Here is a 47,079-nt window from a genome sequence, read left to right as displayed (position 1 = left end):
TAGGTTCATTGCCTACTGTTCCGTAAGCTTCAAATACACCGTGAGCACCTGTTCCGCGTGCATGCACTACACGCTCTGGTATACGCTCACGATCGAAATGGGACATTTTTTCAAGAAACTGGTAATTTTCTAAAGTCGCAGGTCCGCGGTTTCCAACTGTGCGTAGGCTTTGATTATTTGAAACAGGATGGCCCTGGCGCGTGGTTAGAATACCGGAACTGTTTTGCTGTCCGTTGCCTGAGCTGCCATTGCTCTCCGATTGATTTGGTTTACCATTGTCTGCTGGGATCATTTGTAAAAGTTTAAAAGGTGAAACATCTGTTTACTACAAACATTTTATTAAAAGGTTTATAATCATCTGTAATTGTAGAAACAATTGCCGAAGGAGGCAGTCGCAAATAAAGTACCATTCCCTACAACCTGGCTCCTGTTTCTACTATAAGCAAAAGTGTGCGACGCAACAAAGAAGAGATTTGTTCAATTGTTGGCTACAAAATTAAAAAAAGCAAATACTTTTTCAAAATGCGAAGGTATTGATTTTGTCATGCATATGTGTTGGTATGAATTCTTCCGCAGTTTTTTTCGGGAATTTTTGTGTTCCAAATTCCTCTACTGATACTCATCCCACCTTTTTGCATTTTTCGGAGGCATAGGTACAACTTGAGGCTACCGCTGATCGTGAACGACCAGCGAATGTTTTATTAGTTTTAATACTACTAATGAACATATTGCCTTTAGACTATTAGTCTTTTTTTTAGAAAATGAATTTAAACCTGCTCCTAATCATAGACTTTACCTGAGGTGTTTAAAAAATGGTTGCTGCTGAAACGTTTGCCAAGGCTTTTGAATTATCGAAAATGACCAGAGCATTATTTTTGCAGGTCGAAAAAGGCTTCCCTTATAAAGACGAGATAGAAATAAAAAGTATGTATTTGGAGAGAATTAAAAAGTGTACAGCCGAAATTATTAGAGAAGGTTCTTATTAATTTAAACGAGAGTACTATAGAATAGCGCCGGCCATTTAGGCTTACATTCTTTCAGGTACCGCAATCCCTAGCAAACCCATTGCAGTTTTAATTGTTCGCGCTGTTAAAACCGCCAGCTGCAAACGAAGTTCTTTTTTCTCTTCTGTTTCTGCGTTCGCTATGGAGTGTTCTGTGTAAAATGAGTTGAAGGTTTTTGCCAGGTTGAAAGCATATATGGCAATTTTTGAAGGATCGTGGTCATTGCCAGACTCCTTAATCACTGCCTGAAATTGCTCGAGGATAATAATGATATCTTTTTCAAGCCGAAGCAGATCAGTAGAAAGCGGCAAAGCTTTGGGTTGCTCTTTTCGCAAGATGCTTTTTATGCGAGCATGCGTATATTGTACAAACGGACCGGTGAAACCTTGTAGTTCTATACTTTCCTCAGGGTTAAAAATCATCCTCTTTTTAGGGTCTACGCGCAGTAGAAAAAACTTTAAAGCGCCCATGCCAATTGTTTCATAAAGTTCGCGTAATTCAGAGTCTGTAAAACCCTCCGTTTTACCCTGTTCTTTGGTTTTTTGTTTGGCGATTTCAATCATTGCATCTACCAGGTCATCTGCGTCTACCACTGTACCTTCACGGCTTTTCATTTTTCCAGTAGGCAGTTCTACCATTCCATAACTTAAATGAGTTATACCATTGGCGTACGGTGCACCCAGCTTTTGCATGATCAGCTTTAGCACTTTCAGGTGGTAATTCTGCTCGTCGCCAACAACGTAAATGCTTTCATCAATCCCGTATTCCTTGTACTTTAATTGCGCAAGGCCAAGATCCTGGGTTATATAAACCGAGGTTCCATCTCTGCGTAATACCAGTTTTTCATCGAGTCCGTCTGCTGTTAAGTCAATCCATACACTGCCATCATCTTTCCTGAACAAAACTCCTTTTTGCAGTCCTTCTTCAACAATATCCTTTCCTAGTAAGTACAAATCACTCTCGTAATAAATTTTGTCGAAGTTGCTACCAATCCTTTTATAAGTTTCATCAAAGCCTGCGTACACCCAATTGTTCATTTTCCTCCACAACGAAAGTATTTTTTCATCGCCTTGTTCCCATTTCAGCAGCATTTGTTTTGCTTCTTTCATTATGGGGGTATTGTTACGCGCTATTTCATTTAGCTCGCTTTTTATCTCATTGTATTTTTCTTTGTTTTGGCCGGGGTTTACCTGCTCAAGAGCATTCAGCAATGCCATTATTTTTATCTCTTCCTCTTTTGTAAAACCCTCCAGTTTCCTGTCTTGTAACTGCGCAAGAACCGTTACAGCTTGGGCTTTTAAATCTTCTTCAAATTTTACATAATAATCGCCAACCAAATGATCACCTTTCTTCCCGGTTATTTCCGGAGTTGCGCCGTTTGCGTGTTTTTGCCATGCAATCATGCTTTTGCAAATATGTATTCCACGATCATTTACAATACACGTTTTTATCACTTCATTTCCCGAAGCCCTTAAAATCTCCGCAGTGCTCCAGCCTAAAAAATTGTTTCTCAGGTGCCCGAGGTGCAAAGGCTTGTTTGTATTGGGTGACGAATACTCCACCATTACTTTTTTATGCTGCGCAGGTGATTTTCCAAACGCTTCGTTTGCAAATTCCCCGTGAAGAAAAGTGGTCCAGTAACCAGGAGTGATGGAGAGATTGAGAAAGCCTTTTATCACATTATAGCCCGAAAAAAGATCACCGTTATTGTCTACAATAAACTTTCCGAGTTCCTGGCCAAGTGCCTCAGGTGATTTTCGTAGTTGCTTTACAAAAGCGAATAATACAATCGTATACTCGCCTTCAAATTCTGGCTTTGTAGCATTAACCAAAATTCCTGTTTCGTCAATCTGGAAGTTATACAAGTGGGCGATAGCTAGAGCCGCAACTTGTTTTATCTTAGCAACAACACTCATTCTTTTTAACGGTTTGGGCCGCAAAAGTACAATTTACAAGGCTTATCTTCGCGCCCCATTTAGTATATCAGGCTAATGAATAATTTTTTGTTGAGCGTCATCGATTTTTTCTATCCTTTGTTCAGAAAGTTTATGCCCCTGCAGACCTTTAGGTACGCAGCTTGTGGAGGTGCAAATACCCTACTCGACATTTTTCTTTTTGGTCTTTTTGAAAACAGGTTCAAGCAACATGGAGTGATGCATTTTCAATATTTTGCTATAAGCCCCCACATCCTTGCAATGATCGCTGCATTTTGCATCACGTTCCCGATTGGTTTTTATTATAGCCGATACCTTGTTTTTAACGAAAGTAACTTGCGGGGAAGAGTTCAATTGGTAAGGTATTTCTCTATGGTATTAGCATGCATTGCCCTTAACTATATGTTCTTAAAATTCTTTATCGAGCAATTGCATATCCATCCAATAATTTCTAAAATAATTACAACAGCCTTCGTTGTTACATTCAGCTACCTCAGCCAGAAGCATTTTACTTTTAAAACTAAGAAGATAAAGCATCATACAATGCACTAATTGCTTTTGGCGTGTACAAGCTGCAGAATAATAATGAGGCATTGTTGTGTCACTCTCTTGTACTTGTAGTATAAAATTGTGCACAGCTCACGTCAGCATTTACACTTAAACAATTTATCGGCTTAACCCATTTCAAGCTATCTCTAAAACTTAGTTGGTTGCAGCTTCGGCCTCTAGTTTACCAGCCGTAATTACTGCTTTTACTTGGGTAACCGCTTGGCGATGACTGTAAGTTCATTTACTAACCGGTGTCTCGTATAAGATGCGAAACGGCTCCACAAGAGTGCAGTGACTGTAGCTACCGATCAGCCTCCAACAGTGGTTGGAACATCTCCACTTATTGCTGTTGACAAAGCTTTCAACCCTGTACTTTGCTTTTACATTACCAATACAAAATCAAGCTGCTTGCCTTTACCGTATCGTACTCAATCGCGTTTTTAATTTGTCCGCTGTTAGTAATGCGGCCCATACTCATGCGTGCGATCTGTATACTCTTATTACCGGATGTTCAAATAAGAAAACCTGGAGAGAGAAACATTTAGGGTGTTTTTTTAGGTTGAGGTTAGAGAGGAACCCGCGAACCTAATAATTACATTGACTCCCCCTCGTCTGAAGCTTAACTGCACGCATAAGCCAAACCAAATTTCTTTATTAAGGTTTTAAGCAAAAGCTTAGCAGAAACTCTACTTGGGCTTGCGTTACATTTTAGACCGGAAGCAGCACATGAAATGTTGATCCTTTACCCGGCTGACTATTCGCCCAAATATATCCGTTGTGATTTTCTACTACTTTACGTGCGATTGACAAACCAACACCCGTTCCTTCATATTCAGCTTTATTATGCAGTCGCTGAAAAATGCCGAAAATGTTTTCTGCATATTTCTGTTCAAAGCCAATACCATTGTCGCGCACTTCTACTTGGTAAAAAGAACGCTCAGGCAGTTCTTGCATCGCTGCCGATGGAATTTCATCGCCTTTTACCACCTTACATGTTAATGTAATTTCGGGGCGGGTATCAGGCTTACTGTACTTTAAGGCATTGCCAATTAGGTTTTGAAAAAGCTGTTGTAGTTGTCTTCTGTAGCCTCTAACTGTTGGCAGCCTGCCTACGGCTATAAGTGCTTGTTTTTCTTCAATAAGCATTTCCAGATCCGCTAACACGTTCTCAAATTTTTTATTCAAATCAACTTCTTCCATCTCCAAAGGCTTTTCACTTACGTGTGAAAACATTAAAAGATCATCCACTAAAAGCCCCATTCGTTGCGTAGCTTTTTCCATTCGTTCAAACAAGCTTATTTCAGTCTCATTCATGCGTTCTCTCAGGCTATTTTTCAAACGGTCCGAAAAAACAATTACTTTTCGTATGGGTTCTTTCATGTCGTGGGATGCTGCATAAGCAAACTCTTCGAGTTTTGCATTTGAACTTGCAAGCTCCCGGTTTGTTTTCATCAATGCCTCGTTAACCTTCGCTAACTCCTCAGTACGGTTTGATACCAGGTCTTCTATTTTTCTTCGCGCTATCACCTGTTCAGTTACGTCAGTCACCATGGCCATCACCCCGGTAATGGTGTTATCTAGTTCACGAATGGCTTCATAACTAAAATTGATAAAAACAGTTTCCACCCTTCCGTTTCTTGGTAAACTTACAGGCTGCTCTCTTCCAACAACCGGCTTACCGGTTGTAAGTACCTTAGTCATCAGTTCTTCGTATCCTTCATTCTTAGCCTCCACCACCGCTTCAAACAAAGGCAAACCAACGACGCCTTTAGATGCTACTCCCCATAACTCAAACATTTTTTCGTTAGCTACCTCAATAACAAAATTCTCCCCGCGAAGAATACACATTGCAACAGGAGCCTGAAGAATAATCTTCCGAAGACTTTGTTCACTCTCCTTCAATTTACGTGTAGCTAATACCTTTTCGGTAGTTTCAGTACAAGCGCAGAATACACCCGCTATCCCGCCCACTTCATTTAACATCGGGCTGTACGAGAAAGTGAAATAACTCTCCTCTAAAAACCCACGCCTGTTAATATATAGCAACTGGTCTTCGGCCCAATTCGATTCACCTTGTTTCTGAACCCGCTCTGCGAGTGGACCAACAATATTCCAGATTTCAGACCAGACTTTTGATCCTGGGGCTCCCAGTGCTTTCGGGTGCTTTTCACCCAGGATAAGACGATATGCGTCGTTGTAGAGGGTAATCTCTTCGGGTCCCCACCATATAAACATTGGAAATTGCGAATTGAGAAGTATGCTGATCGAACTACGTAGACTTGACGGCCAACTGTCAGGTGAGCCAAGAGCAGTTGTACTCCAGTCTTTAGTACGAATAAGCTTACCCATTTCGCCACCACCACTCAAAAAAGGAAAACCGTCTGCTTCTGTTAGTGCCATTCTTAAATGTATTCGCTAATAAAGCTCCAAATTTATCCCCATGCCGTGGTTGAAAGAAATTTAATTCAGGCTAAACAACTTATAATTTGCCTGACAGCCCTTTATGTAAGACAAGCAACAAATTATCAAACATCAACAAATTGCCCTTCTGCATTTAGATAGTTGCAGACACGGGGCCGGAAGCGAAAGTTTTACAGAAGGCGCCTGGGGATGATAAGTAATTGCAAGAACTCTGCATGTTAAGAGAAGAAAGATGATAAAATAGAAAGGGCAGCCTAAGCTGCCCAAAATGCGTTAACTCAAAAAATAATAAATCAACATTAAAAAGTACTAAAAGTAAAAATTCAAAATTCAAAAAACCTATTAAAGTATCCAAAATTCAAAAAAGTACCTGTATTCTTAAAAACCCAAATTAAAACCAGAAGAGCTAACGCATCTTTTTCAATACTACAATTTCTATGCCTTTACACTATTAATTACCGTGCACAAATAGTATTTTTTAATCTTGTCTATTTTAGGTGCGTGTTCGTTTGCTTATTTTATGTTTGATTTCGCACGTTGGCAAAAACCTCAATGATCTCTTTTATAAAGCGCTTGCAGCTATACTAGATGCTTTAGACTTTCTAATTATTGTTGCAACAAACAGTGGTTAAAAGCTCGGTCACCTTTTCTTTTAAGTCCCTCATAGAGCTCGGTTTGCTTAAAAAGTTAGATGCACCTAGTTCTTTTGCTTTTATTTTATCAGCCTCACGTGAGGAAGTTGAATAAATGATTACCGGGATATCATGTAAGTCTTTTGAAGTTTTAATAATCTTTAAGAATTCGAAGCCATGCATTAGTGGTAAGTTGAGATCTAAAAAAATGCAATCAGGTTTACCAGTATCTTTTGTTTGAAGAGTTTTCAGACTATTTAAGGCAGTGCTAAAACATATACAATCAATGGTAGCATCAATCTCACTAATAACAGATGTAAAGATTAACCGGTCATCTTCATCATCGTCAACCAGCATAATTGTAGCAGATTTATTCATTGTAGAATTTAATAGACATAATCAATTGGTAACATAAGCGTAAAAGTGGCACCAATTCCAACTGCACCATCGGCTTTGATGTTGCCAAAATGATTCTCCACTATTTTTATACAAAAAGCGAGCCCGAAGCCGTCGGAGGTTGTTGCCGGATGGAGCTTTTTAAGGAAGTCAAAGATGTATTCTTTATACCTGTTATCGAAACCCGGACCACTATCGGTAATAGTAATTTTCGCATAATCTATATATTCATATCGATTATGTAATGAGTTGAAGAGGTTTTCTTTTACTATAACTGATCTTATAACAAGAAACAAGTTATTATCAGTAGTGCCATGGTCAAAAGCATTTTTAATAAGTTGATGGAACAATAAATGAAGCTGTTTTTTGCAGCCCTTTATCGACGGTAATACAGCAATTTCTGCATGAACTTTTATATGAGAATGCAGGGACTGCAATTGCTGCAACTCGTATTGCAATACTTCTTGCAGGTCAACGCTGGTTTTTTCTGAAGAATCTGTGGAAAGGCTTAAATATTCCTGCAGGTTTAGCAGAAGGTTTTTAATTTTTTGAGAGGATCTCTTAATGGCAGATAACGCTACTTCTTTTTCATCTGCACTTAATTCGCCTGAAAGTAATTCGTGAGAAAACAGCATCAGTTTTCTTAGCGGTTCCTGCAGATCATGCGTGATCACATTTCCTAATTGAAGCAACTCCTTATTCTGAAAAGTAAGTAAGGTAATTTGTTTATCCAGTTCCTTTTGTTGTAGCTCTAATTCCTGCTTTATTTTTTCTAACGCTACATTTTTACGCAAAGCATCCTCGGCATTCTTTTTTGCCTGTAAAATTTCATCCTCGTACTTGCGTCGGTTAAGTACAGGGATAAATGAATATACTATGGCGGTTCCGCTTTTGGTCGTAGCAAGCACCGCATTTAAAACAACTGGTACATCTTTTTTTGATCTTGTAACGAGGTTTAAAAAAATCTCCTCTGCATCGCGGTGCAATTTCACCAGCGGATAAAGATGGGTCTGGTAAAATATTCTTCCTGATAATGTAAGTATTGTGGAAATATTTGTTCCTATCAGTTGGGTCTCTTCATATTCCAATAAGTTGCTGCAATAGGTGTTAGCCATTGTTATTACACCATCTTCAGTACACGCAAAAATGCCACAAGGAACTTGTTTTAATAGAATTTCATTTTCAAAGGTCATAGGCATTTAGCTGGCAGTAGCAAGATAATTGCTCATTAATTCAATTGTTTCTGCGGGTGCACTCATATGTGGACAATGACCGGTCGCTTTCATTATTTTTAGAGTGCTACCTGAGATTTGTTGTTCAAGGTAAGTGCCAACTTCTAACGGAGCAATAAGGTCGTCGGAGCATTGAAGTATTAATGCGGGTATTTTTAATTTAGAAAGATCTTCCCTGTTATCTGACAAGAAAGTCACTTCTGCAAATTGCCTGGCAATAACAGGATCGGTAGAACAAAAACTTGCAGCTAATTCTTCTCCCAGTTCAGGCTTATCAGGGTTTTTCATTATAGCCGGCGCTAAAAAGTTTGCCCAACCTATATAGTTTTTATCCATTGTTTCCAATAGCTCCTTAATGTCTTTTCTTTCAAATCCGCCTATATAAGAAGGTTGATCATTTATGTAACGGGCAGAAGGGCCAATAAAAATCATTTTATTGAAACGATTTGGTTGTTTAAGGGAGGCAAGCAAACCAATCATGCAACTAACCGAGTGTCCTACGAAAACGATGTCGTTCAAATCTAAAGCAGTTACAATATCAAGTATATCATTAGCATACCCATTTAAATCACTATACTTTTCGGCATTGTAAGCTGTTATATCAGATTTGCCTGAACCAACATAGTCAAAGAGAACAATCTTGTATTGCTTTTCGAAAGCAGGAATTATAAACCGCCACATATTTTGGTCGCAACCAAAACCATGGGCAAATAACATCGGCTGACCTGTGCCAAAAACCTTTACGTTGTTTTTTACTAAAATTTCATTCACCGCAACTTGTTTAAGCATTAAAGATCGTCTTTATTTTTTTGTACGATAGGAAGGAAGATTAAAAAGTTCGTGGCGCCTCTCTCGCACCGCTGGCATTGTAAAAGAGATAAGAAGCGAGATCCTATTCCACAGAAAGGAAATCTAATAATGGGGTAACCGCAAAAACAAAAAGGGTCAGCAAATCAATAATTTGCTAACCCTTTTAATTGCTTTTGATAGCCTAATAAGTGGAGCTGAGCGGAGTCGAACCGCTGTCCAAACATATCTGCCATAAGCCTTCTACATGCTTATTCCGGAATTATTTGTCGGGAAGCAGCCGGAACCGGACAAACCAATCACTTCCTTAGCTGGATGGTCTTACACTACAGTCACAGCCTTCTGTAGTGGCAACCCGTTTTGTTTGTTTGATTCAGCGGGGAAGCGTGGTAACAGGTAGACCTGCATTCCCGGCCATAATGAGTGCTAATTCTCTGAATTAGGCAGCCATGGCGTAAGTATTTTCGCCTTTTGTTTGTTGAGTTTTCAGATTATAGTGCTAATGACCCAACGCACTGCATGCTTATACCCACAACAATCTACGCTGTCAAAACCAAGTACAGCCCCATTTGTTGAGCAGCAAATTTAGTAAACAATATGGTTTCAATTGCTATCTTAACGTTTTTATTATGTTCCCGCTATAATTATGCAACAACAGACGACGCCGCAAGAAACGTACAAACAACAGGTGACCTTTCACTCACACCTCTTACAAAAACTTAAAAGAAAAAGAAGTAACATTGGCTGGCTGAGATTAGTTATAGTACTTGCCATATTACTTTTAATTTATTCGCTTTTTTTTAAAAACTTAGTTATAACGTGGTTATTAGTTGCAGTAGGAATTGCCGTTTTTCTTTATGTAATTTCTATTGATGCTGACAATAATGATAAGATTGCTGATGTGGAGAGAATGTTATTTATAAACAATGAAGAGCTGTCAATTCTATCAGGAAATTATCATAACAGGGAAGACGGCCTTTCCTTCTTACCGCATGAACATCCCTACGCAGGCGACATTGATTTATTTGGGACGGCATCGATATATCAATACGTAAACCGATGTACTTCAGAGCAATCAAAAAAAATGCTTGCGGCGGTACTACTAGAGGGATCGGAAAGACCCGCTATAATTGACCGGCAAGCTGCGGCAAAAAATCTGTCAGCTGACTGGCACTGGCGGCAAAAGTTACAATCAACAGGTATGGCAAATCCTTTAACTTTTGCAACCGAAGAGAAGATGAAATTCTGGCTCTCGGTGCCTAAGCCTTTGCAACAGCCTTTCTGGAAAATATTACCTGTTATATTTACTACTATAACTTTGGCCACTCTTGGGGCTTATCTATTTGATTGGATTGGATCTTCTGCTTTTTGGCTGCTTGTTTTTGCTTACTTTCTTTTTGCAAAATATACAAGTTCTAAAGTGCTTCAAACGTATACCGCACTTTCAAAAATTGAAGGTGAATTAAACACACTTCATAAGCAATTACTTTTAGTAGAACGCCTGGCATCAAGTTCTCCTTTATTGGACTCATTTAAGAAAATTCTAGTATCAGAGAAGGCCGGTACGGAAGGGATTAGAAAATTAAAGGAAATTCTAAAACGATTCGATTTCAGGTTAAACCTGCTCGTGTTTTTTATTTTAAATACATTCTTTTTATGGGACGTAAGGCAAACGCTCAGCCTTAACAAATGGAAAGAAAAATTTGAAGCATCAGTTCCGGAATGGTTCAAAATACTGGCGGAAATCGAATTAATAAATACTTTAGCAACACTTACTTTCAATCATCCTGACTGGAGTTTCCCCGTCATAGCCGATCAACATTTCACTTTAAAGGGAGAACAAATTGGGCATCCTCTTATAAATGAAAAGAAGCGCGTTGATAATTCGTTCGCAATAGAAGGAAACGGTAAAGTAGCCATTATTACCGGTTCTAATATGGCTGGCAAAAGTACTTTTTTACGAAGCGTTGCCGTTAACCTTGTGCTTGCTCAAATTGGTGCTCCGGTATGTGCAAAAGCATTTACTTTCAGTCCTGTAAAGCTCTACAGCAGCATGCGAATTGCCGACAATCTCGCAGAAAATACATCTACTTTTTATGCCGAGTTGAAAAAATTAAAGAGCATTATTGACCAGGTAAAGCAACATAAGCAAATCTTCATCTTGCTTGATGAAATCTTACGCGGCACAAACTCTTTAGATCGTCATACAGGCTCAGAAGCATTAATCAGGCAATTGATAAGAGAACAAGCAGTAGCAGTGATAGCTACGCATGATATTGAGTTAGCCAACCTTTACAAGGCAAATGAAGATGCGGTAAGCAATTATCATTTTGATGTACAGGTAGAAGGAGAGGAGTTGTACTTCGATTACAAATTAAAAAAAGGCATTTGTCAAAGTATGAATGCCTCTTTGCTAATGAAGAAGATTGGGATAGAGATGTAGAACCGGGGATTAATCCGATTAGATGGAAGTAGAAATAATATTCTATTTCCATCTAATCCCTTAATCCTAATTCTATTATTTGAACAGTCTCCAAAAATCTAATCCTAATGCGTAGGCCATTAGCCCTAGCAGTAGTACCATACCTACCATTTGTGCATACTCCATAAACTTATCGCTCGGCTTACGTCCGCTAACCATTTCAACAAGGGTAAATAGAGCGTGGCCGCCATCTAAAGCCGGAATGGGAAGGATATTCATAAAAGCAAGAATGATCGAAAAAATCGCGGTAAGTGTCCAAAACTTCTGCCAGTCCCACAGGCTTGGAAAAGTATTACCGATACTAATAACACTACCTAATGAGTCACTTGCATTTACTTTACCTGTAAACAATTGCTTCAATCCGGTTACATATCGGTCAAGGGTTTCGAAGCATTTATTAAACCCAACAGGAAATGATTGAGCAAGCGTATATGTTTTAACTGTAGTACCAAAAAGACTACCGGGAGTTTTAAAGTATATTCCTAAAGCACTTTTCTCGTTCACTCTCACTTTTACGTCAACAGTATCAGTTCCCCGTAAAACTTTCATCGGAGCCTCTACATTTTTTAGTTTGCTTTTTTCTTGGTCAAATTCGTGAAAAAACTGGATAGGCTTATTATTAAAAGCAAGTAGTTTATCACCTCTTTCAACTCTTCCCTGTGTAAATGTAGCAGTCTTTGCAACTGAGTCAAATATTACCGGAAATCGAACATCTATAAACCCTTGAAGTTTGTTTTTATTTAGTTGTTTAACCAAGCCATCCGGAATTTCAATTGCAACAAGTTGTCCATTCCTCGCAACTTGTAATTGTTTAGCTTCAGATAAAATAATTTCAGCTTCAACAGTTTCAATATTATCTACAGGCTTTCCTCCGATTGAAACAATTTTATCTCCATCTTGTAAGCCTATTTTAGTTCCAAGCGTATCAGCATGTATACCATATGTCAGGTTTTTTGCGGGTAAGTATTCTTCGCCCCACACATACATAATCATGATAAATAAGGCTATTGCAAGCACAATATTTACCACCACTCCACCAATCATAATAATTAGTCTTTGCCAGGCCGGCTTACTTCTAAATTCCCACGGTTCGGCAGGTTTTTTCAACTGCTCTTTATCCATACTTTCATCTACCATCCCTGATATTTTCACATATCCACCAAAGGGAACCCAACCAAGCCCATATTCAGTTTCGCCTATTTTCTTCTTCCATAAACTTATTCCCGGGTTAAAGAAGAGGTAGAATTTTTCAACCCGGCACTTAAACCATTTTGCAGGAAAGAAGTGGCCCATCTCGTGCAGCACCACCAATATAGAAAACGATAATATAAATTGTCCTGTTTTAACTGCTACGCTACTCCAGTCTATAGCTAATAATGTCATGTTTACCCTAAATCCCCAAGGGACTGTTTACCCTAAATCTGCTTATTTAGCAGATTTAAGAATGATTAAAATTTGATCCTCTAATTTGTAGAAACGTATAAAGCCTTTTGTAACCGGCAGCAGTTCAACGATTAAGCTTCGTTGTGTCACTCACTTGTACCGTCTCTCATTATTCGGCAAATAAAAACATAAACCGCGAAACTATTACAAGTATTTAAGTTAAAGGTTCAATACACTTAACCGGTAGTTTTATAAAGTTCTTCAGCAAGTTGAGCAATGTTATTTTGTACACGCTGTGCGACGCAACGACTGCAGCTGGAAGATCTGTAGCCGGGTACAGAAAATTAATTTGATAAATGAACAAGATATCTGTGTATGCCTCACCCTTGCCAATAACTACATTTGAATTAACGATGCCGCAAAACTTCGGGCCTCTCCATCGCTCTCAAAATATTCCTCCAGGGTCGGAGTTTCAATAAAAGGAATTTTGTCCATGGTTTGCTCCACTACCTCTGTCATATCTAAAAACCCAATCCTGTTGCGGAGGAAGGCATAGACGGCTATTTCGTTAGCAGCATTTAAAATGCTGGGCATGTTTCCACCTTTATTTAAGGCTTCTATGGCCAGGGCCAGGTTTCTAAAAGTTTTAATATCGGGTTCTTCAAAGTTCAGAGTCGAAAACGTGCGGAAATTTAAGCGAGGTGAGTTATTTGAAATCCGGTTAGGAAAACCTAAGGCGTATTGGATGGGCAACTTCATATCGGGCAACCCCATCTGTGCTTTTATACTTCCGTCTTCAAATTGCACCATACTATGAATGATGCTTTGCGGATGGATGACCACCTGAATTTGATCGGGCTTAAGGTTGAAAAGCCATTTAGCCTCAATCATCTCAAGGCCTTTATTCATAAGCGTCGCACTGTCAATAGTAATCTTCGCACCCATCGTCCAGTTGGGGTGTTGTAGTGCATGATCTCTTTTTACATTTACCAAAAAGTTTGGCTTTTTACCACGAAACGGACCACCGCTTGCTGTAAGAATAACTTTTTCAATTCGATTTCTTGTTTCGCCTACCAGGCATTGAAAAATAGCAGAGTGTTCACTATCAACAGGTATTACAGGCACGCGTTTTTCCATTGCCTTTTTCATTACAATATCTCCTGCAACAACCAATGTTTCTTTATTAGCAAGGGCAACTGCTTTACCTGTTTCCAATGCTTCGAGCGTTGGTTTTAAGCCTGCATAACCCACAATGGCAGCTAGCATAAGATCGTAGCAATCCATTGCAGCTACCTCTTCCAAAGCTTTTTCACCCGCAAAAACCTTTACATCTGTTCCTGCCAAAGCCTCTTTTACTTTAAAATATTTTTTTTCATCACCTATTACGACTACGTTGGGATTAAATTTTATTGCTTGCTGTACCAGCAGCTCATCATTGGTTTGTGCAGTAAGAACTTCAGCAGAAAATTTCTCAGGATTAGCTGCAATAACCTCCAGGGCTTGTGTACCGATTGAGCCTGTCGAGCCAAATATTGCTATTCTTTTTTGAGACATAAATTTTAAAATCAGGGGCGGTAAAGATATAGGAATATTAGATTTTAAAAAGTTGGTGATGAAGGATGAGCTATTTACAGCCAGCCAAGCAGCCTATAAGTAGGTTAAATTCGGGAAGTATTAACACAATGGCAGTTTTCAATTTCCTTATAAATTGGGATCGTTTAACTTATAGGAAGTAAGGTTCTTAAGCAATAAAGCGCCCTAACTCATCCGCCAGCTTTCTATCGTTACTTAATCTTGGTACTTTATTTTGTCCGCCAAGTTTACCAATACTTTTCATGTATTCGATAAAGCCGTTTTTTCTTACTATTGAAATTTTTAACTGCTCCAGAATATTACCTGCGATTAAATCATCATAATAAACATTTCTACTTCTCAAATTTTGATCGACCTTTTTTGAAAAGGATAGAAGATCGGCAGGAGAATTTTCAAATTCTACGAACCACTCGTGATAGCTTTTTCCTTTTGTCGGGCTTATAAAAGGTGCTACCGTAAATTCAACAATTTTAATACTTTCTTCGTTTGCGGCCTTCAACAATGCATACTCAACTTCTTCTGCAATTACGTGCTCTCCAAATGCTGAAATAAAATGTTTAATTCTGCCGCTTACAATAAGTTTATAGGGGCTTGTGCTAATGAATTTGATTGTATCGCCTATGTTATAAGCCCATAATCCTGCGTTATTACTGATTATTAGAGCATAGTTTTCTCCCACCTTCACATCTTCTAATGAAAGACGGGTAGGATTGTCGTTAAAAACTTCCGCGGCAGGAATAAATTCAAAGAAAATACCTGAATTAGTGTTCAGCAATAAACCGGGTTCTTTGTAATTATCCTGGAAAGCGAAAAAACCTTCAGAAGCTGGAAATAATTCAATAGTGTCTATTGGCTTTCCAATACTATCTAAAAGTTTTGCTTTGTAAGGCTCAAAGTTTACTCCACCCTGTACCATTACCGAGAAGTTTGGAAAGATATCTTTTATCTTTTTCCCCGTTTTTTCAGTTAGTCTGTCAAAGTACATTTGCACCCATGGTGGAATTCCGCTTATGAGAGTCATGTCTTGATGAATAGTTTCTTCAACAATCCGTTCTAGTTTTGTTTCCCACTCTTCAATGCAGTTGGTGTTATAACTTGGTAATTGATTTGTTCTTAAATACCCAGGTACGTGATGATTTACTATTCCACTTAGCCGACCTGTAGGAATACCTCCAATTTCATCCAGCACAGGGGAGCCGCTTAAAAAAATAAGTTTTCCGCTTACAAAGGAATAATTTCCGCTAATCACCATGTAACACAACAGGGCATTTCGTGCAGTATTTATATGGTTAGAAATAGATTCTTTTGATATAGGAATGTATTTTACCCCGCTTGTTGTTCCACTGGTTTTTGCAAAATAAATAGGCTTGCCTTTCCACAAGATATCCCGTTCGCCTTTTTTTATGCGTTCGATATAATGTTTTAGTTGTTCATAATCTCTTACAGGAACTGCTTTTTTATAATCTTCGTAAGAAGTTATATCGTTAAACCCATGTTCTTTTCCAAAGGCAGTATGACGGGCATGAGCAATTAGATTTTTAAGAATAGTTTGTTGGTCCGCGATGGCTGTCTTGGTTCCTTTTCTTATTTGATTGTAAATAAAAGAGGCAAATGGTTTTGCCAAAAAAGATTTTATACTCATGCTTTTCCCCGGAATGAAAGGGTTGGCAAAAATAGAGAAACATGTACGAATGAGTGATTTTTACCTTAAATCACCCTATTCGTATAATCTGGTGTCTTATTTAAGAGACTTTTTAGACTTTTTTAAATTATTTCCATTCTTTTCTAACTGCTTCTCCCTACCTTCGCGATCCTAATTTTGGAAAAATTATGTTTGCAGTAGTAAAAATCGCAGGACAACAATTTAGAGTACAAGCTGGTCAAAGTTTGTACGTACCTCACCTGCAAGGTCAAACCGGAGATACTGTTGAGTTCAATGATGTACTGTTAACAGGTACCGACGGCGCTCTATCTTCAGGTGCAGGAGTAACAGCAAAAGTTACCGCAGAAATAGTAAGTGATCTTATTAAAGGCGATAAAGTAATTGCTTTTAAGATGAAAAGAAGAAAAGGTTTTCGTAAGAAACTTGGTCACAGAACGCAGTACACTCAAATCAAAATTCAAAGCATTGCGTAATATTTTGTGATTTCTGGTGTAGGGATTTCTTGACTTGAAGGTCTATACTCAATCTCAAAATGTGGCAATCACAAAATCTCAAAATAAAATATTATGGCTCACAAGAAAGGTGAAGGCTCGGTAAAAAACGGCCGGGACTCGCAGGCAAAACGGCTTGGTGTAAAAATATTTGGTGGTCAGCCTGCTATTGCCGGCAACATCATTATCCGTCAGCGTGGTACCCAGTATCACCCAGGTAAAAATGTAGGTCTTGGAAAAGACTTTACGTTATTTGCATTAACTGATGGATTGGTTGAATTTAAGAAAGGAAGAAACGAAAGAACTACCGTTTCAGTTGCCGAAGTGGCTTCACAAGTAGCTGTAGCTGAATAAATTTTGGCGGGTGGCATAAGTTTTTTAATTTTAATGCATATTTACTAACCATTAAATTTTAAAACATGGCAACTGCAAAAAAGGCTGCTCCTAAAAAGGCTGCCGCCAAAAAAGCTGCTGCACCTAAGAAAGCAGCCGCTGCTCCCAAAAAGGCCGCTGCTGCTCCTAAGAAAGCTGCCGCTAAAAAAGCTGAGGCTCCCAAAAAAGCTGAGGCTCCTAAGAAAGCTGCCGCTAAAAAAGTTGAGGCTCCAAAAAAGGCTGAGGCTCCCAAAAAAGCTGCTGCTCCTAAGAAGGCTGCCGCAAAAAAGGCTGAGGCTCCAAAAAAAGCTGAGGCTCCTAAGAAAGCTGCCGCTAAAAAAGCTGAGGCTCCAAAGAAAGCTGCCGCGAAGAAAGCTGAGGCTCCGAAGAAGGTTGCCGCTAAAAAAGCCGCTCCTAAAAAAGCTGCTAAGAAATCATCTGAGTAAGGTTTTTTCAATAGCTTAAGTAATTTAAAGTCCCGTTTTCGGGACTTTTTTTTATTACGTTAGAAACCTTAAAAATAACATTCAATGAATTCGATCCCCCCTTACCTCTAATTCTTTCATTACCCCAGCTTCAAATTCCAGCCACTGTTGCCATCGTTTTCTTACGCGTGCTTTGTCAACATATGTTTCAGCTAGCTCTATAAATAGGGTATAGTGTCCGGCCTCACTCTCCATAAAGCGGCGATAAAAGTTGCTCAGGTACCCGTCGTTTAATCCTTCGCTTAGCCGTTTAAATCTTTCGCAGCTTCTCGCTTCTATTAAAGCAAAAATCAACAGCTTATCTAAAAATCTTTCTTCGTCGCTTCCGTCTTTTTTTTGAAAAGTCATCAACTTATTTACGTATTCGTCTTTTCGTTGCTTACCCAGTGAAAGGTTTCTTTTTTTTAACTCCCCTAATACCAGCCTGAAGTGTCCCCATTCCTCTGTAACAATAGGTGCCAATTCTGTCACTAGTTTTTCTTTTTCCGAATAACGTTGAATAAGAGAAATACAACTGGTAGCCGCCTTTTGCTCACAATAAGCATGGTCAGTTAGAATCTCTGTTAGCGAAATATTAGCAAGGTCAGCCCAGCGTGGGTCGGTTGGTAAGTGTAATCCTAAAATGTTCTTTTGGTATTCCGAAACTTCTTCCATTTGTTGTAATTTACTAAGGTTCTCTTTTTTTGTTTCCAGCTAAGAATTACTATCAACATCGTTGTGTCACTCCCGTGTACTTCCAGGTTTTCAATTCAACTTGTTGCCGCTTGTCCTCATGACTCTTTTAAGCCGAAATTTTAAATTAATGTTGAGTCAATGCAAATATCTGCAAGAATAAGAGAACGAAGCGTGTATGTAAACAAGACAGTTTCAGATCATCATCTTATTAGTAGCAACTTTTTTAATGAAGGCGTAATATGTAGGTTATGCTCCTACACTTATGTACCCAATGTGGAGGAGTTGGCTTAATAGCGAGCAACAGTACTAAGGGTGCGACGCCACCAAAGTGTACTAGAGAGCAAATGATGGGTTAATAAAAAGAGTGGAAAGGTTTTTAAGCAACTACCGTAAAGAAGATGCTTTCGTTATTGCAATTGGTGTTTACTTTTAAAAAAATGTATTTTCGGTTCTTATTGATCACTTATGAGACTTGTGTCTATTATCGTATCGGCAATAATAACGATTGCACTTATTTATTTATTAAATGTTTCGTTAGCTGTTAGCGGAAGCAAGACTCCTCGTTTTGGTGCATTTCTAAGCCCACAACACGGGTTTTGGCAAAACGCCGAACCCGTTGATGAAGATTTTAATGCTACACTAACCTTACCCGATCTTGCCGGCAAAGTAGAAGTTTATTTTGACGTTAGGTTGGTGCCGCACGTTTATGCCGAGAATGAGAATGATGCCTACTTTATTCAAGGTTACCTGCATGCAAAGTTCAGGCTGTGGCAAATGGAATTTCAGACATATGCCGCGGCTGGCAGATTAAGTGAGATTATGGGGGAAACAAGCGGGGGAAGCAATTTTTTAAAGATCGACCGTTTTTTCAGGCGTTTGGGAATGGTGTACGGAGCAGAGCAATCTTTAAAAAGGCTCGAAGCAGACCCTGTTACAAAAACTGAGACAGATGCTTATACGGCTGGTGTTAATGCATACATCGGCGCACTAAAACCCAATCACCTTCCTTTTGAATATAAGTTGCTTAACTATAAGCCGGAGAAATGGACCAACCTTAAAACACAGTTGTTTTTAAAATACATGTCGTTTGATTTGGCCGGCGGTGACAATGATTTTGAAATGACAAATGCTAAGAGTATTTTTTCCGCGGCTGACATAGACCTTTTGTATCCTACAAGCAGTGATAGTCTTGACCCTATAATACCTAGGGAAACTGTGTTTCAATCTGCCAGCGTTGTTGCCGCTAAGCCACCTGCTGCAGATTCCGTTTATTTTCATTCAAACGACTCAATGGAAACGCCATTGATTATAAAGCCAGACAAAAATAATGGCAGTAACAATTGGGTGGTAGCAGGTAGCAAAACCAGAAGTGGGGCGCCTATTCTTTGCAATGATCCGCATCTTAGATTAAACCTTCCTTCGCTCTGGTATGAGATGCAGATTTCGACCCCAACCTTTAATGCTTACGGTGTAAGTTTTCCGGGTGCTCCTTCCATCATCATTGGTTTTAATGACAGTTGTGCCTGGGGCGTTACAAACGCGGGTAGAGATGTGAAGGACTACTACGAAATTACTTTCAGGGATAGCACTATGCAGGAGTACATGTATAACGGTGAATGGAAGAAATCGACTTTTAGAAATGAGGTAATAAAAGTAAAAGGACAGCCAGATGTGACTGAAAGCATTGCGATGACTGTTTTTGGGCCGGTAATGTTCGATAAAAATTACCCGAACATTTTAAAAGATGGAAAGTATTACGCATTGCGTTGGAAGGCACATGACGCCAGTAACGAACTGTTAACGTTCAATAAACTAAACCATGCTAAAAATTATATCGATTATATTAAAGCAATAACTACGTTTCAAACACCAGGGCAAAACTTTGTGTTTGCAACTAAAACTGGAGACATAGCTATACGTCAGCAAGGGCAATTTCCAGCAAAATGGAACAGGCAGGGCGATTTTATAATGCCGGGAATCGATAGCAGTTACTTGTGGAAGGGGTTTATTCCTTCGAAAGAAAATCCGACAATGATTAATCCTGTAAGGGGTTTTCTTAGTAGCGCTAACCAACTGGCAACTGACCCAACCTACCCCTATTATCTGGCAGGACAACAGGAAATCTATAGAGGAATTATCATCAACAGGAACCTTAATCAAATGACTAATATTACTGTTTCAGATATGCAACGTTTGCAAACAGACAACTACAATGTTTTTGCACAAACAGCGAGGCCGCTTCTATTAAAGTACACCGATCAAACTAAACTTACCGACAGAGAGTTGCATTACTTTGAGAAATTCAAAAATTGGAACCTACGAAACGACATAAATGAAGACGGGCCCACAGTATTTATGTTATGGTGGGAGAGGCTTTCAGAAGCAGTGTACAACGATGAATTTGCGCAAACCAACTTACCGTTGAAACGGCCTGATGAAAGTACTTTGCTTGAAGGGCTGCTAAAGGATAGTTCTTATAAGTTTGTAGACGATATAAACACCCCAACAAAAGAGACCCTCGATCACTTGGTTTTAAATGCTTTTAAATCTGCCTGCAAAACCCTAAAAATAACAGATGCCGAACATAGGCTAGCTTGGGGCAAGTTTAAAGATACAGGAGTTCGCCATCTCTTGAAATTAACTTCACTTAGCCGGCAGCATTTGCCGATCGGAGGGGGAGCAAACATTATTAACGCAACATCTGCTGACCATGGACCAAGTTGGAGAATGATAGTACAACTTACCGAAGAAACGGAAGCTTACGGGGTTTACCCGGGCGGACAAAGTGGTAACCCAGGGAGTAAGTATTATGATCAGTTTATTGACAGTTGGGTAAATGGCAAATACTTTCCGCTATTATTTGTAACCAAACGAGACGCCGCAACCAGCAGCAAGATGAAGTGGAAAATAACTTTCTCTAAAGCATAATTGTCTTACACATATCAATATAACAGTGTGGATCAATGCAAATGATCCATGTGTTAAGAACTTCAAATTAAGAGCTGGCGAAACCCGTATTAGATTTTATGATTTTATAAAATCTGTCAAAAAGTTTAGATTTTAGTAACACTAGTATTACTTTTTACTTCTTATCGTTCTTCCACCAGTTTTAATTTCATAGAATGTTTGAGTCGAAAAGTGTTGAATTAACTATAAATAGTCAGAAAATAAAAGTTCATGGTTTCTCAACAGGAGCGGTCAAGGTTAAAACAAAATTCCTGGAAGCGTCAAGAAAAGGTCTTTTTGCTCAATTAGATATCATCTTTAATAAAAGATTTACGGAGTGGCTGCCGGTTTGGGTGTGGGTTATAGAACATCCTGAAGGTATTTATGTAATAGATGCAGGTATTACCAGCGATACGATGAGCCGGGCGTACTTTAAAGTGCTTGGTTTTTTTTCAAATTGGGTTAATACCAGTCTTTTTAAATTTAAAGTGAACCGGCAGGAAGAAATAGACAAGCAGTTAGAGTCTATTAATATTTCGCCTAACGCCGTAAAGGTGCTAATATTAACGCATTTGCATGTAGACCATATTTTAGGTATAAAACACTTTCCAAAAGCAGAGATTTTAGTCAATAGGTTAGAATGGAATAAGCCAAGCGGAGATGTACCCAGGCTTTACCCTGAGTGGTTTAAACCTGTACTAGTAGACCTGGATGAAAGATTTGAAACTTTTAATAACGCCCGCTTTCTTACAAAGGCAAAAGATGTACTTCTCATTCACACGCCAGGGCACACTCATGGTCATTCTTCAGTACTGCTTAAGACGGACCAGGGAAACATTTTGTTTGCGGGGGACATTTGTTATTACCAACAGCAATTATCATATGATAGATATGCGGGAGCTAATATTAGCGCGGGCGAAATAAAAAACACTTATAAAAAGATCTTAAATTTTGCTGCATCAACAAAAGTAATTTTTCTTCCCTCTCACGATAAGGATGCCGCAATCAGGTTGGATGGGCTGATTCCCCTGGTTCCATAAGGCATAGAATTTTACCGGCGTAGCTGCGTGGTCCGAAATCTGGTTAATAAAAGTCCTATTTTTGCCCTATTTACTTGACTATTTCTTAACTTTTCCCCAAAAAATAGGAATTTATCCACCTTTTTTTCTCTGTTACATTACATACTCATATCTTCGCGCTCCGAAAAATAGTATGTCGAAACAAGCACTAATTAAACAAGATGGTTCTATAGTTGAAGCCCTTTCAAATGCAATGTTTAGGGTTAAGTTGGAAAATGGTCATGAGATCATTGCAACCATCAGCGGAAAAATGAGGATGAATTATATCAGGATTCTTCCCGGAGATAAAGTTGGAGTGGAGATGAGTCCTTATGACTTAAGTAGAGGTAGAATTATTTTTAGATACAAATAAACAGCCGTTAGCCTTTAGCTTATAGCTGCAAGCAATAGAAACTACTAACAAAAAAAAGACATGAAAGTAAGAGCATCCATCAAAAAACGCAGCGCCGATTGCAAGATCGTGAGAAGAAAAGGAAAGCTGTACATTGTAAACAAGAAGAACCCTCGCTTTAAGCAACGCCAAGGGTAATTATTAGTTGACAGTTGACAGAGATATTGTTGACAGTCAGGACAAATTTTAAAATCAGAAATTAACATATGGCTCGTATTGCCGGTATAGATTTACCAAAAAATAAAAGAGGCGAAATAGGTCTTACCTATATTTATGGTATTGGTCTTTCAACTGCTCAACACATTCTTGACTCTGCGGATATCGACAGAAATAAGAAAGTAAATCAATGGAACGACGAAGAGCAAACTGCTATCCGTAATATCATTAATAGTGAAATTAAGGTAGAAGGTGCTTTGCGTAGTGAAGTTCAAATGAGCATTAAACGTTTAATGGACATCGCTTCTTATCGTGGTCTCCGTCATCGTAAAGGTTTACCACTTCGTGGACAGCGTACACGTACTAACAGTCGTACAAGAAAAGGTAAGCGTAAGACAGTTGCCGGTAAAAAGAAAGTAGCTAAGAAATAAGCAAATGTTTGCAGTTACCAGTTACAGGGTAACTGTGAACTTATTATATAGCCGCCGGATCTTTTACAGTAAAAGGGAGGGGCTTTTTTAAATAACAGATTACCTACAACAAACATTATGGCGAAAGCACCACAAAGGCAAGACAGCGCTAAAGCTGCGTCTAAAAAAAGAATTGTAAAAGTAGACGCTTATGGCGATGCACATATCAATGCTACTTTTAACAATATCATCATCAGTCTTACCAATAAAAGCGGCCAGGTAATTAGCTGGGGAAGCGCAGGTAAGATGGGTTTCAGAGGATCTAAAAAGAACACTCCATATGCTGCTCAGTTAGCGGCGCAGGATGCTGCAAAAGTAGCATTAGATGCAGGTTTGAAAAGAGTAGATGTATTTGTAAAAGGACCAGGTTCTGGTAGAGAAGGTGCTATTCGTGCACTTGCTAACAGCGGTCTTGAAGTGACAATGATTAAAGACGTTACTCCTTTACCTCACAACGGATGTCGTCCTCCAAAAAAACGTAGAGTATAAAATAAATCGAAAGTCGAAGGTTAAAAAGCAAAACTTTTGACTTTCGACTTTTGACTTTTTAATTTATTTACAAGCTGGTACAGATCGAATTTTTAAGATTTTTAATGAACTGTACCGGGAACTAAAAAATCTAAATAAATAAGAACATGGCAAGGTACACTGGTCCCAAGACCAAGATTTCGAGAATGTTTGGAGAGCCTATTTTAGGCAACGGAAAGTGGTTAGGCAAAAATAGCAACCCGCCGGGAATGCATGGCGCTCAACGTAAACGTAAGACTTTAGGTGAGTATGCATTACAATTGAAAGAAAAACAAAAAGCAAAATACTCTTATGGTGTTTTGGAGAAACAATTCCGTAACACGTTTGTAGAGGCTGCGCGTCGTAAAGGCGTAACAGGTGAAAACCTAATCAAATTATTAGAAGCTCGCTTAGACAACACTGTTTTCCGTTTAGGTATTGCTATCAGCCGTCCTGCTGCCCGTCAGTTGGTTGCTCATAAGCACATTACTGTAAATGGAATGGTTGTAAACGTTCCCTCTTATCAATTACAACCTGGTGATACTATCGGGTTAAAAGAAAAGAGTTCTATCAATACTGCTGTTACAAGCAATATCCGTGGTAGAAATCCGAAGTTTGGCTGGTTAGACTGGAATGAGGCTGAAATGAAAGGAACTTTCATAGCTTATCCTGAAAGAGAAAGTGTTCCTGAAAATATTAAGGAGCAACTGATTGTGGAGTTGTACTCTAAGTAAACCCCTGGCTTCCTAAAAGGGGAGTATCGGAGCGGACTACTTCTGATATCTGGAAGGAAGTACAAGAGTGCGACGCAAGAATGTTGAATAGCTGTACAAAAGCTGGATACAAAAAAGAAAAATAACAACCACCTCAAACTTTTCGAGTGGATAAAAAACCCTTCAATGGGTTTGGGGTACAAATCGTCAAATAAATAATGGCCATTTTAAATTTTCAGAAACCCGACAAAATCGTTCTTCAAAAAGCTAATGATTTTGACGCACAGTTTGAGTTTCGTCCATTGGAGCCAGGTTATGGTCTTACCATTGGGAATGCACTTCGTAGGGTGTTATTAAGTTCACTGGAGGGTTATGCCATTGTAGGTATCAAAATAGAAGGTGCCGAGCATGAATTTGCTACGTTGAAAGGCATTACAGAAGACGTGACCGAGATTGTTTTAAATCTTAAGCAGGTTCGTTTTAAAAAGAGAGTTGACGGCGACGTTAACAACGAAAGAGTAACACTTAGCATTAAAAATCAGACCGAGTTTACTGCAGGTATGATTGGTGATGCTACTCAGGCTTTTGAAGTGATGAATCCCTTGTTACTTATTTGTACAATGGATAATAGCTCTAAGCTGGATATAGAAATAACTATTGCAAAAGGTCGTGGTTATGTACCGGCTGAAGATAACAGGGTAAAGGATTCTGTTTTTGGATATATTCCTATCGACAGTATTCACACGCCAATCAAAAACGTAAAGTACACGATAGAAAACACCAGGGTTGAACAAAGAACTGACTTTGAAAAACTGGTAATGGATGTTGCTACAGATGGTACTATCCATCCGGAAGAGGCGGTTAAACAGGCTTCCCGTATCTTGATACAGCACCTGATGATCATTACTGACGAGAACATTACTTTCGACAGCAAAGAAGAGAAGAAAGAAGACCTTGTAGATGAGCAAACATTGCAACTTCGTAAAGTTCTTAAAACTCCGTTAGAAGATCTTGACCTTTCGGTGCGTGCCTTTAACTGCTTGAAAGCAGCTAAAATCAACAGCTTAAGCGAGCTTGTGCAGTACGAACAGGAAGACCTGATGAAATTCAGAAACTTTGGTCAAAAGTCTCTAAGCGAAATTGAACAAGTGCTAAACGAAAGAGGCTTAGGCTTCGGAATGGACCTTGGTAAATTAGGTGTAGATAAAGACGACTATTAACCCTACCAGCCGCCCCTGAAGGGGAGGAGGAAGAAGGGAAACTCTAATATTTATAAACGACTTTTTAGCCCCCTTTAGGGGGTTGGGGGTCACGGGTTGTAATTCCTGACACGGTACAACTCATAAAACAAAACACGTCATGCGTCACGGAGACAAAATAAACAATTTAGGCCGTAAAAAGGCTCATCGGGAGGCGTTACTTAGTAACCTGGCTGCCCAGCTGATTGCTAACAAGCGGATCACTACAACATTAGCTAAAGCAAAAGCTTTAAGAACTTATGTTGAGCCACTTATTACAAAGGCAAAAGAAAATACTACTCACCAACGTCGTGTGGTCTTCAGTTACCTTCAGGATAAAGAGTCTATCAAAGAATTATTTGATGTGGTTCGCTTAAAGGTAGAAGGCCGCCCAGGTGGTTACACTCGTATCATTAAGCTTGGAGCCAGGGTTGGTGACAACGCGGAGTTAGCAATGATCGAATTGGTTGACTATAACGAGGTATACGGTAAAGGTATATCACCTGATACTACAGAAACAGCTAAGAGAACACGTCGTGGACGTACAAAAAAGGGTGGTGAAGGAACAGCAACTGCTGCTACAGCAACTACTCCCGAAGTTACTACCGCTGCAGATCTTCCAGCGGCTACTGATGCAAATGCTGATGAGACCGTTATCAATAATAACCCTCAAGAGAAAGCTGCGGAATAATGTTAGCTTACAAAATATCAAAAGGCAAAGTCATCGCGGCTTTGCCTTTTTTGTTGTTGGTAACTTTAGCATAACCTTTTTAATGATATTGATATTTTTGAGCCGATCTTAAAAACGATAGCAACACCGTTGCGTCGCACACTTGTACGGAAAATATTTTTTGAACCTTTTGAACAAGCACTAATTTCTACATGAATAAACAAGCTACAGCAATTTTACTTCTTGCCGATGGAACAACTTATTACGGTAAATCTTACGGAAAAAAAGGTACTACAACAGGTGAAATTTGTTTCAACACCGGGATGACTGGCTACCAGGAAGTTTTTACTGATCCAAGTTACTACGGTCAGATTGTTATTATGAACAATGTCCACGTGGGGAATTACGGAGTGAAAGAAAGTGACGTAGAAAGTTCGACAGTAAAAATTCAAGGTCTTATCGGGCGCAACCTCGAAGAACTTTACAGCCGTAAACAAGCCGAAGGTTCGCTTGATGAATATTTGAAACAAAATGACATCGTATCCATCGAGGATGTGGATACAAGAGCACTAGTTGCTCACGTACGCACAAAAGGGGCCATGAATTGCATTATATCCTCCGAGGTTCTGGACCTTGAGCAATTGAAAACAATGCTTGCTGCAGTGCCGAGCATGGACGGGCTTGAGCTTGCTTCAAAAGTATCAACACAGGAAGCCTATGAACAAGGCGATAGAAAGTCAGCTATAAAAATTGCGGTGATTGATTATGGTGTAAAGCAAAATATATTAACCTGTATGACTTCGAGAGGCGCCCATGTAAAGGTGTTTCCAGCTACAGCTACAGTAAGTGATATGAAAAGTTTTAACCCAAGCGGTTACTTTATTTCTAATGGTCCCGGCGATCCCGGCGCGATGGACTATGCTGTAAATACCTTAAAAGAAATTTTACAGGAAGACAAGCCCGTATTTGGAATTTGTTTGGGGCACCAGTTGTTGGCGCTTGCAAATGACATTCCTACATACAAAATGCACCATGGTCACAGAGGTTTAAATCATCCTGTAAAGAATATTATAACCGGTTTATGTGAGATCACTACCCAAAACCATGGTTTTGGTGTAGACCCGCAAGCGGTACGAAATAATTCCAATATTGAAATTACGCATGTCAACCTGAATGATGACAGCATCGAAGGTATCAGGATGAAAGGCAAACAAGCCTTTAGTGTTCAGTACCACCCCGAAAGTTTTCCTGGCCCGCACGATAGCCGGTATTTATTTGACGATTTCATAGCGATGATGAAAACTTCACCAAACCTCCCCTGAGGGGCAGGCTTTTGAGAGCGTGGCATTGCAGAATGTTATTGTAGGTGAAGGGAGCTTCGGATTTATCTTCATGGTTTATTTTTAACTGTGTTTCATTTTATCAATGTCTTTAAATTTCCCCCTCGGGGGGCTAGGGGGTATGAGAATAGCGATCATCAACGGACCGAATTTGAACCTGCTTGGCAAACGTGAACCTGAAGTTTACGGCAAGCAGAATTTCGAACAGTATTTTGAGGATTTACAAAAGAAGTATGCTGAAGTAAAATTTAGTTACTATCAAAGCAATGTCGAAGGAGAACTGATCAATAAACTTCAGGAATTTGGTTTTACGTACGATGGCATTATCATAAACCCTGGCGGCTATACCCACACTTCAGTGGCTATTGGAGACGCCATAGCTGCCATCACAACTCCCGTTATAGAGGTGCATATAAGTAATGTTCATGCAAGGGAAGAATTTCGAAAAATAAGTCACGTTTCTGCAAAATGTAAAGGCACAATTGCAGGCCTGGGATTGAAGGGTTACCAGTTAGCTGTAATTAGTCTAATTGAAAAAAACGGTAATCATTAATCATTTTTTGGCTTCGTTTTCAACAATTACTTACAGCTAATTTAACAGCACATTCCCTATAATTGGTATAAATCCGTCTAATTTTAGTCTCTTAATAATTACCAATGAAGTGGCTATTTATTTTATTTCTGACAATCTCTTTTGCAGCTAATGCCCAGTGGAAAAGTTACCGGGTAACCAGTAATAATGATACTATTAATTGTGTAGATAAAAACGATTTAAAGCAAGGCCGATGGTCACTAAAAATTGAAGGTTTGCGAGGTGAACCTGGACGTGATGAAGAAGGTATATTTAAAGACGGAAGGAAGGAAGGCATTTGGAGAACATACACCAGCATGGGAGATTTATATGCAATAGAGAATTATCGCTGGGGGAATAAAGATGGTAAGTGCCAATATTATAGCATGACAGGGATAGTAAGAGAAGAGAGTTGGAAAGCAGTTAATCCTGAAAACCCTTACGACACAATTGACGTGTATGACCCGGTTGATCAAAATAAAATGCACCGGCAAATAGTTAAAATCGAAGGTTCTTCTGTAAAACACGGAACCTGGAATTTTTACGAGGATGGACTTATTAAAAGGAGTGAAAATTATTTCCTGGATAAGCGTCAGGATCTTTTTAAACCAGGAGTAACAGATGGAGAAGTCGCAAGTGATAAAAAAGCTACCAAAGCACCAGCTAAAACCAAGCCTAAGGAAGTAATGGAATTTGAGAAGAAAGTAGGTAAAAAGAAAGTAAAGGTTATTGACGGTACTACTTTCTAAAATATTCATCATGTCAATATAAAATAATTTGCTCCGTTGGGTTGTAAATTATCTGATTGCTTACAATATTGCTTAGCCTCCATTTTCGGAGGCTTTTTTTGTGGTAGTTGTAATAGGAATATTACAGCATGATCTATAATTTCTTCTGGTCTGCTGGTGCAATAATTGCAAAATAAATTCCATATAACAAAATGAAAAGCAATGGCAGAAGCTAACAAAACCGGATGTCCGGTACCCGCTGGTACCTTACTAGTTATTGGCGGAGCAGAAAACAAAGGAGAGCAGAAAGCGAAAAAGAAACACACCCCGAGCGATTTCGAACGACTGCAGGTTTTAAACTGCTTTATCAAATTAACTGGCAAAGAAGATCCGCAGGTTGAAGTAATTACAAGTGCAAGTACCGAGGGCAATGAGTCGTTTGAGGACTATCGAAAAGCATTTGAGGAGTGTAACATATCTAGGGTGGGGCATATCCATCACATCCAGCGTCACGATGTTTTACATGACCAGGCGCTAATTGAAAGAATGGAGAAAGCAGATGGAATATTCTTTGCAGGCGGAGACCAGTTGAAGTATACCTATTTATACGGAGGTACTCCCTTTTTAACCTGTTTGAAACAACGTTACATAAACGACAAAATTGTGATAGCAGGCACAAGCGCCGGAGCTATGGCCCTGTCCACGCCTATGATATATGCAGGAAACGATGAAGTGCAGGAATTGGGAGGGATGATAAAAATAACTACAGGTCTTGAGTTTTTAAAGGACGTGTGCATAGACACTCACTTTGTGCAACGGGGAAGGTTCGTACGCATGGCACAGGTGGTGGCTACCAACCCGACTTGTATAGGAATGGGTATTGAAGAAGACACAGCAATGATTGTTCGTAATGGGTTAGATGCAGAAGTGGTAGGTACAGGAACGATCATCATTATTGAAGGATTTCATGTTTCTGAAGCTAGTATAGACCAATTTACAAGTGATAAACCTGTAACAATACGCAACCTGAAAATGCATATCCTATCTGATGGAGATAAGTATACCATTCCTCAGAATAACCCACCCCATGTTTGATCGGCTGCCCGAATGCTACTTTTTGATCACACATTTGTCCTTCATTCGTCGCCGGTTGTGTCACTCACTTGTACTTGTATAACCATATTCCATAACCCTCCGCTAGCCCCATATGGGTTAGAGAAGGGTTATGGAAGTTCCGGTAAGATAAGGTCATGTAAGGGGCATGTAAGTCCCACTAGCGATGAATCCGTAAGTAATTCGGCTAAAGTACCATACAAGCTTTGGGCAGTTCTATAAGTAAAAAAAACCTGTCTCCAGGTTTTTGAATATTCTTTCCCATCTTGCCCTTATAAAGGATTAGTAAACATTTTTTTCGAAAGTGTGACGTCATGGTTATATATGTCATCTCTAAAATTGAGAACGCCATTTTCATCCACCCAGGCCGTGTAGTAGGTAATAAGCACCGGGATGGCCTTTTTTACCTTTACAAATTGCTCCTGGCCGCTGTTCATTGCCTCATCTATTCTCTCCGGTGTCCATTCTGTTTGATCCCGCAAAACGTATCGTGCCAATTTTGTTGGGTCACTCAGCCTTATACAGCCGTGGCTAAAAGCCCTCTTGTCGCTGCTAAACAAACTCTTGGCGGGCGTGTCGTGAAAATAGATGTCGTAACTATTAGGGAATAAAAATTTCACTTTACCTAAAGAGTTTTTAGGTCCAGGTAATTGTCGGATTGCCGGTAATCCATCTTCGCCACCAGCAACTTCTTCCATGTTATTTCTCGAGAGGTAGTCAGGGTCGTTAGCCATTGCAGGGAGAATTTCATTTTTTACAATGCTTACAGGAACATTCCAATAAGGGCTAAACACAACCTGATTAAGATTACCCGTAAACATGGTGGTATTATGTCCTTCCTTTCCTACAACAACCTCCATACTAAACGCTTCATTTTTTCCTTCGTAAACATGCAGTATAAATTCGGGTATGTTTACCAGGAGCAAATTTCCTGTTTCGGGGGTAAGCATCCAGCGCATTCTACCCATATTAATCAACAGTTGCTCCACTCTTTTAAGGGCCGAAACGTTCATTTCCTTTATTAGCGAACTGGTTATGGTGCCAGTAGGAGTAAGTCCCCGGCTTACCTGAAACGCTTTAACTGCATTTTCAAGCCGATCATCAAACAATTGAGAGGTATCTCCAGGTTGCATTTCCCCGGTAACCTCAAGTCTCTTTTTAACAGCTAGTACTTCGGATGAAGAACTGCCTTTCTTAATTGTCTTTTGTTTAGTTACGATAGGCTGCCACCCACCTCTTTTGGTGATATCATAATATTTCTGAAGCTGTTCTTTTAATAAACGATATGCTGGGTTTACATCTGCATAATACTTGTTGTCTTTATGTTTTTTAGTGAGTAAAGAGTCTGCCAAATACATAGCATCTGCCTTTTTAAATGGAACAAATCGTTCCATTTCTTTTCTCTTAATCTCGCCTTTCTGGTAATTCTCAAGAATATACTCTATAAAGTGTGATGTAACTGAAATCTCTGTATTAATCATTGATTTGTCTCCGGCACCCACTCTTACCGACTCCTCACTTAAAAGATAATCCATTTTTTTCTTCAGTTTCTTGTCGTCCGAAGAGTTATTCCGATTGTAGGTGGTTGAGTACTCGTGCAGGTTCCAAAAGCTTCGACCCTCCTCGGTGGGACCGTCACTTGAGAACCAGGCGAACTGGTAATTTCGGGCGTTGTAAAAACTTCTCATACGCCGGGAAATGGTATCATTAACCTTATTTTCGGCAATGTACTTTTCAACTGCCAGGCTATCTAAAAAGAGGTCGGTGTAAGAATTTGAACTGCTTATACTGTAGTCCCTTTTACTTATTTTTTTTTCGGTAGTCTGTTCCGTTTTTCCTTCGTCAGTGGAGTCATTTTCATCTTTGCTATTGCACGCGGCAAAAAGGCTTAACACTAAGGCGTAAATAATCAGTCTTTTCATATTGATTGCTTTTTTGCAAAAGCCATGCCTCTAATACAAATCCTAATAATTGTTTTATTACCTAAAACTGTTATTAATTGTCTGAAACCACCCAAACCATCGTCAGATCATTTACCAGTTTGTAATGTAAGAGCAGCTTGTGCTGAAAGTCAAATTTCACAAAAGCCGCATTTATTGTTCCCTCAGCATTCACCTCAAAAGGAAATGTTCTCATCATTTCACTAAAGTCAACTTCACCTGCTCCATACCATTTGTACATAGCTTCTTTTGCGCTCCATAATATACTTAAAAGGGTGAGTTGCCGGCTCTCTAACTGGCTATTCACAAACCTCAGTTCGTCACCATGTAAAAACTTCGCCTTTATCTTATGAAGGCGAGGCGTTATTAATTCTACATCTATGCCTACACGTGCTGTGCTGCTTACAATAGCCGCTGCAAATTTGTTGCAGTGGGAAATGGAGAAGTGATATTGCTCATTAGGAAGAAATGGCTTTCGTGTGTCAGCAATTTTAATCTCATCATTTGGAAAGTCTTGAAATAAGAACGGCAGTAAATAACGGCCTGCCAGGTGCTGTAGCTTTTTAAGCGGATGAGTAATTTGCTTGTGCATAGGGATGGACAAATTGAAAAAACTTTCATCTTCCTCAATTTCCCATATTGCCAGTCGTGTACTTTCGTTGATATTTTGTTGATAAAAGAGAGGCATTTTACTATTTACAATCTTATAGATTGCAGATTTACAATTTTATTTGCAGAACAATTGAGTAACAAGGTTATTTGGTCAATATTCCTACTAATGCAAATTGCTTCATTGATAGCAAAATGATGAATGGAGCGTCGCAACGATGTTGCCAGCAAAAGAAAAAGACGATTACATAGGCTTTAAAAAACTCCATAAGTGTAAACAATACTTATGGCAAACTAAAAAGAAACACTGATGATTTTATCTGACGAAAGGATTTTGGAAGAAATGGATAAAGGAACTATAAAGATTGAGCCGTACGATAGAGAAAGTCTCGGCAGCAATAGCTACGACGTTCACCTTGGCAAATGGCTGGCCACGTATGTAGACACAGTGCTGGATGCAAAAAAACACAACAAAATTGAATACTTTGAGATACCTGAAGAAGGATTTGTATTGCTGCCGCAGCATTTTTATCTGGGGGCAACCGATGAGTACACCGAGAGCCATGCACATGTTCCTTTTCTTGAAGGAAAGTCATCAACAGGACGTTTGGGAATTGACATACACGCCACAGCAGGTAAAGGTGATGTAGGCTTTTGCGGTAACTGGACACTCGAAATTTCTTGCAAGCAGCCGGTTCGGATATATAAGGGAATGCCTATTGGGCAATTAATATATTTTCCGGTAGATGGTGAAGTGCAGGTGAAATACAACAATAAGACTAACGCGAAATATAGCGGACAGCCAAATAAACCAATTGAAAGTATGATGTGGAAGAATAGTTTTTAAGCGGAGAGGTGAAAATAGTTTGTGCTAAATCTTTCCGTATTTTTTATGATAAGAAATTAGCCAGCCAATAACTTCATTATAACTCCTGACACCTTTAGCTTGTTGATTAGCCTTTAGATAATGGTCGTAAAATATTTTTATTAATGGTTCTATCATATTGTCGCTCTTTTGCCAATACTCCCGTAACTCTTCCTCATCTTTCTTAACCAGGGGATCTAGTTGCCGGTAATTATTTATAGCTGAAACAGAATCTCTTGTAAGTAATTGCCTGTTTGCATAATTGAACAAGTCGAAATAAGCAGAATAATGAAATAAAGTATCGCGGGAGTTAACGGCGGCTAAGTATCCTACAAAATTTGCTTCACTCTCACTAGCATATCCCAACTGGTGCGCCATCTCATGGCAGGAGACGAAAGGTATCAAAAAACGAGGCTGAGTTAAATTTACCTGGGCTTCACCGGTGAAGGGGTTGTAATATCCTAAAAAACCAAGAAAGTTTCCCATTCTTCCATACATCGACTTTTTAATTGATTTTGAATTGTACTTCAAAAACGGAAACGTTACGGATGCTTGCTGGTAGGAGGTGCTGGCTTCTTCAAATAGCTCTTTATACGGCTTGGCGGGTGTATCTCCGGTTCCTAATAATAACCTGTTCTCATTAACCTTTTTAAGTAAAATGCCCGTTATTAGCTTTAAATCACTGTCGTTATAATCTTGCTGAGTTAACCCTAGCTGATAAGCAATTCCAGGACGATTATAGTTTAAACCCCACGAAAGATTGAAGTATATATAGATAGAAAAAACGGCGAAAAATGTCTTCTTGAAAATTTTTCTATAATTAATTTGCTTAAACCTTCTACTTGCAACAATCTTAACAAAACGTATAAGACCAACAATCAGGAACAGGCCTGTAGCGGCATAAAAAAAATCTCCAAAACTAAAAGGCATCCATCCAAACGTAAGCCTGTAAAAAGAGGAAATGTAGGGGTAAATACCCTGGCTGTAATTTTTCTCGATCCAGAACGGAAAATAGGAACTGATTTTAATTAAAATACTGATTACCAGAAGAGAAGCGACAGAAACGAGTGTGGTTTTTCTAAAATTTCTTTGTTTTTCCATGTTTGCCCGCGCGAAGATAGGCACCGGCTTAAATGATTGTAGTATTTTTGGGGCTAATATTGTTATCGCAAGTACCAGTACAACACGCGCTGCCTTGTACTTTGCGATGCATATATAGTAAGCTACTTTTTCTTCGATGAAAATCCCTACCTTCGCGTGCCCAAAAAATGAGTATGAGCCATAGGAGAGAATATGAGATTGCATTTGTAGGATTGAAGCCAGGGGTGCATCATTTTTCGTACAAAATAGACGACAAGTTCTTCGAGGACTTTCAACAACAGGATTTCAAGAACTGTGAAGCAAACGTAAAGTTTACGCTTGATAAAAAGGTTGGCTTCATGCTTTGCAGGTTTGATGTCGACGGAAAAGTGGAGCTCATTTGCGACAGGTGTGGAAATAACCTGCAGTTGCAATTGTGGGACGAATTCAACCTGGTGGTTAAAATGGTAGATAACCCGGAAGTAATGAATGACCAGGAAGATGATCCGGACATTTATTATATCAGCAAAGGAGAGAGTCATTTACATTTGGAGGACTGGATTTACGAATTTATCAACCTAAGCATCCCAATGCAACGGATGTGTAAGGAAGATGAGGTAGGCGGGCCGCAATGCAACCAGGAAGTACTGGAGAAGCTGAAGAAGATGGAGGAGGATGCTAAAGCAGCAGAATCGAGTGCTGTATGGAAGGGACTTGATCAATTTAAAGATTTACAATAACGTTTTTTGATATTTATTAAAATTTAAGATATGCCTAATCCGAAGAGGAGACACTCGCAGCAACGCAGTGCAAAACGAAGAACACATTATAAAGCCGTGCCGGTTACTTTAAGCAAAGACTCTACAACAGGTGAACTACATGTACGTCACCGTGCGCATGTAAGCGAAGGAAAGTTATTTTATAAAGGAAAACTGGTTTCAGAAAAGGCGCCCTTAAAAGCTTAACTGGAAGACAAATACTTTTAAAATTATTCATCCCTTACAACAAAGTGGATGAATAATTTTTTTGTGCTATAGCCAGCCTAACTTACTTTCAGCTTCTATTATTTTATTCAAAAAGTTTTTAGCTTATATGAATATTGGTATAGATATGATGGGTGGAGATTTTGCACCGCTTGAAGCGGTGAAAGGTCTGCAAACATATTTATCTACGTCATCCTCTCCGGCTAATCTTTTTTGTATAGGAAATGAAGTCGAGTTAAAAATGCTGCTAGCCCACCATCGGGTGGTTCGCGCAGAGATAATAGTGGTCCACGCGCCCGAGGTGATAGGAATGCATGAACATGCAACCAAAGCTCTAAAAGACAAACAACGCTCTTCAATAGCCATCGGTTTTCACATGCTTGCCTCAGGAAAGGTAGATGCTTTCATCAGTGCAGGCAATACCGGCGCCATGCTAGTTGGCGCATTGTACAGTATTAAAGCTATCAGTGGCGTTCATCGGCCGGCAATTGCAAGCATTGTTCCCAAAGTAAATGGCTCAACCGGTATTTTGCTTGATGTTGGTCTAAATGCAGATTGCAAACCCGAAAACCTCAATCAATTTGCTTTGTTGGGAAGCCTTTATGCTAAAGATGTTTTTGGTATAGAAAATCCCAAAGTTGGATTATTGAACGTAGGAGAGGAGGAGGGCAAAGGAAACGTTCTAACCCAGGCAGCCTACCCTCTGTTAAAAGACAACCCGGCTATTAACTTCATAGGCAACGTTGAAGGGCGCGATCTGTTCCTTGATAAAGCCGATGTTATGGTTTGTGAAGGTTTTACTGGTAACATCATCCTCAAAATGGCGGAAAGTTTATACGAAGCTGCCAAACAACGCAACATTTCTGATGCTTTTTTGCATCGCTTCAATTACGAAAATGTTGGCGGTACCCCTGTTTTAGGTGTGGCGAAACCTGTGGTAATTGGGCACGGCATCAGTAACGCGAATGCTTTTTCTAATATGATAAATCTTGCTGAAAAAATGGTTACTTCTAATATCTGTGGTAATATTATCGAACAGTTTAAATCTTAATTTTTTCTTTCTGTACCGGCATTTGTAATACTATTTTTCTTTTGTTGCGTCGCACTCTTTTGCATTGCCAACAATATTCGCCTCTCCCAAACAGCAGAAAGTGGTTACTGCGGTCTACTTTACCAAACTCTGAATCACGTCATACTTAGTAACAATGTGCAGGTTTCCGCTTTCGTCTTTTGCCATCACGGCGCCATTACCTTTTGTAATCAAGCTGCCGAGGCGTTCTACAGGCGTGTCAAATGAAACTACGGGATAGGCAGGTTCTATCACACTTGAAATAGTAGCTGTTTTAATTTCGGGGTTACTAAATATTTTTTGAAATAGGCCACTTTCACTTACCGCCCCCGCCAAACCTTCTCCATCCATAACCGGAACGTGTTCAATATCATATTTTCGCATTAGCTCTACCGCCTCCGCAACTGTTTGGTTTGGTTCAACGGTTACCAGCGTCTTCGAAACTCGGGTATTAACGATGTCTTTAAATGTTTTTACATCAAAAAAGCCTCTTTCCATCATCCATTGATCATTGTACACCTTCCCCACATAGCGGCTTCCATGGTCTGGAAAAATAACCACCACCAGGTCATCCCTTTTTAATTCATTTTTCAACTGCATCAAGCCTTGTAAAGCAGTACCTGAACTGTATCCAACAAAAATGCCTTCTTCTCTTGATATACGCCGGGCCATAACAGCTCCTTCCTTGTCAGTTACCTGCTCAAACCTGTCGATAACGCTCATGTCATAATTTGCAGGAACAAAGTCTTCGCCGATACCTTCTGTTATGTACGGGTGCACCTCTTTCATATCAACCTCGCCTGTCTCGAAATATTTTTTTAATAAAGAACCATAAACATCTATAGCCCAAATTTGAATGTTTTTATTCTTTTCCTTTAAATATTGCCCTGTTCCAGTAATAGTACCTCCGGTGCCTGTAGCAATTACCAGGTGTGTAATTTTTCCTTCGGTTTGCTCCCATATTTCCGGACCCGTATTTTCATAATGTGCCTGGCGGTTTGCAAAATTGTCGTACTGGTTCATATGAAACGAGTTTGGAATTTCCTTTGGTAATCGTTTTGCTACCGAGTAATAGCTTCTGGGATCTTCAGGATCAACGTTGGTTGGACAAACGATTACTTCCGCACCAACTGCTTTTAGTATATCAACTTTCTCCTTTGATTGTTTATCTGTGGTAGCAAAAATGCATTTGTATCCTTTTATAACGGCAGCCAGCGCAAGCCCCATTCCTGTATTGCCACTGGTTCCTTCTATAATAGTTCCGCCTGGTTTTATTTTACCAGCCTTTTCAGCTTCTTCCAACATCTTTAGAGCCATCCGGTCTTTTATTGAATTACCCGGATTGAAGTATTCCACTTTGGCCAGCACCGTGCAGGGAAGTTCTTTAGTAATCTTGTTTAATTTAATTAGCGGAGTATTACCGATAGTCTCAAGGATATTGTTTAGCCACATGGAGGTGTTTGATTTTTTACAAATGTAGGAAAAATGAAAGGGGGGCTTTTTAAAGGAAGCTATTCCGGTTGCTGCCTAACTTCATCAGGCACCATCTCTAAATCAACTTGTTTTATGCAACTATGTGGCTAAGCTGCAACTCTCTGTAAAATCACTTTACAAGGAATATCTGAAGTAACCTTAACCAGGTGATTTTTATGAAGTGGGATTGATAAGAAACTTCCGGGCATAAGGTGGTATACATCGTCACCAATAGCAATGTCGCAAGTACCTTCAACAATCAAAAACTTTTCGTATTCGTCGTGATGTACTTCCTGTGGTGCCAATTCCTTTATCCAGACAATTGCAGTTGTAACCTCGGGAGTATAACCAATGATCCTGGCGTACACATCGGTAAAATGAGCAGGCACAACAAAATCGGGGCGATTTAACCATTCTTCGTAATCGACAATTTTTGAATTTTCATTTAAATCGGGTGGAAAAGCAGGAGATTCTCCGTTTTCCATGCGGCCAATAAAATCAATCGTAGCCATTAGCATCGGCTTTATTATAGGATCAGGCGTTAGTGCATTAGCAATTGCCTCCTGCTCTAAAGAAGTACTAAAGACCTCTATTGCTTCCTTCACTTCAGGATAGGAAACAGCAAGTTCTTCCACCTCCTTTATTTCATCAAGAGATGACATTCCCAGAACATAAGATTCTATGATCCCCGATTCAATATACTTGCTAATGTCTTTCATGTTACTTTGCCCCTCATTATCTTCTTTGTATAACCCGCTGATTTTGTATAACGTAGCAAATGTAAATAATGGTTTTTATTTTATATACTAGTTTAATTAACGTCCGGTTTTAAATACTGTAAACTAAAACAAGTTTACCATAATATATTTCAGTTTTCACGAGTTACAGGGTTATCATACTTTAAGTATGCTGTGTTATAAAAAAGATGACAGCTTCGTTAATAAAAGTTTATTCACCTATTTTTTATCAACTTATATTTTATTGCTTTCTTAGCACTTCAAAAAGTTTTTGGTCTACTAAAATATTTTTTATTTCCTGCTTCTATCTACATCAAACATGAAGAAACTCATTATCTATTTATTGCTAAGTCATCAAGTAATATTTGCTCAAGACACAACTTCGCCAGCGGCCAATCTTATCGCCAGCGGTATTCCTGCCATCCCCGATACCATAACGGAGGGTGCCCGACGGTATTCCGAGTTTCGAAGTGCTGTTTTTTGTGATTGGCATCCGAGGCGCCAGGAAATGATTATAAGTACACGATTTGGAAATGTACCTCAATTACATTTGGTGAGTATGCCACTAGGAGCACGAAAACAACTTACTTTTTTTAACGAACCTATTAATAACGCAACATATGAACCTGTTAAAGGGGAATATTTTCTTTTTACAAAAGATAAAGGAGGTGACGAGTTTTCGCAGATCTACCGGTACAACTTATCGGATGGAACCATCACATTAGTAACTGATGGAAAACGATCGCAAAACGGGGGCATTGTTTGGAGCAGGAAAGGAAAGCTGATGGCCTACAGCTCAACTGCACGAAACGGTGCAGATCGTGATATTTATATTATGGACCCACTTAACCCGTCGACTAACAGATTATTGATTGAAGTAAGTGGTGGTGGATGGGGTGTATTAGATTGGTCGCCTGACGATAAACAACTATTGGTTAGCGAAAAAATATCTGCGAATGAATCGCACTACTGGCTGGTGGATATAGGCACAGGTACTAAAAAAGAATTAACACCACAAGGAGAACAGGGGGTTTATTACGGACATGCCAAATTTAATAAAAATGGGACCGGGATCTATTTTATTACAGATAAGGACAATGAGTTTAGCAGGCTTGCTTACATGGATTTTTTAACCAAAAATATTGTTTTCTATACTTCTGCAATCAAGTGGAATGTAGAAGCTTTTGATGTTTCAGAAGACGGAAAACGAATTGCTTTTGTAACAAATGAGGCAGGCGAAACCAAGTTGTATCTACTAAATACTACCACACCCGCTCAACAGTATTTCCTCGTCAGAACTATTCCGGCCGGCGTATATGCTAATATATCTTTTCATAGAGACGGTAAGCATCTTTTGGTTTCTGTGAATACCGCTCAATCCCCTGCAGACTTATATGTTATTTCAACATCAAATGGAAAAACAGAACGGTGGACGGAAAGTGAAATGGGGGGGATAGTACCAACCGATCTGCGACCTCATGAATTGATTAAATGGAGAAGCTTTGATGGCAAAGAGATCAGTGGTTTTTATTATAAACCTGCTATAAAGTTTGCCGGCAAAAGACCCGTTATCATCAACATTCATGGAGGACCTGAAGGGCAATCTTTACCCGTTTTTCAAGGTGAAAACAATTATTATTTAAACGAGTTAGGTACAGCAATTATATATCCTAATGTAAGAGGTTCATCAGGTTATGGTAAAACATTTTTAAAAGCGGATAACGGAATGAAAAGAGAAGAGTCTGTAAAAGATATAGGCGCTTTGCTTGACTGGATAGCTCAACAACCCAACCTTGATACCAGCAGAATTATGGTGACGGGAGGTAGTTATGGTGGATATGTGACGCTGGCAGTGGCTGCCAATTATAATGATCGGATAAGATGTGCAGTGGATATAGTCGGCATTTCGAACTTCAATACATTTTTGAAGAATACAGAAAGTTATAGGCGCGATTTAAGAAGGGTCGAGTATGGCGACGAACGAGATACGGCGATGGCAGCATACTTCGAGAAAATATCTCCTGTTAACAATGCACAAAAAATAGCAAAACCTCTTTTTATTGTTCAGGGTGGAAATGATCCGCGCGTTCCTCGAACCGAATCGGTACAAATGGCGGATAAGTTACGGGCTAATGGAACGATAGTGTGGTACCTGGAGGCGAAAGACGAAGGGCACGGCTTCCGTAAAAAGAATAATGTAGATTTTAAAAGAAATGCCACCATCCTGTTTATGAAAAACTTTTTGCTAAATGAGCTTTAGGGAATGTTCTTGAGGATGTTTTAGTTACCAGTATAAATATTTGACTTAAACTAAAAAATGATAGGATGGAATAATTAACAGGAAAGTCAATTTTAAAAAGTCTTTCTCACTCTTCTCGAAACCTCTCCTGAATAACTGCATTTGTTGCTATAGGATGAGAATTATGGGGCTGCTTTGAAAAAAGTATTTGCCTGAACTTTATGATCAATGGGTAGTAATGCTCAGGTAAATACGACTGGTAGAGTAACGGATGGAAAAATATGCTGCTCGAAGGTGTTACGGTACAGTGATCACTTCATGCGGACAGCAACCGGGCACCGTTACCAATACTAATGGAGAATATACATTACGGGCAGCAAACGCTGTAAGTGCATTGTTGTTATCTTTTACGGGCGTTGCGCGTATAACAGAACCAATTAAAGGAAGAAGTAATATTAGAATAGCTGTTTTCTCGTTGTTTTTTTTAGTTCTTCGTCATCTGTCCTAAACTTCCCGCAGACGCGCCGAGGTAGAGAAGTGTGGCAACTGTTGCTTCGCGATCTCGTTCTGCAACTACCTGTACCATGTAAAACGGCTTGTTTGTGTTGCCTTTCCTACTTTTGGCGAAGTAACTATTTATTCAGGTAAGTTCTTGCCATTAAGCGATAGTTAAGTAATTAAGATAAATAGAAAAAATTTTATCAATTATAAATCAAAGTGCTAATTAAGGTATGATAAAGAAAAATGTATTCCTTGTTCTGTCTATTGTTGCTACATTATTATTTTCTGTACGAACTTTCGCGCAGCCCCAGCAAGTTCATTTAAGCTGGAATAGTGTAAAAAAAGATGCTACTTCAAATACAATGACCGTTACCTGGGCAGACAATAGTCAAAACAAGGGCTTAATTAAATACGGTACCCATCAGCAACTAATGAAGACGGAAACTGCAACAAGCAAATATTCCGACAGTGCAAAAATTTACATCTACCAGGCTACTTTAAAAGGTTTAAAACCTAATACCAAATATTACTATAAATGCGGATCTAATCGAGGCCCATGGACCGCGCAGTTTTCCTTTAGAACCGCACCATCTTTTGGAAGCAGATCAAAATTTGTAGTTGGAGTGTGGGGCGATACGCAGGATAATGAATTCAATGAACAGTTTCAAAAAACGGCAGCAATAGTGCAGCAGCTAAAAAAGTATCCTATTCAATTTTCTGTTCACATGGGCGACATTGTTGATATTGGCTCTGTCGGTGCGAAATGGAAAGGGCTTTTTTCAACAACCCAACCTGTAAATGCATTTGCCCCCTTCATGCCTGTAACAGGCAATCACGATGTTGACAACGACTCGGCAAGCAAGGGCTATCAAAAGCCGTTTCCAGTCTTTTATGATGTTCTTCATTTGCCGGCAAATAACATTGACTATTCTTACAATTACGGCAACACCCACTTTGTAGCAATCAGCTCAGGACATGCTAAGGGTGCAGAGGCGGCAGGGGATTTTACTTTTGCCCCCGGCTCGCGCGAGTATCGATGGCTGGAAGACGATTTGGCAAAAGCAAGAGCAGATAAAAGTATTACATGGATTGTTCTGTACATGCACCACCCGCTTTATTCGTTTGGGTGGAGCCACGTTACGGGTTGGCAAAACAGAATTACACCATTAGTGGATAAGTATAAAGTAGATCTTTGCCTCGCCGGACATCGGCATGTGTACGAGCGCCACAAACCAATCAGGAATAACGAAGTATTGCCACAACCGGACAATCATGTGTATCAAAAGCCGGCAGGAACAGTTTACGTTACCAATGGAACTGCCGGTGGGTCGCCTCAGGGTTTAGGTGGAAAGGACATGGCCTCAATGAGTTTTACAAATACAGTGAAAGAGTATAACTACGCCATCATGACGATTGAAGGCAACACTATTAGTTACGACGTTTACAACCAGGATGGTAAAAAAATAGATTATTTTACAATATCTAAATAAGATGGCTACCCATTCATTTTAACTCGCCTTATGCCAGTACTTGTGCGTTTAATCTTCTTTATTTTTTTGCTCACTCTCGACGTTTCGGTGGTATTAGGCCAGGCAAATTCTTTAAGCTGGAAACTCGCCTGGAGCGATGAATTTAATTATACCGGATTGCCAGATACTGGTAAATGGGGTTATGAGCATGGTTTTGTAAGGAATAATGAAAAACAATATTATACCTATAAAAGAAAAGAGAATGCTTTTGTAGAAAATGGACTGCTAACCATTACAGCAAAAAAAGAAACTTTTCGAAATAAGGATTACGATGCTACAAGTACTGCCTGGCAAAAAAAAGACTCCCTTGCTTTATATACTTCAGCGGCTCTTATTACACAACGGAAAGCATCGTGGAAATTTGGGAAGATTGAGGTTCGCGCAAAAATTCCGGCTGGGCCAGGTGTGTGGCCGGCGATATGGATGCTTGGTAATAATGTGAGTGAAGTAGGTTGGCCATTATGTGGAGAGATAGATATTATGGAGTTTGTTGGTCATGACTCATCTGCTATTCATGGTACTATGCACTATGCTGATCCTGTAACCAGAAAGCACTTACAAAGCGGAAGCAAAATCATCATTGCCCAACCTTATAATGATTTTCATATCTATGCTGCAGAATGGAACAACGACGAGATAAGATGTTTGTTAGATGGAAAGGTTTATTATACTTTTTCGCTTAGCAAAGCAGGTGAAGGTGAAACTAATGCCTTTCGAAAGCCTTTTTACCTGTTATTGAATTTTGCACTTGGTGGCAGTTGGGGAAGAACCTTAAATGATGCAGTGTTACCTCAAAAATTTATTGTTGATTATGTTCGTGTGTATCAACAAAGATGAAAGCGATAAAGAGCGATTGAACGAAGGCAAGTTATAACCCTTGAATTTGAGTTTGAATAGCCGCTCTTTTTGATGCTTAATAACTAAAAGTACAAGGGAGTGACACAACAATGCTTCATTAGAAAACAAGCGCTTGTACCAAGAGCGGTTTACTATTAATAATAAATACAGCAATAAACAATATTAATAGGTTGGGCTATAATAACATGATTAATAATAAAAGTAATTTTTGAAAATATATGAAGAATAAAAGGCTTTCATTAATTCTAAAATATTCGGTCGTAGCATTCGCATTGGCCTTATCTGCATGCAAATCGACACGTGTAATGAGGTCTTCTGTAGTTACTGATAACGGTTACGGCAGCTCTTATGATAATGCAACTTTAGCAGCGGATAGCAGGTCTGTGCTAATGCCTTATAACCGGTTTATAGATCCTGCCGGAACTGTTATTCGCTTCGGTAATCCGGTTTTAGAAAATCATAGCCTTGATTGCGTGTTGTTGCCAGGTGGTGAAGTGCTGGCAGTAGAGGACAGGTATGGGCTTGCCTTTATTGATCTTAACACTAAAAGCATTCTCTTTCATTTAGATTACGAGGGAACGTACAAGGGATTGATGAGTACGTACTCAGGAATTAAAGTTTTAGAGGAAGATAGAAAAATACACATTTTTTGGGGCGCATCTAGCCCTTCGGCAAAAACTTCGTTTATCATAGATGCTGTTTGGGATGGCAGCAAAGCGGTAATAAACGACGCCATTCCGTTTGCAGGGGTGGCGCCGGCGCCAATGGCCCTGCCAAATGACATAGCCATAAACAAAGAAGGGGGTGATAATTATTTGTATGTAGTACTCAATGGAAACAGCCAGCTATCCAAGATTAGGTTGCGTGATAAAAAAGTTATTTGGACAACACCTACAGGAATGGCTCCTTTTGGTGTTGCGCTAACTTCTTCAAAAGCGTATGTAACAAATTGGGCCGGGCCTGTGCCAACCGACGCTTTACGTGAGACGGCGGGTGTGCCTTATGCAAATGTTTACATAGACCCTCGCACCGGTGCTACTGCCATGGGTACGGTTAGTGTGATAGATCTTGAAACCGGTAAAAAACAATCAGAAGTCGAAGTAGGTCTACACCCGAACGCGATTATTACAAATAAGCAGCGGGACTTTGTGTATGTGGCAAACGGAAACAGTGACAACATTTCGGTGATTAGCACTGCAACTGATAAGGTAGTTGATTCTATATCTGTAAGGTTAGGCGGTGAAGCAAACTCATATATTGGAGATTCTCCAAATGCACTGGCTATTAATGATAACAGCACTACGTTGTATGTATCGAATGGAATGGATAATGCGATAGCTGTGGTAAAACTTGGATCATCAGTTTCTGCGTCAGGTATTGGAAAATCTGTAGTGGAAGGATTTATTCCTACAGAAGCATACCCAGCCGGACTGGTATTAACGAATGATGCGTTGTATGTAGCAAACCTGGAAGGTGAAGGAGCAAGGGTTGCATCAAAAAAAGGAATGACCATTCATGAGCAGGAAGCAACTGTATCTATCATTTCGTTGCCCAATAAAAGCCAGTTAGCATCTTACACAAAAAGGGTAGAAGCTGCTAATATGTTGTTTAGAACAAAAATTACACAACTATTACCCCGAAAAGAAGTTGCACCAAGGCCGGTTCCGGAAAGGATCGGAGAGCCCTCTGTTTTTAAACACGTAGTATATATAATAAAAGAGAACAAAACCTACGACCAGGTATTGGGCGATATGGTGGAAGGTGATGGAAAAAAGGAGCTTTGTATTTTCGGAAACGAGATAACCCCAAACCAGCATCAGCTGGCAAAAGATTTTATGTTGCTCGATAATTTTTATGCATCGGGAAAATCATCTGCTGAGGGACACTCCTGGTCAACTGCTGCAATCGTAACAGACTATGTAGAAAAGAATGTTCGCGCATGGTTTAGAAGCTATCCACACGTTTTAGCTGATGCCTTAGTTTATAACAAAGAAGGTTTTATTTGGAATAATGCTTTAGACCATGGTAAAACTGTTAGGGTATATGGCGAAGCATGTGTGCCCCGGTTACCGGCCGGATCAAACTGGACAAATATTTACCAGTCTTATGTTGAGGGTAAGCCGATTGATTTTAAAAACGAAACTACGATTTCAAGGCTGCGACCAATACTATCGAGCACGTATCCGTGTTACGAAGGGGCAAGGATTAATGACCAGTTCAGGGCAGACGATTTTATTAAGGAGCTAAGTGCATACGAAAAGATGCCGGGCGACCAGCTTCCGCAGTTAATGATACTGGCGTTGCCTGCTGATCATACATCAGGTACCCGTGAAGGCTTTCCAACCCCCAGAGCAATGGTAGCAGATAACGATCTTGCTTTAGGAAGAATTATAGACGCACTGACTAAAAGCCGCTTTTGGGATTCAACGGCTGTATTTGTAACGGAAGATGATTCGCAATCGGGATGGGATCATGTTTCGCCTTACCGCACAACGGGATTCGTGTTAAGCCCTTATTCCCGATTAGGAAAAACTGTTAAGACGAATTATAATCAAACTTGTATAATTCGCACAATAGAGCAAATCTTAGGGATACCGCCAATGAACCTTTTCGACGCAACAGCGCTACCTATGTTCGATTGCTTTACAGGTAGTTTTAATAAAGACCCGTATACGTTTTTAAAAAATAATATTCCTTTAAACGAAATGAACAAAAGCACGGCTTCATTAAAGGGTAAAGCAAAAAAATATTCCATCCTCTCTGCCTCACCCGAATTTGATCATATTGATAGCGGCAACGATGATCTGTTAAACAGGATCTTGTGGTTTGCGGCCAAAGGAGATGAGCCTTATCCTAAAAAAATGACACTTCCTAAAAAAGAGCAGAAAGATGACGATGATGACTAGGAAATCATTAGTTCATAGTGTAGATGCCCGTTCTTTTCATCCTTTATATAACCTAAAAAGAGCTGCCCGGTTAATAACGAAGCTTAGCCGGAAGCTTAAAATTTTACATTAAAGCAGCGTATTACTATAAATTGTTGTTTACATACTGAGGTTTGAAATATTTCAGCTTCTTTAATTTCTATTGCCATAATTCTCCTTTATTAAAATGATTGCCATGAAAACCTATTGTTTTCTTTACCCTTTTTAATT

General features: G+C 39.4%; 42 protein-coding genes and 1 other RNA gene. 27 read left to right on the top strand and 16 right to left on the bottom strand.

The genetic code is table 11. The annotated features are described in order from the left end of the window. Nucleotides 1-292 (bottom strand): catalase (locus JWR87_RS06665; protein ID WP_366090257.1); only part of this gene is annotated, 292 nt, incomplete at its 3' end. A 520-nt stretch (nt 293-812) separates the two neighbouring features. Here JWR87_RS06665 and JWR87_RS06660 point away from each other — a divergent pair. After that, nucleotides 813-986 carry a hypothetical protein gene (locus JWR87_RS06660; protein ID WP_297817246.1) on the top strand — a complete coding sequence of 58 codons (174 nt, stop codon included), beginning with the start codon at nt 813-815 and terminating at the stop codon, nt 984-986. Nucleotides 987-1,027: 41 nt separating this feature from the next. On the opposite strand, the gene argS is transcribed toward JWR87_RS06660, so the two are convergent. Continuing rightward, on the bottom strand, nt 1,028-2,920 hold the full coding sequence (gene argS, locus JWR87_RS06655) for an arginine--tRNA ligase (protein ID WP_297817243.1): 1,893 nt from the start codon (nt 2,918-2,920) through the stop codon (nt 1,028-1,030). A 75-nt stretch (nt 2,921-2,995) separates the two neighbouring features. Here argS and JWR87_RS06650 point away from each other — a divergent pair, with 75 nt between their 5' ends. Continuing rightward, on the top strand, nt 2,996-3,490 hold the full coding sequence (locus JWR87_RS06650; RefSeq protein WP_297817240.1) for a GtrA family protein: 495 nt from the start codon (nt 2,996-2,998) through the stop codon (nt 3,488-3,490). 705 nt (nt 3,491-4,195) lie between these two features. Here JWR87_RS06650 and JWR87_RS06645 read toward each other — a convergent pair. The 5 genes from JWR87_RS06645 to ssrA form a co-directional block, all read right to left on the bottom strand. Further along, nucleotides 4,196-5,887 carry an ATP-binding protein gene (locus JWR87_RS06645; RefSeq protein ID WP_297817236.1) on the bottom strand — a complete coding sequence of 564 codons (1,692 nt, stop codon included), beginning with the start codon at nt 5,885-5,887 and terminating at the stop codon, nt 4,196-4,198. Nucleotides 5,888-6,510: 623 nt separating this feature from the next. After that, the gene (locus tag JWR87_RS06640) at nt 6,511-6,918 is read right to left on the bottom strand and encodes a response regulator (protein ID WP_297817234.1); all 408 of its coding nucleotides are present in this window, start codon (nt 6,916-6,918) and stop codon (nt 6,511-6,513) included. An 8-nt stretch (nt 6,919-6,926) separates the two neighbouring features. Next, a complete protein-coding gene (locus JWR87_RS06635; protein WP_297817231.1) occupies nt 6,927-8,129 on the bottom strand; it encodes a PAS domain-containing sensor histidine kinase in 1,203 nt (400 codons plus the stop codon). 6 nt (nt 8,130-8,135) lie between these two features. After that, nucleotides 8,136-8,957 carry an alpha/beta hydrolase gene (locus tag JWR87_RS06630; RefSeq protein WP_297817228.1) on the bottom strand — a complete coding sequence of 274 codons (822 nt, stop codon included), beginning with the start codon at nt 8,955-8,957 and terminating at the stop codon, nt 8,136-8,138. 207 nt (nt 8,958-9,164) lie between these two features. Next, nucleotides 9,165-9,542, bottom strand: a transfer-messenger RNA (tmRNA) gene (ssrA, locus tag JWR87_RS06625). A 79-nt stretch (nt 9,543-9,621) separates the two neighbouring features. On the opposite strand from ssrA, the gene JWR87_RS06620 reads away from it, so the two are divergent. Further along, a complete protein-coding gene (locus JWR87_RS06620) occupies nt 9,622-11,418 on the top strand; it encodes a MutS family DNA mismatch repair protein (protein ID WP_297817226.1) in 1,797 nt (598 codons plus the stop codon). Between the two features lie 75 nt (nt 11,419-11,493). On the opposite strand, the gene rseP is transcribed toward JWR87_RS06620, so the two are convergent. From rseP to JWR87_RS06605, 3 genes are all read right to left on the bottom strand, one after another. Next, the gene (gene rseP / locus JWR87_RS06615) at nt 11,494-12,840 is read right to left on the bottom strand and encodes an RIP metalloprotease RseP (RefSeq protein WP_297817223.1); all 1,347 of its coding nucleotides are present in this window, start codon (nt 12,838-12,840) and stop codon (nt 11,494-11,496) included. Nucleotides 12,841-13,236: 396 nt separating this feature from the next. Next, complete coding sequence (locus JWR87_RS06610) at nt 13,237-14,394, bottom strand: 1-deoxy-D-xylulose-5-phosphate reductoisomerase (RefSeq protein ID WP_297817220.1); 1,158 nt, start codon at nt 14,392-14,394, stop codon at nt 13,237-13,239. A gap of 187 nt (nt 14,395-14,581) precedes the next feature. Continuing rightward, nucleotides 14,582-16,075, bottom strand: a complete 1,494-nt coding sequence (locus tag JWR87_RS06605) for a GH3 auxin-responsive promoter family protein (protein WP_297817217.1) — start codon at nt 16,073-16,075, stop codon at nt 14,582-14,584. A 188-nt stretch (nt 16,076-16,263) separates the two neighbouring features. Here JWR87_RS06605 and rplU point away from each other — a divergent pair, with 188 nt between their 5' ends. The 3 genes from rplU to JWR87_RS06590 all read left to right on the top strand — a co-directional run bounded on the left by rplU (nt 16,264) and on the right by JWR87_RS06590 (nt 17,405). After that, nucleotides 16,264-16,569, top strand: a complete 306-nt coding sequence (rplU, locus tag JWR87_RS06600) for a 50S ribosomal protein L21 (RefSeq protein WP_297817214.1) — start codon at nt 16,264-16,266, stop codon at nt 16,567-16,569. Nucleotides 16,570-16,662: 93 nt separating this feature from the next. Beyond that, nucleotides 16,663-16,941, top strand: coding sequence for a 50S ribosomal protein L27 (gene rpmA, locus JWR87_RS06595; protein WP_297817211.1), 279 nt, complete (start codon nt 16,663-16,665; stop codon nt 16,939-16,941). Between the two features lie 65 nt (nt 16,942-17,006). Beyond that, nucleotides 17,007-17,405, top strand: coding sequence for a hypothetical protein (locus JWR87_RS06590; RefSeq protein ID WP_297817208.1), 399 nt, complete (start codon nt 17,007-17,009; stop codon nt 17,403-17,405). Nucleotides 17,406-17,486: 81 nt separating this feature from the next. On the opposite strand, the gene JWR87_RS06585 is transcribed toward JWR87_RS06590, so the two are convergent. Then, nucleotides 17,487-18,098 carry a tRNA-(ms[2]io[6]A)-hydroxylase gene (locus JWR87_RS06585; RefSeq protein ID WP_297817205.1) on the bottom strand — a complete coding sequence of 204 codons (612 nt, stop codon included), beginning with the start codon at nt 18,096-18,098 and terminating at the stop codon, nt 17,487-17,489. 486 nt (nt 18,099-18,584) lie between these two features. Here JWR87_RS06585 and JWR87_RS06580 point away from each other — a divergent pair, with 486 nt between their 5' ends. From JWR87_RS06580 to JWR87_RS06520, 13 genes are all read left to right on the top strand, one after another. After that, the gene (locus JWR87_RS06580; RefSeq protein ID WP_297817203.1) at nt 18,585-21,047 is read left to right on the top strand and encodes a penicillin acylase family protein; all 2,463 of its coding nucleotides are present in this window, start codon (nt 18,585-18,587) and stop codon (nt 21,045-21,047) included. 194 nt (nt 21,048-21,241) lie between these two features. Then, nucleotides 21,242-22,105 carry an N-acyl homoserine lactonase family protein gene (locus tag JWR87_RS06575; protein ID WP_297817200.1) on the top strand — a complete coding sequence of 288 codons (864 nt, stop codon included), beginning with the start codon at nt 21,242-21,244 and terminating at the stop codon, nt 22,103-22,105. Between the two features lie 172 nt (nt 22,106-22,277). Then, complete coding sequence (gene infA / locus JWR87_RS06570; RefSeq protein WP_018612876.1) at nt 22,278-22,496, top strand: translation initiation factor IF-1; 219 nt, start codon at nt 22,278-22,280, stop codon at nt 22,494-22,496. A 60-nt stretch (nt 22,497-22,556) separates the two neighbouring features. Further along, nucleotides 22,557-22,673, top strand: coding sequence for a type B 50S ribosomal protein L36 (ykgO, locus tag JWR87_RS06565; protein ID WP_147202935.1), 117 nt, complete (start codon nt 22,557-22,559; stop codon nt 22,671-22,673). 68 nt (nt 22,674-22,741) lie between these two features. Continuing rightward, a complete protein-coding gene (rpsM, locus tag JWR87_RS06560) occupies nt 22,742-23,122 on the top strand; it encodes a 30S ribosomal protein S13 (RefSeq protein WP_297817188.1) in 381 nt (126 codons plus the stop codon). Nucleotides 23,123-23,239: 117 nt separating this feature from the next. Continuing rightward, on the top strand, nt 23,240-23,650 hold the full coding sequence (gene rpsK, locus JWR87_RS06555) for a 30S ribosomal protein S11 (RefSeq protein WP_297817184.1): 411 nt from the start codon (nt 23,240-23,242) through the stop codon (nt 23,648-23,650). A 146-nt stretch (nt 23,651-23,796) separates the two neighbouring features. After that, nucleotides 23,797-24,402 (top strand): 30S ribosomal protein S4, encoded by a 606-nt coding sequence (rpsD, locus tag JWR87_RS06550; RefSeq protein WP_297817181.1) that lies wholly within the window; start codon nt 23,797-23,799, stop codon nt 24,400-24,402. 197 nt (nt 24,403-24,599) lie between these two features. Then, the gene (locus tag JWR87_RS06545) at nt 24,600-25,601 is read left to right on the top strand and encodes a DNA-directed RNA polymerase subunit alpha (protein ID WP_297817178.1); all 1,002 of its coding nucleotides are present in this window, start codon (nt 24,600-24,602) and stop codon (nt 25,599-25,601) included. Between the two features lie 139 nt (nt 25,602-25,740). Continuing rightward, nucleotides 25,741-26,310 carry a 50S ribosomal protein L17 gene (gene rplQ, locus JWR87_RS06540; RefSeq protein WP_297817175.1) on the top strand — a complete coding sequence of 190 codons (570 nt, stop codon included), beginning with the start codon at nt 25,741-25,743 and terminating at the stop codon, nt 26,308-26,310. Between the two features lie 191 nt (nt 26,311-26,501). Next, nucleotides 26,502-27,611, top strand: a complete 1,110-nt coding sequence (gene carA / locus JWR87_RS06535; protein ID WP_297817172.1) for a glutamine-hydrolyzing carbamoyl-phosphate synthase small subunit — start codon at nt 26,502-26,504, stop codon at nt 27,609-27,611. A 139-nt stretch (nt 27,612-27,750) separates the two neighbouring features. Continuing rightward, nucleotides 27,751-28,182, top strand: a complete 432-nt coding sequence (gene aroQ / locus JWR87_RS06530) for a type II 3-dehydroquinate dehydratase (protein WP_366090258.1) — start codon at nt 27,751-27,753, stop codon at nt 28,180-28,182. A 104-nt stretch (nt 28,183-28,286) separates the two neighbouring features. Then, nucleotides 28,287-28,949, top strand: a complete 663-nt coding sequence (locus JWR87_RS06525; protein WP_297817166.1) for a hypothetical protein — start codon at nt 28,287-28,289, stop codon at nt 28,947-28,949. Nucleotides 28,950-29,150: 201 nt separating this feature from the next. Next, a complete protein-coding gene (locus JWR87_RS06520; RefSeq protein WP_297817164.1) occupies nt 29,151-30,023 on the top strand; it encodes a cyanophycinase in 873 nt (290 codons plus the stop codon). Between the two features lie 290 nt (nt 30,024-30,313). Here JWR87_RS06520 and JWR87_RS06515 read toward each other — a convergent pair whose 3' ends face one another. Further along, the gene (locus JWR87_RS06515) at nt 30,314-31,963 is read right to left on the bottom strand and encodes a L,D-transpeptidase family protein (RefSeq protein ID WP_297817161.1); all 1,650 of its coding nucleotides are present in this window, start codon (nt 31,961-31,963) and stop codon (nt 30,314-30,316) included. Between the two features lie 73 nt (nt 31,964-32,036). Continuing rightward, nucleotides 32,037-32,669 (bottom strand): 4'-phosphopantetheinyl transferase superfamily protein, encoded by a 633-nt coding sequence (locus tag JWR87_RS06510; RefSeq protein WP_297817158.1) that lies wholly within the window; start codon nt 32,667-32,669, stop codon nt 32,037-32,039. A gap of 231 nt (nt 32,670-32,900) precedes the next feature. Here JWR87_RS06510 and dcd point away from each other — a divergent pair, with 231 nt between their 5' ends. After that, nucleotides 32,901-33,437, top strand: coding sequence for a dCTP deaminase (dcd, locus tag JWR87_RS06505; protein ID WP_297817155.1), 537 nt, complete (start codon nt 32,901-32,903; stop codon nt 33,435-33,437). A 24-nt stretch (nt 33,438-33,461) separates the two neighbouring features. Here the strand turns inward: dcd and JWR87_RS06500 are convergent, their stop codons facing one another. Next, the gene (locus JWR87_RS06500) at nt 33,462-34,556 is read right to left on the bottom strand and encodes a DUF3810 domain-containing protein (RefSeq protein WP_297817152.1); all 1,095 of its coding nucleotides are present in this window, start codon (nt 34,554-34,556) and stop codon (nt 33,462-33,464) included. A 173-nt stretch (nt 34,557-34,729) separates the two neighbouring features. On the opposite strand from JWR87_RS06500, the gene JWR87_RS06495 reads away from it, so the two are divergent. The 3 genes from JWR87_RS06495 to plsX all read left to right on the top strand — a co-directional run bounded on the left by JWR87_RS06495 (nt 34,730) and on the right by plsX (nt 36,569). Next, nucleotides 34,730-35,275, top strand: a complete 546-nt coding sequence (locus tag JWR87_RS06495; RefSeq protein WP_297817149.1) for a DUF177 domain-containing protein — start codon at nt 34,730-34,732, stop codon at nt 35,273-35,275. Between the two features lie 30 nt (nt 35,276-35,305). After that, a complete protein-coding gene (gene rpmF / locus JWR87_RS06490) occupies nt 35,306-35,500 on the top strand; it encodes a 50S ribosomal protein L32 (RefSeq protein WP_297817146.1) in 195 nt (64 codons plus the stop codon). Between the two features lie 127 nt (nt 35,501-35,627). Then, nucleotides 35,628-36,569, top strand: a complete 942-nt coding sequence (gene plsX, locus JWR87_RS06485; RefSeq protein ID WP_297817143.1) for a phosphate acyltransferase PlsX — start codon at nt 35,628-35,630, stop codon at nt 36,567-36,569. A gap of 114 nt (nt 36,570-36,683) precedes the next feature. On the opposite strand, the gene JWR87_RS06480 is transcribed toward plsX, so the two are convergent. Next, nucleotides 36,684-38,039: a pyridoxal-phosphate dependent enzyme gene (locus tag JWR87_RS06480; RefSeq protein ID WP_297817140.1), complete on the bottom strand. Its 1,356-nt coding sequence runs from the start codon at nt 38,037-38,039 to the stop codon at nt 36,684-36,686. Between the two features lie 128 nt (nt 38,040-38,167). Continuing rightward, a complete protein-coding gene (locus JWR87_RS06475) occupies nt 38,168-38,779 on the bottom strand; it encodes a cupin domain-containing protein (protein ID WP_297817137.1) in 612 nt (203 codons plus the stop codon). 337 nt (nt 38,780-39,116) lie between these two features. Between JWR87_RS06475 and JWR87_RS06470 the strand changes: the two genes are divergently transcribed. The 4 genes from JWR87_RS06470 to JWR87_RS06455 all read left to right on the top strand — a co-directional run bounded on the left by JWR87_RS06470 (nt 39,117) and on the right by JWR87_RS06455 (nt 46,830). After that, nucleotides 39,117-41,057: a S9 family peptidase gene (locus tag JWR87_RS06470; RefSeq protein ID WP_297817134.1), complete on the top strand. Its 1,941-nt coding sequence runs from the start codon at nt 39,117-39,119 to the stop codon at nt 41,055-41,057. Between the two features lie 710 nt (nt 41,058-41,767). Next, nucleotides 41,768-43,027, top strand: coding sequence for a metallophosphoesterase family protein (locus JWR87_RS06465; RefSeq protein WP_297817131.1), 1,260 nt, complete (start codon nt 41,768-41,770; stop codon nt 43,025-43,027). A 30-nt stretch (nt 43,028-43,057) separates the two neighbouring features. After that, on the top strand, nt 43,058-43,903 hold the full coding sequence (locus JWR87_RS06460) for a glycoside hydrolase family 16 protein (protein ID WP_297817128.1): 846 nt from the start codon (nt 43,058-43,060) through the stop codon (nt 43,901-43,903). 239 nt (nt 43,904-44,142) lie between these two features. Continuing rightward, nucleotides 44,143-46,830, top strand: a complete 2,688-nt coding sequence (locus tag JWR87_RS06455) for an alkaline phosphatase family protein (protein WP_297817125.1) — start codon at nt 44,143-44,145, stop codon at nt 46,828-46,830. The last annotated feature ends 249 nt before the right edge of the window (nt 46,831-47,079 follow it).

The sequence above is a fragment of the Segetibacter sp. genome, assembly GCF_025963695.1.
Taxonomy (GTDB): Bacteria; Bacteroidota; Bacteroidia; order Chitinophagales; family Chitinophagaceae; genus Segetibacter.
The sequence above is the reverse complement of the archived record's forward strand: the minus strand, read 5'-3'. Positions and strand labels throughout refer to the sequence as shown.

Bases quoted from the DNA above. Each gene is read 5' to 3' on its own strand.
- JWR87_RS06660 (WP_297817246.1), top strand. From the start codon at position 813: ATGGTTGCTGCTGAAACGTTTGCCAAGGCTTTTGAATTATCGAAAATG.
- argS (WP_297817243.1), bottom strand. From the start codon at position 2,920: ATGAGTGTTGTTGCTAAGATAAAACAAGTTGCGGCTCTAGCTATCGCC.
- JWR87_RS06650 (WP_297817240.1), top strand. From the start codon at position 2,996: ATGAATAATTTTTTGTTGAGCGTCATCGATTTTTTCTATCCTTTGTTC.
- JWR87_RS06645 (WP_297817236.1), bottom strand. From the start codon at position 5,887: ATGGCACTAACAGAAGCAGACGGTTTTCCTTTTTTGAGTGGTGGTGGC.
- JWR87_RS06640 (WP_297817234.1), bottom strand. From the start codon at position 6,918: ATGAATAAATCTGCTACAATTATGCTGGTTGACGATGATGAAGATGAC.
- JWR87_RS06635 (WP_297817231.1), bottom strand. From the start codon at position 8,129: ATGACCTTTGAAAATGAAATTCTATTAAAACAAGTTCCTTGTGGCATT.
- JWR87_RS06630 (WP_297817228.1), bottom strand. From the start codon at position 8,957: ATGCTTAAACAAGTTGCGGTGAATGAAATTTTAGTAAAAAACAACGTA.
- JWR87_RS06620 (WP_297817226.1), top strand. From the start codon at position 9,622: ATGCAACAACAGACGACGCCGCAAGAAACGTACAAACAACAGGTGACC.
- rseP (WP_297817223.1), bottom strand. From the start codon at position 12,840: ATGACATTATTAGCTATAGACTGGAGTAGCGTAGCAGTTAAAACAGGA.
- JWR87_RS06610 (WP_297817220.1), bottom strand. From the start codon at position 14,394: ATGTCTCAAAAAAGAATAGCAATATTTGGCTCGACAGGCTCAATCGGT.
- JWR87_RS06605 (WP_297817217.1), bottom strand. From the start codon at position 16,075: ATGAGTATAAAATCTTTTTTGGCAAAACCATTTGCCTCTTTTATTTAC.
- rplU (WP_297817214.1), top strand. From the start codon at position 16,264: ATGTTTGCAGTAGTAAAAATCGCAGGACAACAATTTAGAGTACAAGCT.
- rpmA (WP_297817211.1), top strand. From the start codon at position 16,663: ATGGCTCACAAGAAAGGTGAAGGCTCGGTAAAAAACGGCCGGGACTCG.
- JWR87_RS06590 (WP_297817208.1), top strand. From the start codon at position 17,007: ATGGCAACTGCAAAAAAGGCTGCTCCTAAAAAGGCTGCCGCCAAAAAA.
- JWR87_RS06585 (WP_297817205.1), bottom strand. From the start codon at position 18,098: ATGGAAGAAGTTTCGGAATACCAAAAGAACATTTTAGGATTACACTTA.
- JWR87_RS06580 (WP_297817203.1), top strand. From the start codon at position 18,585: ATGAGACTTGTGTCTATTATCGTATCGGCAATAATAACGATTGCACTT.
- JWR87_RS06575 (WP_297817200.1), top strand. From the start codon at position 21,242: ATGTTTGAGTCGAAAAGTGTTGAATTAACTATAAATAGTCAGAAAATA.
- infA (WP_018612876.1), top strand. From the start codon at position 22,278: ATGTCGAAACAAGCACTAATTAAACAAGATGGTTCTATAGTTGAAGCC.
- ykgO (WP_147202935.1), top strand. From the start codon at position 22,557: ATGAAAGTAAGAGCATCCATCAAAAAACGCAGCGCCGATTGCAAGATC.
- rpsM (WP_297817188.1), top strand. From the start codon at position 22,742: ATGGCTCGTATTGCCGGTATAGATTTACCAAAAAATAAAAGAGGCGAA.
- rpsK (WP_297817184.1), top strand. From the start codon at position 23,240: ATGGCGAAAGCACCACAAAGGCAAGACAGCGCTAAAGCTGCGTCTAAA.
- rpsD (WP_297817181.1), top strand. From the start codon at position 23,797: ATGGCAAGGTACACTGGTCCCAAGACCAAGATTTCGAGAATGTTTGGA.
- JWR87_RS06545 (WP_297817178.1), top strand. From the start codon at position 24,600: ATGGCCATTTTAAATTTTCAGAAACCCGACAAAATCGTTCTTCAAAAA.
- rplQ (WP_297817175.1), top strand. From the start codon at position 25,741: ATGCGTCACGGAGACAAAATAAACAATTTAGGCCGTAAAAAGGCTCAT.
- carA (WP_297817172.1), top strand. From the start codon at position 26,502: ATGAATAAACAAGCTACAGCAATTTTACTTCTTGCCGATGGAACAACT.
- aroQ (WP_366090258.1), top strand. From the start codon at position 27,751: ATGAGAATAGCGATCATCAACGGACCGAATTTGAACCTGCTTGGCAAA.
- JWR87_RS06525 (WP_297817166.1), top strand. From the start codon at position 28,287: ATGAAGTGGCTATTTATTTTATTTCTGACAATCTCTTTTGCAGCTAAT.
- JWR87_RS06520 (WP_297817164.1), top strand. From the start codon at position 29,151: ATGGCAGAAGCTAACAAAACCGGATGTCCGGTACCCGCTGGTACCTTA.
- JWR87_RS06515 (WP_297817161.1), bottom strand. From the start codon at position 31,963: ATGAAAAGACTGATTATTTACGCCTTAGTGTTAAGCCTTTTTGCCGCG.
- JWR87_RS06510 (WP_297817158.1), bottom strand. From the start codon at position 32,669: ATGCCTCTCTTTTATCAACAAAATATCAACGAAAGTACACGACTGGCA.
- dcd (WP_297817155.1), top strand. From the start codon at position 32,901: ATGATTTTATCTGACGAAAGGATTTTGGAAGAAATGGATAAAGGAACT.
- JWR87_RS06500 (WP_297817152.1), bottom strand. From the start codon at position 34,556: ATGGAAAAACAAAGAAATTTTAGAAAAACCACACTCGTTTCTGTCGCT.
- JWR87_RS06495 (WP_297817149.1), top strand. From the start codon at position 34,730: ATGAGCCATAGGAGAGAATATGAGATTGCATTTGTAGGATTGAAGCCA.
- rpmF (WP_297817146.1), top strand. From the start codon at position 35,306: ATGCCTAATCCGAAGAGGAGACACTCGCAGCAACGCAGTGCAAAACGA.
- plsX (WP_297817143.1), top strand. From the start codon at position 35,628: ATGAATATTGGTATAGATATGATGGGTGGAGATTTTGCACCGCTTGAA.
- JWR87_RS06480 (WP_297817140.1), bottom strand. From the start codon at position 38,039: ATGTGGCTAAACAATATCCTTGAGACTATCGGTAATACTCCGCTAATT.
- JWR87_RS06475 (WP_297817137.1), bottom strand. From the start codon at position 38,779: ATGAAAGACATTAGCAAGTATATTGAATCGGGGATCATAGAATCTTAT.
- JWR87_RS06470 (WP_297817134.1), top strand. From the start codon at position 39,117: ATGAAGAAACTCATTATCTATTTATTGCTAAGTCATCAAGTAATATTT.
- JWR87_RS06465 (WP_297817131.1), top strand. From the start codon at position 41,768: ATGATAAAGAAAAATGTATTCCTTGTTCTGTCTATTGTTGCTACATTA.
- JWR87_RS06460 (WP_297817128.1), top strand. From the start codon at position 43,058: ATGCCAGTACTTGTGCGTTTAATCTTCTTTATTTTTTTGCTCACTCTC.
- JWR87_RS06455 (WP_297817125.1), top strand. From the start codon at position 44,143: ATGAAGAATAAAAGGCTTTCATTAATTCTAAAATATTCGGTCGTAGCA.